General features: G+C 51.3%; 75 protein-coding genes, 1 tRNA gene and 4 pseudogenes (1 of these 80 only partly in view). 21 read left to right on the forward strand and 59 right to left on the reverse strand.

Annotation, left to right across the window (positions count from 1 at the left end; translation table 11 throughout):
- The 5 genes and pseudogenes from ACRCWW_RS14045 to ACRCWW_RS14065 all read left to right on the forward strand — a co-directional run.
- Nucleotides 1-114 (forward strand): annotated as a pseudogene (locus ACRCWW_RS14045) (IS630 family transposase); the annotation flags it as partial.
- A 24-nt stretch (nt 115-138) separates the two neighbouring features.
- Nucleotides 139-288 (forward strand): DUF2158 domain-containing protein, encoded by a 150-nt coding sequence (locus ACRCWW_RS14050; protein WP_438682959.1) that lies wholly within the window; start codon nt 139-141, stop codon nt 286-288.
- A 23-nt stretch (nt 289-311) separates the two neighbouring features.
- Nucleotides 312-572: a DUF6953 family protein gene (locus ACRCWW_RS14055; RefSeq protein WP_438682960.1), complete on the forward strand. Its 261-nt coding sequence runs from the start codon at nt 312-314 to the stop codon at nt 570-572.
- Nucleotides 573-843: 271 nt separating this feature from the next.
- Nucleotides 844-1,086 (forward strand): hypothetical protein, encoded by a 243-nt coding sequence (locus tag ACRCWW_RS14060; RefSeq protein WP_438682961.1) that lies wholly within the window; start codon nt 844-846, stop codon nt 1,084-1,086.
- A 460-nt stretch (nt 1,087-1,546) separates the two neighbouring features.
- A pseudogene (locus ACRCWW_RS14065) lies at nt 1,547-2,041 on the forward strand (SOS response-associated peptidase family protein); the annotation flags it as partial.
- On the opposite strand, the pseudogene tnpB reads toward ACRCWW_RS14065, so the two are convergent.
- From tnpB to ACRCWW_RS14345, 56 genes and pseudogenes are all read right to left on the reverse strand, one after another.
- Nucleotides 2,032-2,187 (reverse strand): annotated as a pseudogene (gene tnpB, locus ACRCWW_RS14070) (IS66 family insertion sequence element accessory protein TnpB); the annotation flags it as partial. The pseudogenes ACRCWW_RS14065 and tnpB overlap by 10 nt on opposite strands.
- Nucleotides 2,184-2,552 (reverse strand): IS66-like element accessory protein TnpA, encoded by a 369-nt coding sequence (tnpA, locus tag ACRCWW_RS14075; RefSeq protein ID WP_438683079.1) that lies wholly within the window; start codon nt 2,550-2,552, stop codon nt 2,184-2,186. The gene tnpA and the pseudogene tnpB, both read right to left, overlap by 4 nt.
- 260 nt (nt 2,553-2,812) lie before the next feature.
- On the reverse strand, nt 2,813-3,214 hold the full coding sequence (fos, locus tag ACRCWW_RS14080; RefSeq protein WP_438682962.1) for a fosfomycin resistance glutathione transferase: 402 nt from the start codon (nt 3,212-3,214) through the stop codon (nt 2,813-2,815).
- 40 nt (nt 3,215-3,254) lie between these two features.
- Nucleotides 3,255-4,475, reverse strand: a complete 1,221-nt coding sequence (locus tag ACRCWW_RS14085) for an ISL3 family transposase (protein WP_438682963.1) — start codon at nt 4,473-4,475, stop codon at nt 3,255-3,257.
- A 160-nt stretch (nt 4,476-4,635) separates the two neighbouring features.
- Complete coding sequence (locus ACRCWW_RS14090) at nt 4,636-5,811, reverse strand: acyltransferase family protein (RefSeq protein WP_438682964.1); 1,176 nt, start codon at nt 5,809-5,811, stop codon at nt 4,636-4,638.
- 129 nt (nt 5,812-5,940) lie between these two features.
- Nucleotides 5,941-8,448 (reverse strand): hypothetical protein, encoded by a 2,508-nt coding sequence (locus ACRCWW_RS14095; protein WP_438682965.1) that lies wholly within the window; start codon nt 8,446-8,448, stop codon nt 5,941-5,943.
- 56 nt (nt 8,449-8,504) lie between these two features.
- A complete protein-coding gene (locus tag ACRCWW_RS14100) occupies nt 8,505-10,994 on the reverse strand; it encodes a host specificity factor TipJ family phage tail protein (protein ID WP_438682966.1) in 2,490 nt (829 codons plus the stop codon).
- The gene (locus tag ACRCWW_RS14105; RefSeq protein WP_438682967.1) at nt 10,906-11,373 is read right to left on the reverse strand and encodes an NlpC/P60 family protein; all 468 of its coding nucleotides are present in this window, start codon (nt 11,371-11,373) and stop codon (nt 10,906-10,908) included. The genes ACRCWW_RS14100 and ACRCWW_RS14105 overlap by 89 nt, the downstream gene beginning before the upstream one ends.
- Complete coding sequence (locus ACRCWW_RS14110) at nt 11,366-11,836, reverse strand: hypothetical protein (protein WP_438682968.1); 471 nt, start codon at nt 11,834-11,836, stop codon at nt 11,366-11,368. Before ACRCWW_RS14110 ends, ACRCWW_RS14105 begins: the two co-directional genes overlap by 8 nt.
- Nucleotides 11,836-12,333, reverse strand: coding sequence for a hypothetical protein (locus tag ACRCWW_RS14115; RefSeq protein ID WP_438682969.1), 498 nt, complete (start codon nt 12,331-12,333; stop codon nt 11,836-11,838). Before ACRCWW_RS14115 ends, ACRCWW_RS14110 begins: the two co-directional genes overlap by 1 nt.
- Before the next feature lie 2 nt (nt 12,334-12,335).
- A complete protein-coding gene (locus ACRCWW_RS14120) occupies nt 12,336-15,788 on the reverse strand; it encodes a tape measure protein (RefSeq protein ID WP_438682970.1) in 3,453 nt (1,150 codons plus the stop codon).
- Between the two features lie 7 nt (nt 15,789-15,795).
- The gene (locus tag ACRCWW_RS14125; RefSeq protein ID WP_438682971.1) at nt 15,796-16,470 is read right to left on the reverse strand and encodes a DUF6246 family protein; all 675 of its coding nucleotides are present in this window, start codon (nt 16,468-16,470) and stop codon (nt 15,796-15,798) included.
- A 60-nt stretch (nt 16,471-16,530) separates the two neighbouring features.
- Nucleotides 16,531-17,289 (reverse strand): immunoglobulin domain-containing protein, encoded by a 759-nt coding sequence (locus ACRCWW_RS14130; protein ID WP_438682972.1) that lies wholly within the window; start codon nt 17,287-17,289, stop codon nt 16,531-16,533.
- Between the two features lie 64 nt (nt 17,290-17,353).
- Nucleotides 17,354-17,737, reverse strand: a complete 384-nt coding sequence (locus ACRCWW_RS14135) for a phage tail termination protein (RefSeq protein ID WP_438682973.1) — start codon at nt 17,735-17,737, stop codon at nt 17,354-17,356.
- Nucleotides 17,734-18,102, reverse strand: a complete 369-nt coding sequence (locus ACRCWW_RS14140) for an HK97 gp10 family phage protein (RefSeq protein ID WP_438682974.1) — start codon at nt 18,100-18,102, stop codon at nt 17,734-17,736. The genes ACRCWW_RS14135 and ACRCWW_RS14140 overlap by 4 nt, the downstream gene beginning before the upstream one ends.
- Before the next feature lie 2 nt (nt 18,103-18,104).
- On the reverse strand, nt 18,105-18,455 hold the full coding sequence (locus ACRCWW_RS14145; RefSeq protein ID WP_438682975.1) for a hypothetical protein: 351 nt from the start codon (nt 18,453-18,455) through the stop codon (nt 18,105-18,107).
- The gene (locus ACRCWW_RS14150; protein ID WP_438682976.1) at nt 18,455-18,628 is read right to left on the reverse strand and encodes a hypothetical protein; all 174 of its coding nucleotides are present in this window, start codon (nt 18,626-18,628) and stop codon (nt 18,455-18,457) included. Before ACRCWW_RS14150 ends, ACRCWW_RS14145 begins: the two co-directional genes overlap by 1 nt.
- Entirely contained in the window at nt 18,625-19,029 is a 405-nt protein-coding gene (locus ACRCWW_RS14155; protein ID WP_438682977.1) for a DUF7370 family protein, read from the reverse strand. The genes ACRCWW_RS14150 and ACRCWW_RS14155 overlap by 4 nt, the downstream gene beginning before the upstream one ends.
- Before the next feature lie 62 nt (nt 19,030-19,091).
- Nucleotides 19,092-19,385 carry a hypothetical protein gene (locus ACRCWW_RS14160; protein ID WP_438682978.1) on the reverse strand — a complete coding sequence of 98 codons (294 nt, stop codon included), beginning with the start codon at nt 19,383-19,385 and terminating at the stop codon, nt 19,092-19,094.
- A 9-nt stretch (nt 19,386-19,394) separates the two neighbouring features.
- Nucleotides 19,395-20,471: a major capsid protein gene (locus tag ACRCWW_RS14165; protein WP_438682979.1), complete on the reverse strand. Its 1,077-nt coding sequence runs from the start codon at nt 20,469-20,471 to the stop codon at nt 19,395-19,397.
- Between the two features lie 17 nt (nt 20,472-20,488).
- Nucleotides 20,489-20,938 (reverse strand): gp53 minor capsid family protein, encoded by a 450-nt coding sequence (locus ACRCWW_RS14170; protein ID WP_438682980.1) that lies wholly within the window; start codon nt 20,936-20,938, stop codon nt 20,489-20,491.
- 11 nt (nt 20,939-20,949) lie between these two features.
- Nucleotides 20,950-22,215, reverse strand: a complete 1,266-nt coding sequence (locus ACRCWW_RS14175; RefSeq protein ID WP_438682981.1) for a hypothetical protein — start codon at nt 22,213-22,215, stop codon at nt 20,950-20,952.
- A gap of 2 nt (nt 22,216-22,217) precedes the next feature.
- Complete coding sequence (locus tag ACRCWW_RS14180) at nt 22,218-23,144, reverse strand: phage minor head protein (RefSeq protein WP_438682982.1); 927 nt, start codon at nt 23,142-23,144, stop codon at nt 22,218-22,220.
- Nucleotides 23,104-24,453: an anti-CBASS protein Acb1 family protein gene (locus tag ACRCWW_RS14185; RefSeq protein WP_438682983.1), complete on the reverse strand. Its 1,350-nt coding sequence runs from the start codon at nt 24,451-24,453 to the stop codon at nt 23,104-23,106. Before ACRCWW_RS14185 ends, ACRCWW_RS14180 begins: the two co-directional genes overlap by 41 nt.
- 162 nt (nt 24,454-24,615) lie before the next feature.
- Nucleotides 24,616-25,869 (reverse strand): PBSX family phage terminase large subunit, encoded by a 1,254-nt coding sequence (locus ACRCWW_RS14190; RefSeq protein ID WP_438682984.1) that lies wholly within the window; start codon nt 25,867-25,869, stop codon nt 24,616-24,618.
- Nucleotides 25,866-26,321 carry a DUF2280 domain-containing protein gene (locus ACRCWW_RS14195; RefSeq protein WP_023300389.1) on the reverse strand — a complete coding sequence of 152 codons (456 nt, stop codon included), beginning with the start codon at nt 26,319-26,321 and terminating at the stop codon, nt 25,866-25,868. Before ACRCWW_RS14195 ends, ACRCWW_RS14190 begins: the two co-directional genes overlap by 4 nt.
- Before the next feature lie 31 nt (nt 26,322-26,352).
- Nucleotides 26,353-26,991, reverse strand: coding sequence for a putative metallopeptidase (locus ACRCWW_RS14200; RefSeq protein WP_438682985.1), 639 nt, complete (start codon nt 26,989-26,991; stop codon nt 26,353-26,355).
- Nucleotides 26,992-26,994: 3 nt separating this feature from the next.
- On the reverse strand, nt 26,995-27,201 hold the full coding sequence (locus ACRCWW_RS14205; RefSeq protein WP_438682986.1) for a hypothetical protein: 207 nt from the start codon (nt 27,199-27,201) through the stop codon (nt 26,995-26,997).
- A gap of 8 nt (nt 27,202-27,209) precedes the next feature.
- Nucleotides 27,210-27,497 (reverse strand): DUF4406 domain-containing protein, encoded by a 288-nt coding sequence (locus tag ACRCWW_RS14210; RefSeq protein WP_438682987.1) that lies wholly within the window; start codon nt 27,495-27,497, stop codon nt 27,210-27,212.
- A 9-nt stretch (nt 27,498-27,506) separates the two neighbouring features.
- Nucleotides 27,507-28,871 carry an SGNH/GDSL hydrolase family protein gene (locus tag ACRCWW_RS14215; RefSeq protein WP_438682988.1) on the reverse strand — a complete coding sequence of 455 codons (1,365 nt, stop codon included), beginning with the start codon at nt 28,869-28,871 and terminating at the stop codon, nt 27,507-27,509.
- A complete protein-coding gene (locus ACRCWW_RS14220; protein ID WP_438682989.1) occupies nt 28,858-29,172 on the reverse strand; it encodes a hypothetical protein in 315 nt (104 codons plus the stop codon). The genes ACRCWW_RS14215 and ACRCWW_RS14220 overlap by 14 nt, the downstream gene beginning before the upstream one ends.
- Nucleotides 29,169-29,672: a prophage tail fiber N-terminal domain-containing protein gene (locus tag ACRCWW_RS14225; protein WP_438682990.1), complete on the reverse strand. Its 504-nt coding sequence runs from the start codon at nt 29,670-29,672 to the stop codon at nt 29,169-29,171. Before ACRCWW_RS14225 ends, ACRCWW_RS14220 begins: the two co-directional genes overlap by 4 nt.
- A 2-nt stretch (nt 29,673-29,674) precedes the next feature.
- Nucleotides 29,675-30,139: a lysis system i-spanin subunit Rz gene (locus ACRCWW_RS14230; RefSeq protein ID WP_438682991.1), complete on the reverse strand. Its 465-nt coding sequence runs from the start codon at nt 30,137-30,139 to the stop codon at nt 29,675-29,677.
- Nucleotides 30,139-30,711: a lysozyme gene (locus ACRCWW_RS14235; RefSeq protein ID WP_438682992.1), complete on the reverse strand. Its 573-nt coding sequence runs from the start codon at nt 30,709-30,711 to the stop codon at nt 30,139-30,141. Before ACRCWW_RS14235 ends, ACRCWW_RS14230 begins: the two co-directional genes overlap by 1 nt.
- A gap of 1 nt (nt 30,712) precedes the next feature.
- Nucleotides 30,713-30,961: a class II holin family protein gene (locus ACRCWW_RS14240; RefSeq protein ID WP_438682993.1), complete on the reverse strand. Its 249-nt coding sequence runs from the start codon at nt 30,959-30,961 to the stop codon at nt 30,713-30,715.
- A gap of 205 nt (nt 30,962-31,166) precedes the next feature.
- Nucleotides 31,167-31,242: transfer RNA gene (locus tag ACRCWW_RS14245), tRNA-Arg, on the reverse strand.
- A 71-nt stretch (nt 31,243-31,313) separates the two neighbouring features.
- Complete coding sequence (locus tag ACRCWW_RS14250) at nt 31,314-32,000, reverse strand: bacteriophage antitermination protein Q (protein WP_438682994.1); 687 nt, start codon at nt 31,998-32,000, stop codon at nt 31,314-31,316.
- Nucleotides 31,997-32,137 (reverse strand): YlcG family protein, encoded by a 141-nt coding sequence (locus ACRCWW_RS14255; RefSeq protein WP_438682995.1) that lies wholly within the window; start codon nt 32,135-32,137, stop codon nt 31,997-31,999. The genes ACRCWW_RS14250 and ACRCWW_RS14255 overlap by 4 nt, the downstream gene beginning before the upstream one ends.
- Complete coding sequence (locus ACRCWW_RS14260) at nt 32,134-32,748, reverse strand: recombination protein NinG (RefSeq protein WP_438683080.1); 615 nt, start codon at nt 32,746-32,748, stop codon at nt 32,134-32,136. Before ACRCWW_RS14260 ends, ACRCWW_RS14255 begins: the two co-directional genes overlap by 4 nt.
- A gap of 2 nt (nt 32,749-32,750) precedes the next feature.
- Nucleotides 32,751-33,206: a YbcN family protein gene (locus ACRCWW_RS14265; RefSeq protein WP_438682996.1), complete on the reverse strand. Its 456-nt coding sequence runs from the start codon at nt 33,204-33,206 to the stop codon at nt 32,751-32,753.
- A gap of 191 nt (nt 33,207-33,397) precedes the next feature.
- Complete coding sequence (locus ACRCWW_RS14270) at nt 33,398-33,940, reverse strand: hypothetical protein (RefSeq protein WP_438682997.1); 543 nt, start codon at nt 33,938-33,940, stop codon at nt 33,398-33,400.
- A gap of 45 nt (nt 33,941-33,985) precedes the next feature.
- Entirely contained in the window at nt 33,986-34,240 is a 255-nt protein-coding gene (locus tag ACRCWW_RS14275) for a DNA polymerase III subunit theta (RefSeq protein WP_438682998.1), read from the reverse strand.
- A gap of 10 nt (nt 34,241-34,250) precedes the next feature.
- Entirely contained in the window at nt 34,251-34,619 is a 369-nt protein-coding gene (locus ACRCWW_RS14280; RefSeq protein WP_438682999.1) for a hypothetical protein, read from the reverse strand.
- Nucleotides 34,620-34,685: 66 nt separating this feature from the next.
- Nucleotides 34,686-35,423, reverse strand: coding sequence for a hypothetical protein (locus tag ACRCWW_RS14285; RefSeq protein WP_438683000.1), 738 nt, complete (start codon nt 35,421-35,423; stop codon nt 34,686-34,688).
- Nucleotides 35,422-35,781: pseudogene (locus tag ACRCWW_RS14290) on the reverse strand (DUF550 domain-containing protein); the annotation flags it as partial. The pseudogene ACRCWW_RS14290 and the gene ACRCWW_RS14285, both read right to left, overlap by 2 nt.
- 101 nt (nt 35,782-35,882) lie before the next feature.
- A complete protein-coding gene (locus tag ACRCWW_RS14295; RefSeq protein WP_438683001.1) occupies nt 35,883-36,191 on the reverse strand; it encodes a hypothetical protein in 309 nt (102 codons plus the stop codon).
- A gap of 1 nt (nt 36,192) precedes the next feature.
- Nucleotides 36,193-36,624: a hypothetical protein gene (locus ACRCWW_RS14300; protein WP_438683002.1), complete on the reverse strand. Its 432-nt coding sequence runs from the start codon at nt 36,622-36,624 to the stop codon at nt 36,193-36,195.
- Nucleotides 36,621-36,950 carry a hypothetical protein gene (locus tag ACRCWW_RS14305; protein ID WP_438683003.1) on the reverse strand — a complete coding sequence of 110 codons (330 nt, stop codon included), beginning with the start codon at nt 36,948-36,950 and terminating at the stop codon, nt 36,621-36,623. Before ACRCWW_RS14305 ends, ACRCWW_RS14300 begins: the two co-directional genes overlap by 4 nt.
- Entirely contained in the window at nt 36,947-37,231 is a 285-nt protein-coding gene (locus tag ACRCWW_RS14310; protein WP_438683004.1) for a hypothetical protein, read from the reverse strand. The genes ACRCWW_RS14305 and ACRCWW_RS14310 overlap by 4 nt, the downstream gene beginning before the upstream one ends.
- Nucleotides 37,228-37,707: a hypothetical protein gene (locus ACRCWW_RS14315; RefSeq protein ID WP_438683005.1), complete on the reverse strand. Its 480-nt coding sequence runs from the start codon at nt 37,705-37,707 to the stop codon at nt 37,228-37,230. The genes ACRCWW_RS14310 and ACRCWW_RS14315 overlap by 4 nt, the downstream gene beginning before the upstream one ends.
- Nucleotides 37,704-38,126, reverse strand: a complete 423-nt coding sequence (locus ACRCWW_RS14320) for a hypothetical protein (RefSeq protein WP_438683006.1) — start codon at nt 38,124-38,126, stop codon at nt 37,704-37,706. Before ACRCWW_RS14320 ends, ACRCWW_RS14315 begins: the two co-directional genes overlap by 4 nt.
- Nucleotides 38,123-39,490 carry a replicative DNA helicase gene (locus ACRCWW_RS14325; RefSeq protein WP_438683007.1) on the reverse strand — a complete coding sequence of 456 codons (1,368 nt, stop codon included), beginning with the start codon at nt 39,488-39,490 and terminating at the stop codon, nt 38,123-38,125. Before ACRCWW_RS14325 ends, ACRCWW_RS14320 begins: the two co-directional genes overlap by 4 nt.
- A complete protein-coding gene (locus tag ACRCWW_RS14330; RefSeq protein ID WP_438683008.1) occupies nt 39,487-40,332 on the reverse strand; it encodes a replication protein in 846 nt (281 codons plus the stop codon). The genes ACRCWW_RS14325 and ACRCWW_RS14330 overlap by 4 nt, the downstream gene beginning before the upstream one ends.
- A 62-nt stretch (nt 40,333-40,394) precedes the next feature.
- Nucleotides 40,395-40,667, reverse strand: a complete 273-nt coding sequence (locus ACRCWW_RS14335; protein WP_438683009.1) for a hypothetical protein — start codon at nt 40,665-40,667, stop codon at nt 40,395-40,397.
- Nucleotides 40,668-40,690: 23 nt separating this feature from the next.
- Nucleotides 40,691-40,990: a CII family transcriptional regulator gene (locus ACRCWW_RS14340; protein WP_438683010.1), complete on the reverse strand. Its 300-nt coding sequence runs from the start codon at nt 40,988-40,990 to the stop codon at nt 40,691-40,693.
- Nucleotides 40,991-41,112: 122 nt separating this feature from the next.
- On the reverse strand, nt 41,113-41,331 hold the full coding sequence (locus ACRCWW_RS14345) for a helix-turn-helix transcriptional regulator (RefSeq protein WP_438683011.1): 219 nt from the start codon (nt 41,329-41,331) through the stop codon (nt 41,113-41,115).
- 108 nt (nt 41,332-41,439) lie between these two features.
- Between ACRCWW_RS14345 and ACRCWW_RS14350 the strand changes: the two genes are divergently transcribed.
- Nucleotides 41,440-42,090, forward strand: coding sequence for a LexA family protein (locus tag ACRCWW_RS14350; protein WP_438683081.1), 651 nt, complete (start codon nt 41,440-41,442; stop codon nt 42,088-42,090).
- A 121-nt stretch (nt 42,091-42,211) separates the two neighbouring features.
- A complete protein-coding gene (locus ACRCWW_RS14355; protein ID WP_438683012.1) occupies nt 42,212-42,619 on the forward strand; it encodes a hypothetical protein in 408 nt (135 codons plus the stop codon).
- Nucleotides 42,620-42,640: 21 nt separating this feature from the next.
- Here ACRCWW_RS14355 and ACRCWW_RS14360 read toward each other — a convergent pair whose 3' ends face one another.
- Complete coding sequence (locus tag ACRCWW_RS14360; protein ID WP_438683013.1) at nt 42,641-42,853, reverse strand: hypothetical protein; 213 nt, start codon at nt 42,851-42,853, stop codon at nt 42,641-42,643.
- 337 nt (nt 42,854-43,190) lie between these two features.
- On the opposite strand from ACRCWW_RS14360, the gene ACRCWW_RS14365 reads away from it, so the two are divergent.
- A complete protein-coding gene (locus ACRCWW_RS14365; RefSeq protein ID WP_438683014.1) occupies nt 43,191-43,544 on the forward strand; it encodes an antitermination protein N in 354 nt (117 codons plus the stop codon).
- A 46-nt stretch (nt 43,545-43,590) separates the two neighbouring features.
- Entirely contained in the window at nt 43,591-43,821 is a 231-nt protein-coding gene (locus ACRCWW_RS14370; RefSeq protein ID WP_438683015.1) for a hypothetical protein, read from the forward strand.
- On the opposite strand, the gene ACRCWW_RS14375 is transcribed toward ACRCWW_RS14370, so the two are convergent.
- Nucleotides 43,790-43,978, reverse strand: coding sequence for a hypothetical protein (locus ACRCWW_RS14375; RefSeq protein WP_438683016.1), 189 nt, complete (start codon nt 43,976-43,978; stop codon nt 43,790-43,792). The two genes, ACRCWW_RS14370 and ACRCWW_RS14375, sit on opposite strands and share 32 nt — an antisense overlap.
- A 258-nt stretch (nt 43,979-44,236) precedes the next feature.
- Between ACRCWW_RS14375 and ACRCWW_RS14380 the strand changes: the two genes are divergently transcribed.
- The 11 genes from ACRCWW_RS14380 (at nt 44,237) to ACRCWW_RS14430 (ending at nt 50,127) form a co-directional block, all read left to right on the forward strand.
- Nucleotides 44,237-44,509, forward strand: a complete 273-nt coding sequence (locus ACRCWW_RS14380) for a hypothetical protein (protein ID WP_438683017.1) — start codon at nt 44,237-44,239, stop codon at nt 44,507-44,509.
- Nucleotides 44,506-44,658: a host cell division inhibitory peptide Kil gene (locus ACRCWW_RS14385; protein WP_438683018.1), complete on the forward strand. Its 153-nt coding sequence runs from the start codon at nt 44,506-44,508 to the stop codon at nt 44,656-44,658. The genes ACRCWW_RS14380 and ACRCWW_RS14385 overlap by 4 nt, the downstream gene beginning before the upstream one ends.
- Nucleotides 44,659-44,731: 73 nt before the next feature.
- On the forward strand, nt 44,732-45,820 hold the full coding sequence (locus ACRCWW_RS14390) for a hypothetical protein (protein ID WP_438683019.1): 1,089 nt from the start codon (nt 44,732-44,734) through the stop codon (nt 45,818-45,820).
- 8 nt (nt 45,821-45,828) lie between these two features.
- Nucleotides 45,829-46,011, forward strand: coding sequence for a hypothetical protein (locus tag ACRCWW_RS14395; RefSeq protein WP_438683020.1), 183 nt, complete (start codon nt 45,829-45,831; stop codon nt 46,009-46,011).
- Nucleotides 46,012-46,018: 7 nt separating this feature from the next.
- The gene (locus ACRCWW_RS14400; RefSeq protein ID WP_438683021.1) at nt 46,019-46,645 is read left to right on the forward strand and encodes an ERF family protein; all 627 of its coding nucleotides are present in this window, start codon (nt 46,019-46,021) and stop codon (nt 46,643-46,645) included.
- Nucleotides 46,646-46,686: 41 nt separating this feature from the next.
- Nucleotides 46,687-46,968, forward strand: a complete 282-nt coding sequence (locus ACRCWW_RS14405) for a hypothetical protein (RefSeq protein WP_438683022.1) — start codon at nt 46,687-46,689, stop codon at nt 46,966-46,968.
- On the forward strand, nt 46,965-47,429 hold the full coding sequence (locus ACRCWW_RS14410; RefSeq protein ID WP_438683023.1) for a hypothetical protein: 465 nt from the start codon (nt 46,965-46,967) through the stop codon (nt 47,427-47,429). The genes ACRCWW_RS14405 and ACRCWW_RS14410 overlap by 4 nt, the downstream gene beginning before the upstream one ends.
- Nucleotides 47,426-47,977 (forward strand): phage N-6-adenine-methyltransferase, encoded by a 552-nt coding sequence (locus tag ACRCWW_RS14415; protein WP_438683024.1) that lies wholly within the window; start codon nt 47,426-47,428, stop codon nt 47,975-47,977. The genes ACRCWW_RS14410 and ACRCWW_RS14415 overlap by 4 nt, the downstream gene beginning before the upstream one ends.
- Nucleotides 47,974-48,432: a hypothetical protein gene (locus ACRCWW_RS14420; protein ID WP_438683025.1), complete on the forward strand. Its 459-nt coding sequence runs from the start codon at nt 47,974-47,976 to the stop codon at nt 48,430-48,432. The genes ACRCWW_RS14415 and ACRCWW_RS14420 overlap by 4 nt, the downstream gene beginning before the upstream one ends.
- A 105-nt stretch (nt 48,433-48,537) precedes the next feature.
- Entirely contained in the window at nt 48,538-48,783 is a 246-nt protein-coding gene (locus ACRCWW_RS14425; protein WP_438683026.1) for an excisionase family protein, read from the forward strand.
- 45 nt (nt 48,784-48,828) lie between these two features.
- Nucleotides 48,829-50,127 (forward strand): tyrosine-type recombinase/integrase, encoded by a 1,299-nt coding sequence (locus ACRCWW_RS14430; protein ID WP_438683027.1) that lies wholly within the window; start codon nt 48,829-48,831, stop codon nt 50,125-50,127.
- Nucleotides 50,128-50,150: 23 nt separating this feature from the next.
- Here ACRCWW_RS14430 and fliE read toward each other — a convergent pair whose 3' ends face one another.
- The gene (fliE, locus tag ACRCWW_RS14435) at nt 50,151-50,462 is read right to left on the reverse strand and encodes a flagellar hook-basal body complex protein FliE (RefSeq protein WP_438683028.1); all 312 of its coding nucleotides are present in this window, start codon (nt 50,460-50,462) and stop codon (nt 50,151-50,153) included.
- A 214-nt stretch (nt 50,463-50,676) separates the two neighbouring features.
- On the opposite strand from fliE, the gene fliF reads away from it, so the two are divergent.
- Nucleotides 50,677-51,537: the 5' portion of a flagellar basal-body MS-ring/collar protein FliF gene (fliF, locus tag ACRCWW_RS14440; protein ID WP_438683029.1), read on the forward strand. Its footprint extends 816 nt past the window's final position; only the first 861 of its 1,677 coding nucleotides appear in the window; its start codon is at nt 50,677-50,679; the stop codon falls past the right edge of the window.

The raw sequence follows: 51,537 nt of genomic DNA on the forward strand, positions 1-51,537 counted from the left end.
ATAACCCGAAACCATCAGTGCCGGACAATGTGGCAGCTGCTGAGAAAAGTTCACCATTTTATGGAAACAGTCAGCCCATTCCCCGGAGGAAAACATGGTCAGGCAAAAGTGTAGCGGTATTAGGCGCAGCTATTTAGCATGTCTATCGCCGAGCTCCTTCGAGACTTTGAATCAGGTACTGGTTGGTATCAAACCGGTGAATATAAATGTCAGTGGTTCTCTGGAAAAAAACTTGAGCACGGAGTCTTTCCGGAAGAATCTTTGACTTCAACTAACCCAAAGCCATAAACCCAAACGCTCTAAAACTATCTGTGATTGATGTTGCATCTTGGATGATGACAGTTCTATCAGGAGATGGTTGCCTTTATCAGCAAGACGTTGTCGATTACCTCGTTAAAGCAAGCAACGAGCAGCATCTCAAAGAGAATGCAGATGGCAATCAAGTGCTTTCAACAAAAGTGATCAATAAATTCAGAGTTGATAGTGGGGAAAACGTCGTTTGGGTTAAGCCAGATAAATATTGGCGATACCGCGTTCTGGAGGACGAGGAAGGACGCGAGGCCAGAGGTTGAAACTAAGGGCGGCTAGCCGCCCTTTTCAGCATTCATCACATCAGGCGTGAATTACACGAACTGCACATCGCCAGGTGTGGAACACAGCCGTTAACCAACTCAGGCTGATGTCGAGACATCTTGCCCGTGAATGTTTCACCATTAGGTCAGGCGAGCCTATGATGATGTCGAACTTTAAAATTTTTATCGCCCTCACTTTCAAATTGAGAAATGATCCCAACATCTTTGTTGACCATCATCTTGATGGCTCATTTAAATGTAAGGGTTGAGCATGAAAGTAAGAGAACACCTTGCACTTCATGGCAATATCAACCGCATCGTTGAAATGGATGCAGCTGGTATGGGTGCAAATGCTATTGCGGGCACATTCCGAGACAACAACATCGCCATAAACGCTGATGATGTTCGTTTCATTCTGACTCGTGTGCCTGTTTTAAGCACCAAAGCTTTGCCAAAATCCGCAGCAAATGCGGCGATCGCAGGCAATAAAGCTTTTAACGGAGTTACCGAGTAATAAAAGCCCGCAAGCTCTGCTTGCGGGCTTTTTCTCTAATCATCTCATTATACATTGCGTATGAATGTACTCCTGCAATGTCCTCAAGACTGTCTGGTCACTAACGGTTCCAGATGCCCAGCAACTGAAAATAGTTCAATGGTGGCATTATCGTCCATAACTGGCGGCGTCGGTGTTAACCATGTTTGCCCCACGCAATGGGATCGGATGTTAATAAATAATAATATTCAGTAGGTTATGCAACCTACACCTGCATGCTCATCATATGACCATGTGTTTTTCATAATCGACAAAGATCGTCCAAGAGCGCATTAAACAACAGATGGTTAGAGCCCGCGAAAACGTCAGTCGTCTAAGTTCACCTTAGAACGAATGGTGTTTTGTGCCCCATACATGCCCCATTACCCCGCCTTACCTCCCCTTCCCCTATACTTTCAGTCTCAACGACTGGAGGTTGCCTATGTGTGGACGTTTTGCACAAGCCCAAACCCGTGAAGAGTATCTGGCATACTTGGCTGAAGAAGCCGAGTGCGACATTCCCTATGACCCGGATCCAATTGGCCGGTACAACGTCGCGCCTGGCACCAAAGTGCTTTTGCTTAGCGAACGCGACGAGCAACTGCATCTGGATCCTGTTATCTGGAGTTATGCGCCCGGCTGGTGGGATAAGCCGCCGCTGATTAACGCGCGCGTCGAGACGGCAGCGACGAGCCGCATGTTTAAACCGCTCTGGCAACATGGCCGTGCGATTTGCTTTGCTGATGGCTGGTTTGAATGGAAGAAGGATGGCAGCGTTAAACAGCCCTATTTCATCTACCGGGCCGACGGTAAACCAATATTCATGGCGGCGATCGGCAGCACGCCATTCGAACGCGGTGATGAGGCTGAGGGGTTCTTGATTGTGACGTCTGCAGCAGACAAAGGTCTGGTAGACATTCATGACCGGCGGCCACTGCGGCCGCGGAAGATGAAGACATGCCCGGACATCGGATCGTCTTTCAGCGCCTTCTGCACTTTTGCAGCCAGCCCATTGAAGCCGTTTCTCATATCGGTAATACCGGCAACCAGCCAGATTTTTGTCCCGGAAGGTAACGGGATCATCGCTTCAGTTCCTGTATCAGCAGAGTCAGAAGCTTTTCGCTGACAGTGCCGTTGAGGCGGAGCGTCCCGTGCCGGAACGTTACCTCACAGCTGATACTGAGGGTTTCCGGGACCTCTGCGGGCGGTTCTGGCTGTACGGCAGCTGTATCGAGAGTCACTGGAAGTAGCTGAGGGCTCTCTGAAGAAGATAATAGCAGCTTTCCCTCGCGCCATTGTTGGCGCCATTTGAACAACAGATTGGCGTTGATGCCATTTTCGAGCGCCAGTTTTGAGATGGATATCCCGGGTTCGCAGGAAGCAGCAACGAGCTGCTGCTTAAACTCAGGAGAATAATTAGTGCAGCCTTTACGCCTGCCGGGAGTCATATTTTTCTGGATATCTGACACTTTGGTTCCCACTACTTATTTGGTGGACACCACTTTGTCGGATGCTTCAGATTATGACCAGACGGCCCTCGCTGGACGCTTACCTTTCTGATAACGGTGTCCGTCCTGCCATATCCTGTCCAGGCACCGGGTGGCGGCCGCTCGTGTAGTCTGCTGCTGGGGATGGAAAGTTCATGCTTGCGCCCTCAATACACTGTATGCATATGGGTCTTCCCCGATCATGGTGGGTCCACGATCAGCTACTCAAAAAATATCATGCCATCGTACGGATTTTCTTGGCACGACATCAGTCTGGATTTCAGGCTGCCGCAATGAACTTCAAGTTTGTGTCCATCAGGATCTAAAAAGTAAATTGACTCACCCTCGCTATGATTGTTTTTCCATTCAACGACCCCAGATTTTTGCAGTTTCATCCTGAATGCTGGTATGGCGTCTTCTGCGATGGTGAATGCGTAATGTGTATAGTCCTGTTTTGGAGCAACATCATCGACAGATAAGCAAAGCCAAAGCTCTCCTAAAGACAAATATGCCCCAGATTGCCATTTTGCTCGTGGAGTAAATCCAAGTATTCCAGCATAAAAATTATAACTGACGTCAACATTTCTGACGGCTAGAGTTATATGGTTTAGACTCGCGAGCATGTTTTTAACCTATTGTTTTGTAATTGATTTAATGAAGGACCTAGAATGCCATATCCAGTTTACCGTAGTGGAACATTACACCCAGCTTAAAACGTTCCCGGTTTCGGTATCCCCTGGCTTTTATCCTCAACAACCTTATTTTGCTGTTCAGTGCTTCGGCATTGCCATTTGAGACGCTGTATCGCATTGCGTTTAGTATTCCGTATAACCTTTTCGTGATGGTTCCTGCCATGTTTCTCATTACCGGCACATCGCAACTTCTCGCCAGTGCTATCCATTGCTGCCAGTCTGCGCGGCGTTTGTCACTCCATGGGCGGTTCCAGATATCTTTAGCCAGTTCTTTCAGTACCCAGCACTGACTGGTCAGTTGCATCTGCTCTCTCAGCCATGCCAGTTTTTCCTGCCGGGGCTCTGTCATCCATTTATCGTTGTATTGCCACAGGAAGCGGGTTCCTTTTGCCTGACGGCGGCTTTCTACCGGAAGCCGGGGATGCTCGTTCTGCCGTGTCTTATCAACTATTTCACCCAGCTGCTTTGCCACATGGAAGCGATCAAAGGCGATTTTCCCTACTGCTCCCGGAAGATGGATACGTGCCGCCCTGATATACCCAGCATTCATATCCATTGAGAACGTTTTGACGGCCTCTAACTGGCTGTCGGTGAGAGTACGAAGATAGCTGGCAAGGCTTTCAGTTCCCCGATCATCCGTTAGTGCCAGCGCTCGTCCCTCGCGATCGGATATCACAGTGATGTACCGGTGCCCTTTTTTGAATGCAACTTCGTCCACATTCATATGCCGGGCTGATAGCGGTTTTTTTATTCGGGCAAGACCACGTTTAACTGCCCGGGTCATAATACCGTCAACAGCATTCCAGCTAAGTTTAAGCTGCTTTCTTACCGCATCAACAGTGCTGATTTTCAGCCAGGAAAGAACGAACGATTCAAACAATAATGTATACCGGCTACCGGGGCCAGCCCAGGGAACGGGTAACGTCTGGCATCCATGGTTTGGGCACATGACCCGGGGAACATTCGCCTCAACGACTGTCATGAACTGGCAGGTATCAAGATGACGCCATTTGCGATGGCGGTGATCGTGAACAGGGCAAGGTTGCCCACATGTTGGGCAGATTAGCTGTGTATTTTTGGTTATCCCGACAACAACGGTGACAGATCCAGCGTTTTCATCAAGAGAAAGGGATTTAACCTGCCACGGAGCGGACAGGTTCAGGATATGAGCATAGAGTGACTTCTCGTCCATGATGATCTCTGGAGATAAAACCTACAGTTATCATGCCTTCAGCCACCACAACAAGGGAAGACCCATGCATATACAGCATTATTTATCGAGGCAATAGATCAAGGGGCTTGAGCAAAAAAGCCCACCGTAGTGGGCTATATCATTGTCAGTTGCGAGTTATTTAACTATTTGGTAATTCAGAGTTTTCACTCACTACCACGTGCTTTTTATTTTCTATTTTTTTGGCTATAAATGAAGCATATTTCTGAGAAGGAATATCTATCCAGCGCCAAAGGAGGTGCGAAACGACAACGGAGATCAATGTAGTCAGGATGATGGCTAGCATCCCAGACAATTTGAATCCAATTACATCCTGCATTGCAAGGAAGAACCAACAGGCAAAACTACCAACAAACGCCAAATGTATAACGTAAAGAGAGAATGAAATATCACCAAGACATTTTAGTGGCTTACATCCAAGTACGGAAGCAGCTTTCTCAGAATGAAACACTCCATATACAAGGAATAATGCACCAATACAACGCATGCTCAATCCAAGCTCTACATATGTTCCAATTCCATTATCTTTTAATGAATGGTAGCACCAAAGGAAAAATGATGAATATTCATTTTGCACGCCAAGGAACAAACCAGCAGCAATAAACAAAGATGGACACAGCGATGTTTTTTTGTATCTTAATATTAAACTGCCCAAAAAGAACAATGAATAATACGCACCTTCATTGGAGTGGAATACCCACAGATAAATAGATATGATAAGGACAATTACACCGTAATATTTTTCTTTGTAAAAAATCCCAGCAAGCCCAAGGAGGAAAATAGAACCGATTAATTCCTTAGATATCGTCCACAGCACACCATTATATGAGAAATCACCAGCATATGCGCCAATAACGCCTTGATATATAGCTTCCTGGTAATTCATTTCCTTGGGGAAAACAGTATTTAACCATTTTCCAGATTGAATAACTTCATTAGCCTGCACGAACCTATAAGCATCTAATGAAAATAAAACGGTACAGAATATAACAGACACAAACACCAACGGTGTTAATCTCAAATATCTTTTCGTGACCGATGTTCTGATGACAGCCATGTCATAATTTCTATCGAATGCCACTAATAAAGCCAACCCACTTAATGCGAAGAAAACGCAAACAGAAAAGTTACCATTGAAGAACATCCTGTAAAGGCTATATAACGTACCTTCATTGGTGAATTTTCCGTCATCTCCCATAGCAACCCCAAAGAATTGTTGCATATGCGAGAAAACCACGAGCAGTGCGGCAATGCCTCTTAGTCCATCTAAGTGATTGAACCTTATGTGCTTTGTCATAATTTAAAATGTGATTTTTATTAAATGATTTCAGATCCTATCAAAAAAACAACAAAATAACAAAGCCTCCTTTAGTTAAATACCCACCTAAATTTGAGGGTGGGTATTTATTATTAATTCATTCCATAGTCACGCTTTTAGCGTAACTGATAGCTCCGCATCAAATAATATTGTCCCAGTACCCAGTGTAGCTGCCAAACAAGGGAATCCTCCCCTCATAAAAGATGTGTTTGCATTGACATTGTAGTTTGTAACGCTATTCCCATCTGGAGATATCAAGGTTATTGTGCTTGAGCTTTCAGGGTATGCACGTTCAAAGTTAATGACCCAACCATCGTACTTATCAGTTGCGATCAACGCTAATTGAGTACCCTCAGTAAACACTCCTGTCGAAACGTTATAGTTTAGTATAACGAGCCGAATGGCCGGTACTGTAGATCCGCCTGAAGTGGAAGTGGTTGCATGCAAGAGAATGGCTGAGTTGTGGTTGAAGCAGAACATGAATCCTGCGTTCAAGCTAGCTCTGAATATCCTCAGACTCATGTCAAACGGAACGCCTGAATTACTAAAAGTTGGCAGGTAGTTACCAGCCAGGTCCCCAGACATCAAGCATCGCCGTGGATTCTCAATCTTACCAAATCCTGTATCCCTGACGGTAAGCGATGAGGAAGAAGATACGATCTGTTTGGATATCCTTTTAGTCTGACTTTGTGATCCGCTAATGGCTAACTGACTGCAAGTCTTACCGAACACAATTTCAGGAATTATCCCTGTTGTGATCGACCCGTCAATAGACATTTGCACTAAGTTCATTCCAGCCCTTAAGCCACCGACATAGTTAACTTCTACCGCTCCTGAAAATCCAGTCCTTCCAAAGAACACACCATTGTATCTTACTCTGTCGCGGCGAATATCTTGTGCAGTAACATAAACTGAATCACTGAATGAAGTTCTTGATGGTCCAGATTCAAGCCACCCTCGCTGATAAAGCTCGATAACTTCTTCTTCTACCCAAATGTGATAGAAAACCCTAACCGTTCCTGCAGCAGAAAGGAAAACTGATGGGAGAACGTCGGTTCCGAACACCCCTAGTTTCGCTGTGGAGTACTTTGCCAACGATGGTGTATATACATTTAATGAACCATCAATACAGAACCCACTTTTAGACATTGGGTTCTGTAAAGTGGTCATTGGTTTGGCAAAAATAGCGCTTTCAGGTTTGCATTCTTTTGCCGCGAACGCCCCCCAGTATTCATGAACTTTTTGACGTGGATGAATCATGCTGAATGCAGATGCATTATCTTGATCAACATATTTCTCTGAAATAGTGTTGTCGATGTTCATGTCAGAGAAGCGATCGTGTGCCTCCCCTAAATCAATGAAATCCAAAATTGGGTACTTATGGACTAAATGTCGTTTTACTGCACTTTCCAGTGTACGGTTATTTGAGTTAACAGATGTCATTGAGACAAGAATTACAGCACAACCATATCCCCACGCTTTAGCGATGAACTGTTCATATTTAGTCAAGTAATCGTCAAATGACATGGACCCGATACTAAGATCATCGTTGAAACCCATACTTAAAAGCAAAACATCCGGGGCTTTGTTCCCGTATGCAACGTTCTGGAAAAAGCCATAATCAAAATTGCGATAAGCCCATCCGTCAGCAAGTTGTTGCCCAGCCGCCGCACAATTTCTTCCAAAATAGATTGGCGTACTGCGAGTGTACCCAACCCCAGCCATCGAGTTCATCCAATCAATGAAAGTGTGGAACCAGCTACCGCTACCACCACTCTGATTATGATCGTAATTCGTTGACGTTAAATTCCTCTCGCCACTGCTTTCCTTTGGATTTTCCTGCCATCTTCCATCTGTTCGTGACCAATTCCAGCCAAATTCTCCATCTGTAATTGAATCACCGATTACACCGACGTTACACGACACCTGTTTTCTGTGTGCCTGAGCAATGAGTTGCTTACCAGTAAATTTGCTACCTTGCGTTGCCAGTGACACGTCGAATACATGCTCATTTCCCCATGGATCGCGAGTCAAAATTTTTCCTTCGCCGACAAATTTTGTGACGTCATCATTCGGCTGAAAATTGCAGCGCAATTGAACACCCTTCGGGATATAAACCGGCCCCGAGAATGCATAGATCGCAGACCGGTTATCTGTCGTATCATCAATCACTACACCAGGTACGTATTTGATAGCCGTTGCATCGCTGCGATATTGTCCATTGGCCAACTCGGTGCGTAGAGCGGCATCTCCGACGCTAACCCATTTCCCTTCGCCAATTCCCCCGGTGCTATCTGGCGTAGAACCAGGGGGAACTACTTTGGGGAAGGCTCCGTCCCATCTGTAGTACTCCCCGTTGCTCTTCCAGCGCAGGCACTCGTTAGCAGTGCTAAGGGTGCTGCCATCTTCAAAAGAATCCTTCGTGATATAGCCATAATTCAGAATTGCCTGATTTGCATCGTAATTTATTCCAGCAATTGTACGATGCGAATTGCCAAATCTGTCAACATATTCGTGCTCATCTGAGGTAACAAACTCATCGATTTTACCGGCGTTGAACTTCAGATCCTGAGGTTTTTCACTTGGCACGGCCAGTTGGGTAGGTGTAGTAGTCATATTTCGCCCATAAAAAAGGCCAGCGCGATGGCTGGCCTGATAGTTGGATGGTTTGGTTACGAATAGATAAGGTCGCTGTATTCTTCCAGCGTTAAAGCTGTGGTTCCGTCACTGTTTGGCTGCTTGGCGGTGATCGTCCACTGCGTTGCATCCATTTCCGTTGATGTTGCGATGACATAGCGTGACGGCGACTGAACATCGTAGCCGTCGTAAATGTTGAGGCTGATATTTGGTATTGCGGCAGTGAATCCGAACGCCGTATCGCTGCGCTGAGTCGCCGGGTAGCGCTGAGTCGTGTTACCGAGCGAGTCTGTGACAGTCACAAACATCGTGCCTGAGAAACTGATGCGCTCACTCGTGTCAAAGTCGTTCCCGTTCCGCGCAGTGATGTAACCGGCCTGCTGGTTGGTGTCGTATGTGTCTGGCACCTGAACCATCTGGCCCACATTCACCCATTCACCATCTGCCAGCGCCGTCATGGACATCGTCATGCGTGAGTAGATAAGCCGCTTGCACTCCCTAAGCGCCCTCTCATCCGCCTGGAACGTGTCTCTGATGTACATCATCTCGAACTTCTTCGCCTTCACTGGCGTGCCGGAGACGATGGCCCCGTTCTGAATGCGATAACTAATGAAGTCCTGCTTATTTGTCGTGGGATTACGGTACTGCACTTCAACCCCATCAAAACCGCCTGGCAGTGTCATGTCGTAGCTGATTGAATAGCCAGTTTCGACCGTATTGCTGCGGTTAAAGATGGTAGCCGGTGCCGTCTGTTTTTTGTCGCGGGCAAATGACAATACGCCGTCATCCCAGAAGATGCTGACGCTGGCGGCGTCGCAGATCATCTGCATTCGCGCACCCAGTGACACATCCTCATCGTCGAAGGTGTAGTCGAACTGACCGAGCCTCGGGTCGATGGCGTCAATCTCGGCCTGAATCTGGTACAACCCGTAGATGTCGATCGTGTCTTCGGGCTGTTGCCCGCGAATCAGCCAGTTATGTAGCGCTGAGTCGGCGAACTTGCGGGAATATCGCTCGGTGTAGTCGACCTTTTGCGTCGTCATGTCGTAGCTGATGACGTGTCGACCAATCAGGGCGTTGTACTTCCTTTCACGCGAACTCGTCGCCTCCTTGGTCTGCCGTACCGTGACACGCACGATAGTGTCGTCCGGATAGGTGACATTTGACCTGACGTTAACCGCATGGATGGCTTCAATCTTCAGTCTCGAGTTATCTGAGCTGTTGTCCGTGCGCTGCAGCGAGATGGCATAGCGACCGTAGCCGCCCGTCGGTGTCAGCTTATCTGTCCGGTAGAAAACCTCGCTCGATGAGTCGTGCGGCGTCGTCTGGCGGTAGGTGAATGTCTGGGTAGTGCCGGGGATCTGGTTGTTGTCCTGATCCACCTTCCAGATAGTTACTTGCCAGTTCGTTTCGCTCTTTGGCCCCAGTGGTGACTGGGTGTGAATCCATAAAAAAGTCGAGTCCACTGGAGAGAAAAACGGTCCCACAATCAGAGCGCCGTTGTCGTTCAGAATGAACTTGGTGGTGTTAATCGTGGCCGTAGTGATGTCGATGTCAGACGGGCCGACAAGGTTACTGAACGTGAAGTTGTAATAGATAACCGGGTTGATCACCGCGCCGTCATTCGTCGTTGCGACTGCGGTCAGGTTAGCTGAAACATTGATGTCTTCAGTCTTCGTGCCACCCGGCACCGGATACGTGATGTTTATCGTGAAAGTGACCGGGTGTGGCAGTGCCAGCCCCATGAAGTAATCGAACGAAGCCTGCTTAACGATTTTCATCAGGATTTGACCGCCAGCGTACTGCCCACTTACGACAGTCGTCGCGGTAGCGGTTTCGATCGGGAAATCGTCGGACTCGTTTCTGCCTGGCACTTCCTGACCGTCGATATCATCGAACTGATAGCCTTCATTAATTTGGCCGATGACTTCTCCAGGATTGTAGATATGGTATGACGCACCAGCCATTGACCCTAGGTTAGACTCGGAGTAACGGATGGATGAAGCGTCATACGTTCCCAGCCCAAAGTCCATGTACTCAGTCACGTACTTCAGGTTATCGGTGTACTCGAAAAGGCTTTCCTGAATCAGGTCAGGAAAAGACCTGACCAGACCATAGCTATCTGGTCGCGCTTCTCCGTTTCGGGCTATATTCGTCTGGCCTTTTACCGAGTTGTTTGGCGAGGTTTTTGAGCTCACTCCTGATGCGTTTGGCTGGGATATCAGTTTCGACATCACCTTTCCTATAAGCTTGATGTCTTGCTTATAGGTGAACATCCCCAAAACCAAGGCGCTTCCTTTGATAAAACTGCCACCTTTCGGCTGGTCAAAGATGATGACACGATCCGATTCCTTCAGGTGGAAGCCGATATCATCGTCATCACTCAACTCCCTGCCGTTAACGTTGATTCGGACATCGGAGTGCAGATTCTGTGTTTCAAGCCACTCGTGAAATGGTTTCCCCATCGGTGCCTGCACGCGTTCCTTCGGAAGCCCTGGCACTCGTTGAATCTCGATAATCGGCATAGGAATAGAACTCTACTTTTGTGAAAAGACGCTGAATGGTTCGCACCGGGTCAGAACGAACATGTCCGCCCTCGCACCTGCTGTGAAATGCCTCGCCGTTAATAATCAGCCCAACATGCGCTGGCTGTCCGCCGTACCAGGCGACGAAAATGCCGTCTTCGTGAAAAATATCCGTCTTCTCCCAGAAGAGGACCTCGTCAGAAAAGCAGGTGTGGAAGTCATGCCCGGCTTCGTAGTCCGGTGAATGGTGGATCTCCAGACCAAGAACAAGCCGGTAATACATCACAACGAGGCCCCAGCAATCGACCGCTTCAAAACTGCAGGCACGGTTAGCCCACGGCAGGCCAGAAAACCTGTCGACGAAGTCCTGTTTAAGCATTTTTAAGCCCTGAGAAAAGCTCTGGTGAATACAACGGGCTGACGTTGTTGTTTAACGGGTTTTTCAGCGTCAAATCACAAGTAACGTCGTTTTGGTCCATTGAAGTGTCGTTGACATACAGTGTCCAAGGCTTCAGGGGCGTGTTCATATCAGCCTGGTCAAATCGCTTGTAGGTAACAGCAATTGGGGTGATACGCGCGAACGCCTTCCATTTCTTCAGCGCCTGTTTGAAGTCCATTGCCAGGCGGCCGAACTTGAGCGACGCGCCTATAACCGGCGTATTGCTCTGCTGACTCTCTACGACCTCCATTCTGCAAGGCTGATAAGCTTTGCTTGCAAACGTCTTGGGGAATACCTGATTAGCAACCAGGTTAATTTCCCCAAATACGTCGTTCTTGATGGTGATCGTCTCGTACAGGATTCGCGCTGGGCGCTGACTTTTGTACTCTCTGAAAGTTGGCATTACGGCACCCTCGGGATGGATTCAGGGTCACGGTCGTCCGGATAGCCGGTGACGATGATATCGAGGAAACTTGCCCACGGTGGCGGTAGCTCAATGACAATGTCATCGTAGTCGTCGTCCGAGTTGAGCAACTTCCGGGTGATGACATCGCCAGTCCATGTGAATACGCCGCCTGATTGAGCCCATGTTGGATATGCAGTGAAATGCAACTCCTGCATCTCTGGCTCACCATATGGTCCAGAACCAATGCCGATTGGCATCGTGAACCACTGATTGCAATTATCCAGATAATTCGGGCTCCGAATCCACTGCATGAAGGCCCGGTGTTCTGCCAGCGTGAAAATCCACGTCAACGAGAAACCGGTCTTCAGGTCGTCAGTTAGCTTTTGAAAGATTGGCGCGCCAACCTGCGGCTGATCCGTCCTGAATCCTGTGTCAGGCTTTGGTGTCTTCGACTTCTGCGCCAGAGGCAGCCAGTCTGGGTAAGGGATCGGCATAGTTACTCCGTTGCTCGTGGCGTGGCGCTGGTATTGCGGGTGATTGACTGACGCATTGGGCCGCCTCGGTCCATGTCCTGAATGAAGGCCTGGACAGTGAGCGTGTTGCCGTCCTGCGACGCCTGCGCATCGAAGCTGTGCTGGCTCGATGAGTAGTCATTGAAAATGATATTCACCGCCATCTGTCCACCGCCTCCCTGCATGTCCTTATTGCTGATGACCGAACCGTTATCGCCTGGGATCATGTACTGATTGCCATTGCTGGCGCGGTAGATTTCGGGCATGCCGCCCTCACCTACCTGATACATGGAGCCAGCAGATACCGGGCCACCGTTCTTACGCTTACCAGCAAGAGCCTTACTCGCGGCAAACGCCGCAACCAGCGCACCAAGACCAATCGCCGCGGCACCACCGAATGAACCAACTGAGGCAACCAGCGCCGCCGGAGTCCATGCCGCGGTAGTTGCAGCAGCTGAGGAAACGCTGGCCGCAGTAGTGGTCGCCAGGCCTGCAGTTTGAGCTGCGGTAGTGGTGGCCACGGCGGCCGACTGAGCTGCGGCACCAGTTATCGCTGATTTAACCCACTCAACACCCATCTGAACGAACCCGTTGATCAGGCTGTTCAGGGCATTGCTTGCGAGAGAGGACATCGCCTCCTGAGCTGACATGCTCCCGGTAATGATGCCGGTGAAGGCGTTGGAGGCATTACCGGCAAGGGATTCAAAACCGGCAGCGAGAATCTGATTCGCTTGGCTCTGGTTCTTCCATAATTCCCACATCGCCGCATTGCGCTGCTGCTCATAGAGCGTGTCGGCTGCGTTTTTCTGCGCCAGCGCGTTCTGGTGAGTAATAACGCCTTGCTGCTCGTATTGCGTGATAAGCGCCAGTTGCTTCTCGTGCTGATTAGCTAACGCCTGAACCGGATCGACAGCCCCTGCAGCCTCCTGAGCTGGCGTAACAGCCTGATCAGCGCGAATCTTCGCAAGATTGGTCTGATGCGTTGCTTCGAGCCGTTCTTGTGTCTGATTGAACTGCTCCTGGTTTATTTTCTTCGCATTCAGCGCAGTATTCAGATCCTGTACATCCTGCTTGTAGCGTGCATTCTCAGCGTTCTCTGGCAGCAGTTTTTCAGCGGCTGCTTGTGCTTTGATGGCATTGGCAGTATCCCACTTCGCCGCGGCATATTTCCCGGCCAGCGCGATCTGCTCTTGAGTTGCAGATTTGCCCAGGGATTGTTGCGCAGTGAGAATGGCCTGCTCGCGGCTCAGGTTTGCAGTTGAGTCCGCTGACAATTCAGATTGTTGTTTCAGATTTGCCAGTTTCTGAATTACCGATTCAGTAGCCGCTGCTGATTTTTTCGATTCTCCCTCACCATCCTTCTGCGCTTTTGTGTGTGCCTTTTGTGCGGCTACCGCATCATATTCAGCGCCAGCGCGTTCACGCGCCATTCTGACATCAGCTTCGCTACCGCCAATGGCGCGAATTTCTTGTTCAGCCTTAAGTTGCTCGCGCTTCCTGTCATTTAGTTCGCTCTGCAGTTCAATTTGCTGTTCTTGTTTATCAAGGTAAGCCTGGACGTTTGCTGGTCTTTCAACTTTCAGGGATTGAGAATTAAAACGCGCCTTGGCAGCAGATGCAAAATTCAGAGACTTACCAAGCTGATTCATCAGGCCAGCAACGACTCCAGTTTCTTGTCCGTTGCGCTGAAGAAGGTCTATACCCTGTTTGAGTTGTCCGTTTAACTCCGCCTGAGCAATGCCAACAGTGCTGTTGACTCTGGATAATCTGTTCTGAGCGGATGAAAGATCGTCTGCTGCAATGGCCTGATTATCCAGCGCTGATGCCATTGCCTCCTGAGCTTGTCTGCCGCGTTTTGTAGCAGTTCCCCAGTTGTCGATTTCCTTCTGATAATCTTTAACTTTATTGGTTGCTTTGTCGTATGCATCCTGAGCATCATTGACGGCGTCAGTCAGTTCCGGGATGGTGGCGCGAAGTTTGGCTATCTCAGATGACAACTGCACCTGAGACATGTCTTTCATTTTATTCGTCAGACCATCAACCGAGTCGGCGAGCTTGATAGCTTCCTGTCTGGCTTCCTGTGCTTTCTGCCAGAAGTAGTAAATCGCAGCACCAGCCAGCATAGCCGCACCTGCCGGGCCACCGATCAAACCCAGTGCACCTTTCAGAAGTCCGCTCGCTACTGACGCCCTTGAAGCCGCCGCAGTGGCTGCATCCTGTGCAACCTTATTAGCCACCAGAGCAGTGTTATAACGCCCCGTGGCAGTAGCGGCAGCCATTCTCGCAGCAGACAACGCTTCCTCTGCTGCTGCAAGGCTGGTCGCGCTTATTGCCGTGGACTTCATCATCTGCGCAAGTCGAACTTCTTCAAGCGATCTGACTTTTGCCGCTTCGGCACTTCTTAGCTCGGCTGCCGCTGCAAGTGATGCTGACTGCGCAGCCTGATTGTCAGCAACGGCAAGAGCCCTTGCGGCTATAGCAGATTTCGCTTTCTCTGCTGTTGCCATTGCCAGCGCACCGACAAATCGGCTGCCAAGCACTGTCGCTGCAATAGCAATTACACCTGATAAAGCATCAAGATTTTCGCTGATCGTGATGATGGCACTACTTGCCCCGGCATATACCGATTTGATAGATGATGATTCACCTACGAACTTCGTCACGTTGTTGGTGGCTACAGAGAAAGCTTGGCCCAATGTAACCGAGGTATTGGAAAACTCCTTGGCAATTTGATCCCCCTGAGACAGCAGACCTTTCACCACGACATCGGTGGTTAGTTGACCCTGGGCAGCCATAGCGCGTAGTTGCCCTACGGTTACACCAAGGGAATCTGACAAGGCAACGGCAAGTCTGCTGCCGTTCTCGGAAATCGAGTTAAATTCCTCGCCACGCAGAACGCCGGACGCAAGAGCCTGAGACAACTGGATCATTGTTGAGCTTGCTTCTTCGGCGGTAGCGCCGGAGACAGCTAAACCCTTGTTGATGGTCTCAGTGAGTCTTGTCAGATCTTCTGTGCTTGTGCCAGCGCTGCGCGTTGCCCGCTCAAGGCGTGCATAAAGAGTTGCTGTCGCTTCCAGGCTGCTTCTGGTTTGCTGGGAAATATCAAAAACACGCTGGGTAACGTCAGCCAATTCTTCGGTCGGGCGAATGGCATTGGATAGTTTGTTATTAACGACCACCCATGCATCGGCGTATTGAGACACCTGCTGAACGGATAACGCGGAAGTAAGAGCACCAGCAATTTTTGTTAACGCTGAGAATGAACGCTCCGCGCCCGAAACGCTGCGCTCTGTGTTGTTGATTGCTTTTGTTGACTGGTCGAATCCGCGATTCATGCCATTCAGACTGTCGCTTAACTGTCGCTGGGAGCGAAGAAGACCAGCCAGATCCATATCAACATCATAAACGATGCTACCAGCATTAACTGAACCAGCCATTTAAGCCTCATTTTCTTTTTGCAGCAGCCCTTCTCGCTTCCTGTCTTGCAAGGAAGTCGTCAGTCACTGCGTTATACTCGTCTTTCGTGAAACCTTTCTGCTCAGGGTATTTCTGTGAGAGCAAAAGGATAAATTCAGTCATGGTTAGCTGGCTGGCCTCATCACGACTCATCTCAAAGTGGCTGCGGGCCGCGCTGATATACTCAAACGCCCTGAACTCTGAGGTGGTTTCGTTCGACTCGTGTCGCTGTAGTCTCCTGACTTTTGCTTTACCGATGACGCCGTGCTGCATCAGACTTTGCGCAAAGAGGATGATGTCAGCTCGTGGCATCAGGCCGGGCCGATAAACAACGCAGTGTTTCCACCCCTTCCACTCCCCAATGATCGGCGTGAGGTCGTCTTCACAGCAGGACTGAAGGACATGCATCGCCTTCGAGAGCAGTCTCTCTGCCACCCTGTTCATGGATGCGGTGAGCCAGGCTGATAACTTATCTGGCGCAGCCGAGCAAAGCTCAATTAACTCCTGCGCCTCGCCGCCGTGAATATCTGCGTATATTTGAACAATTTCTGTAGGCGATCCGATGCGGTTCATGGCCTCAAACGACGGACGCAACAGGTAGTCACGACCACCTTCAGCGCTATTGCTCAGGCCAATTTCGCCTATCTCAAGTAATGGGGTCATCTGGAATACCGGTTAACAGACATTATCAAGGGCAGCCACGGCCACCCTTTGGAATAGCCGTTAGCTGACGGTTACGACACACGCAGAGGATGTCACGGTAGCAGGCGTACCTGCCGAATCGGTTACCACGCAGGTATACGACCCAGCATCGCCAGAGACAGCACTGGCTTTGTTGAATGTTGCTGTCGTCTGACCAGAAACCGTAGTGGAGTCTTTTTTCCAGACGTAGGTATATGGAGTTGTGCCACCCTCTACCGCAACAGTCATATTGAGCGCAGCCCCGACCGCTACAGATTTGGTTGGCGGCAGATCGGTAGAGAATGACAACTGGGCATCAAGGTTTTCGACAATGACAGTAGTGCCATCAGAGACTTTAAACTCGACGCTGAACGTGATGATGTCATTACTACCGCCGTCGGCAGGTGTCAGGCTGGTGATCACCATGTAGCCAGAGAACTCAATTGGTCCAATGGCGATACGAGCCCACAGATTCGGCTGGCGCTTAGCGTTAATCTCATCAGTGAAATACTTCACCAAGTTTCCGTAGCCGAACTGATCGAGCTTGTCGTGTTTGCGCACCTCACCTTCGAAGCTGATGGTACCGTCGGCATTGGTGATGATGTTCTCCACCCAGCCAGCAGTATCATCAGCGTCGCTGGTCACTGAGTTTGGCGAGAAATCCAGACCTTTACTGGTACCAGCACCAAGCGCCTTCCATTCGTCTTCCGCCGGGCGAACGTCAGAACACCCCATAGCCAGTTCCAGCACTGTTGCAGAGCCGAAGACGCGTTCGTTTGAATTAGGGCAATTAGCTGCCATCGTTGACCTCTTTTGTGTATAAAAAAGGCCGCCAGATGGCGACCTTGTGTTGGTTATTTGAGGGTTAATCCCCGTAGATGCATGCAAACTGCAATCGGAAGACCATTCGGCCCTCTTCGGTTTGTACCGGTGGCGGGATTGCTCCCATGTTTTCAATTTTGCCCACGCACTCATCGGCATGAGGATTTGCCTGGACATAGTCGACGATTGCCTGAGTTGCCAGCGCCATGTCCTGCACCTTGTTCTTCGCACCGATCACATCGACAAGCACATAATTGTCATTGCCGAGGTCGTTACGAATTGCGGTGCCGCCGTTTGGCCTGAACACCATGAATGCTTTCGTCAGGTCGCCAGGGTCATTGAACGCCAGTAACTGGACGATAAAGCCAGTCGTCAGACCGGCATCGCCAAACATGTTCCTGACACGCTGGTACATTGGAGGGTTCATAGCGACAGTTCCTTAGCCACTGCGGCATCAATTTGGCGCTTGGTATCTTCGAAACCTTTCGTGAGGAACTCTTTCTGCGCTGTAGCTCGCCGGAAGGTTTGCGGAACGTTGGGGTCGTGAACGAAAATAGCGTAATTCGCTGTATAACCCACGCGCCCGGTGACTCTCGTCCCGTTAACTTCGATTTCTCGGTACTGGCTGTTGATGAGGGTTGATGTGTCGATAGGGGTATAAAGCGCAGCCTGGGACCCGCCGATGATTAACGCTGACTGAAGCGCCCGGACAACTTTCCGCCCCTGAACATCGTCGATTAGCCGATTCAAGTTGGCCTTCGCCTCACGAATGCCGCGAACTTTTACAGCCATGGCTAAACACCTGTCAAAATTGCATAGTCATCCGCCAGGCGTTCGAACGTATCAGCGTAACGGACAACCTGTCGCACCTCGTCGGCACCAGCCACAACCGGATCGGCTTCGGTCGATATGCCAATCAGCAAGTAATCGCCAGTGTCCGCCAGCGCAAACTCGGTCCAAATAGTGTTTTTCACGATAATTTCAGAGCCCAGGCTGGCTAACTTCTTGCTGAGCCCGCCCTCGTAATCACAGAGGATTTGCTCAGGCTCGGCATAACCCAGCGGGTCGCCGTATTCGTCATTTCCCTCCAGCTTGCGCCAGATAGTCGCTGCGGCTGTATAACTCCACGAAGCAATGCTCGACATCAGCCCTCCTTCCAGCGCAGCACCTTCGCGCCAGTCGCCCGGATGCGCGGGCAGTTGATGAACCACTCGCCGTCAGATTTCACGTAGCCGGTAGTCTCCCGCTCGGTGTCGGTCATCACCCAGACGCGGGTGAATGAGCGAGGCAGCCGGACGCTAACAGATGTCCAATTCATGATTTATTCCCGCACATACAGCCACCTTTTCCGATCCAGATACCTGCAAATGCTGGCGCGGCGGTAGGGTCGGCAGGAATCAGGTCAGCAGCGCAGTCGTACTTATCCAGACCGCGCAACATGTTCACTGAAGCTTTCCAGCGATCATCAAACGATTGATATCTGAACGAGCGAGACGCGCCGCTTGGTGCGGATTGACTGGAGATGTACTTATCACCCTGACCGAGTCCCATAATCGCTATCAGGTAGAGCTGAATCAGCAGCGCCGTTGATGCCGGATAGTGCGCATCGAGGCATTCTTGAATGCTGTTCGCCTGGTCGACGAGAGCCTGAAGAACAAAATCGGGAATGGTAATTCCCTGGCTCTCCAGATACTCCTTTGCCTGTTCGAGAGTTACCATTATCGACTCCGTGAAATACCCCGCCGGAGCGGGGCATAAAAAAACCGCCTCAGCGGCGGCTGTTATTCAGCAGGGAAAAGCTTTTCGAGCTCACCGTCAGGCAACAACTCACTGAGTTTTTCAGCGCCCAGGTTGCCTTTGAACTCGATGCCCAGTTCAGTCAGACGAGCCTGGATAACCTCTTTGCGAGATTTCTCACCGGTACCGGCATCAGGCGTCGACGGGGTAAGTTCTCCGCCTGCCTCACCATTAATGAGACGGACGTTAGACTTCAGCGCCGGGTGCAGTTCTTTCAACTCCACCACATCGCCAACCTTCACGCCGAACCAAGCGCGCACTACTTCGTATTTAGCCATGGTTTCCCCTTAATCCAGGTCAGCACCGTATAGAACACCAGACAGCCCCTGATCGTCTGCGGTGATTTGCAGACCTTCAGCGGACATAATCTGGAAGTTGTAGTTAACGTTAGGCAGTGGGCGCGGCAGTGGAACAACACCGACAGCCATGCCTACCAGAGGAGAGATCACGTCACGGCGACGAACGTACGCGATGAACTCGTTACCTGTCAGGGCAAAGCTCATGCGGATTTCTTTCACCGGTGCGAAAGGAAGAACCGCCTGCAGAACGGTGCCACTTACAACTCCGTTCACCACATATGGCTGAGCCAGGTTTGCCCAGATTTCTGGAGATACCCACATCACATCGTATGCGGCTACCTTGTTAGCACGCGCGGCGGTACCGAATGCACCCTTACCAAAGAACGCAAACAGCGCCGCAGTATCTGCAGTTGTTAGATCGATATTCGCGCCGCCGGCGCCAGATCCGAGGTTAATCTTCTTAGTGTGGCGATGATTCTTGATGCCTTGGGCCGGGTAAGACTGAACTTGGATTTTAGAATCGCCGTTCAGGTAGTAGTTAACGCGCTTTTGGTTGAACTTGCGCATCTTCGCCATCTGCGAGTCAAGCACCAGATCGATCCCCACAGAGCTCATGCCAGCCGCATGGCGCCAGTTAACGCCGTAACCGGCAGTAAATACCGGAATCGGGTCGCCGTCGCTGGCGTACTCTGTATGGTCGAAGGAAAACGGCGCCTGACCATCGATGCTTACTGATACGTCGTCGGCGATGTCACCAATCACGTTATACAGCTTGGCGGTTTTACCGACCGGCAGCACCGTCTGAACGCCGATCAAGTCGTTCACGATTTCCATTCCGACTTCCTGATCGCGCAACTGCAGTACCTGACGGTCAATCTCAGCCCAGAAGTCGCGGGAAAAACCACCCACGGAGTTACAGGCCAGCATGTCAGGCGTCATGATTGCGCGGTTAGCGGCAATAATGGAATCGTTCTGGAGGTTCCACATGTCGCGGTTTGCCCACAATTCGTTCCAGTGGCCGCCGAGGCGGGAGTTTGCCGCCAGAGTATCTTTAGAGAAATACATGTGCGTTTATCCTTTTGTTACGCGCCAGCGGCGGCGACAGTGCCAACGCGCATACGCACGCGAATGAAGTCAGTATCGCTACCGCTAATGGTAAATTCGTCCTGGCTGTAGCCGATAACTGAATCTGTGTCGTCAGTTGCAGGAAGGAACCCACCATTTGGCGCCAGCTTGATAGGGGTGTCTTTTTTGTATGTGCCAACACCACAAAGCAGCGCCAACTCGCGCCCCTCTTCTACATAGTTACCAACGCCAGAGTCGCCGGCTGGCACCTTGTCCATGATTCCGAGCCCCTGGTGATAAGCGCAATCCAGAATATAGATGCGGCCAGATAATGCAGTGGCAGGAGTGAAATGATCATTACTGTCAATGACTACCGCTGTGCCCGGACGGGCTTCCATAGCCATGGTTCGTGTTTCGGTCTTGTACAGAGACTGACCGTCGATATTAACGCGACGATAACGTGGCATTTTTCGACTCCTTAGTTGAAGTATTCGGTTGCAGACGGCGCGCCGGTTTCTTTTTGTTGCTGTGCATTATTGGTGCCCAGAGGCGCAGCTTCGCCCAGTGATTTGTACATAGCGTCCAGAGGTTCGCCTGAAAGTGCGTTAGCCACGATATCTCCATGGACCTTCGAAACTGCTTCGCGTTTTGCCTTCTCTTCTGCGCGTGAGTTGGCAGTCAGTGTTTCAGTAAGTTTGTCCTGGTTTGCTTGCAGACCGGTGATCGCATCCTTAATAGGATTCAGGGCATCGGCGAAGTTAGCGGCCAGGCCTTTACCGATTTCGCTGATCAACTCTTGTTTCTCTTCAGTGGTTAAAGGCATGTCGCCCTCCGTTTTGTGGTTTGTTGCAGGGTATTCCTGCGTGGTGAAAAAAGATCTGAATTTATTGGCGGCGATGGCTACCCAGGATTCTTGCCGTGCGACGGAGGTGCCATTATCGTCAAAGGTGATATTTCCACCTTCAGACTTGTAGCCGTATACCTCAGCAATACCACCGTTACGAATGATTACCGCTTGCGAGTCGGTGAAGTCAGCGATCCATGCATATTCATCCTGTCCTGTTGCAAACTTCGCTTTGGCTGCGCGGTCGAGACGCTGCTCGCGCTCCCGGTAGGATTCACCCACCAGCGCGCCGGAGTTCGCCTTAAGCGGCTGCGCCAGATCAGCGTTAACCATCAGGCCAACTCCCTGTTCCGGAGTAGCAGCTCCAACCTCGTGCAGGAGGATCGCGTCGTGGTCCATGCCGTGGATATCCGCTACCCACTCAGCTCCGGTAGCGCGTTGTTGCTCGTTCGGCTCAAGCTGGTCGAGGAATGCGGCCACGCTGGTATGAATCGGTGGAACGTCTTCACCGCGCTCAATGGCAGCGACACGTTCAAGCAGTTCTTTACCGCCTTCTGACTCACTGGCGCGGGCCACATCAACCCACTTTTCGAGGTAAATGCGATTACCGGACTTCTTAACGTTGCGGTTCCATGCGCCGATATGGCCTGCGTTAATCCCCTCAGGGGAGAATGCAGACACGAACTGACCGTTCACCTGAGGATGACCCAGCGGTGCCAGGGTGCCTTCCAGACCCTGATAGTGAGCATCGATTTGCTCTTGTGTGTACAGCCCGCCATTCATGACGACGTTCGCCGGAAGTGTGTAACTCGGCAGAACCAGATGCTCGCGCCCGTTGTATGTTTCGCGCCGGATAGACTGGCTGTTCACCTTCGTGGTGATATTGACCTGCATAGGCATAGTTATTTCTCCGCCCAGGCGTAACCGCGCGCCTGCATCGATTTATATTCCTGTTTGAGTTTCGTGATGGTGTCCGGGTATTCCGGATTACCATCCGCATCCACCAGCACCGACTGCTGGCTGCATTTGCAGTTGATGGAGTTGCCATCCTTGCTGTACCAGTCACGGACCTCTTCATTGGTGTAGAGGTGGGCATGGCGCACTGCGTGGGTATTTCGGGTTGTCGGTGACAGAGCCGAGATGTGAACCAGAAGCGTTTTGAGTCCGTAAAGGTCATTCGCCTCCTGGTCTTCATCCCACTTCGCCCGGCGCAGCGCGGTAGTCACTTCAGTGCGTGCTATCCGGTTCGCCCTGCGCTTCTCGATGCCGGTCTGCTCTGTCAGGCTGCGCGCAATATCCAGCGGATTAAGCCCGCGCCCCACGCCATCAGTCAGCACGCGCGCCATATCTCGCTTAACGTCAGCAGTCAGCCCCTTCATTTCCTCAAACACACGGGCATGCACCAGCGCCATTCGTTGCTGGTACGGGTCGCTTGCGAGGATGGACGCCAGCGATTCACGCCCGGCTGCGTACACCGGGGATTGCTGGCTAAGGTTGTAGAACGACTGCCCGGTCCCCTTCTCCGAAGCCAGATCGATGTACTCGTAAAACCACAGGTCGTAGTCGCCACCTTCAAGCAGCACCTGATCCACCAGGTAACTGGCATCGCTCAGGATGATGGAGAGTAGCGCGGGGTTTAGCTGGTATTCGTATCTGGCGTTTACTGCGAGTGATGAGGGTATTTTTTCGAGTGATGATTTGTACGCTTTGCCAATCTTATTCATCCGCCTGGCAAAATCTTTTATTGCGCGGCGTTCCAGCGCATCGGCTCCGGTCGGGTCCTGATAGTTACGCGGCAGAATCGGCGGCTTCGTCTTCTTCGTCGCCATCCTCTTCTCCTAACGGGAATTCATCATCGTTTTCATAACCGGCTGCTGTGCGAATTTCTTCACGGCTGAATGCCGGGGTGTCACCGCCGCCCAGCATGGTCTGGTTAATCTCGCCCATGGTCTTAGCGTTGGTTAGCTTTTCAGTATCGGTCTGCTCGTTCAGGTCATCCCAGATAACAGCCTTCTGGCTGACTGAGTCGATGATCTGCAGGTCGATAAGCTTGTCGCAGAAGTCCTCTATTTCGAAAGAGAGGTCCACACGTCGCGACTGGCAACGTGCATTCATGTACTTCTGGTCTTCGGTACTGGATCGCTCGGCCTGCTGATTACCAACCAGAATGCGCGTCGGGATATCAACTCCGGCGGCAGCGGTTTGCAGGTTGACGTTATAGGTCGCTGACGGATCAGCTACAGCAGTCACCAGCGGTGTGACCGTAGCCCCTTGGGTCGTCATCAGAACATCGTTACCACGGTTCATTTCCCCGGCAACTTCGTTAAACTTATCCTGCAACTCGTCAATGCTCACGCCATAAAGGGACGCGAGATTGTTGAAGTCGATTTCCTTCTCAAAGTTGACATTGAGCTGCCGCGCGGCGTTCTTCAGGAATGACTCACCAGACCCGCCCTCTACCTTCTCCAGACTCACAAAGGCGTTATATGCTGGATCCAAAAAGCCGATAGCATCATCAGAGTAATCACCAAGGATGAAAACGCGATCTGGGTGGATATTGACGCGGCGACTTGAACCATTCGGCAACCGTTCGGCGTACTGCCACATCTTCGGTTGCCCGTACTTCTTCGAGTTCAGGCCAGTGTCCCACTCGCTCACCGTGAGCGATCCGGCCCACGCCACAGATATTTTCTGAAGACCTCGCCCTTTGGTAACCGGAAGGTTCCAGTCTTTTTCATCGCGGACGTGCAGAAGGATGCCTGCATAACGACCGACAAGGCGACGGCGATCCGCCTCGGCAAATGAGCGCCAGAACCGGTTGTTGAATACCTGCTTTGACTTGTTTTCCCAGGCGGTTTCGTTTTCGCTCTCGTCGGCATCATCACCCTCGATGATTTCCGGGTTCGTCTGCCAGCACTTGCCCACCAGCTTCTCAACTGCTCCGTGGGCAATACCGCCGCGTCGATACAGGGCGTAGAGGTTTTCGTAGGTGACCTGCTCAGGGAAGCCATACTCGCACCATGCGGAATGGCGCTTATTGTCCAGCCCCATCGTAGGTGCCATCAGCCCCATACGGGCGCGCGCCATCCGCGCATCGTTCAACGCATGGTTGACGGCGAGAGTTAATTTGTCAGTCATGGTTTGTCCGTTAGCGATTAATTGGCGGCATTTTTGGCCCTCTTGATGGCATAAATGCAAGAGGCTTACTTGCCAGCAGTGATTTAGTTATTTCTTCATGACACTTCCAGCATCCCACTGGCGGCCTTAACCAAATATTATGCTTATTGCACTTGACCATGCTCACCTCCCTTGCAGGCGCTTCGGAATCATCATCCCGGCCATCTGACCTTTGCGCTTAATGTGTCCGTCGAGGCTGTAGCGAATGCCATCCCAGCAGTGCTCGAAACCATCTGCCAGCTTCGGCAATACCTCGCCGGTGATGCGGTCAGTTTTGTAGGACCACATACGTGCCTCGCGCGCCACGTTCTTGCAGCGAGGATGGATAATGATTTCGTCGAAGCCGCGAAGATGTGCGATGCCGTCCTCAACGCTCCCCTGCCATTTCTCGGCAGCTGAGATGTTGAATCCCTGCCGCTTGAGATAGCTAATCGTCTCGGGTCGAGCGGAGTCGGCCTTGATGGGCCAGTCACGCGATCCGGGAATTGTGTCGTACAGTTCTGGCATGTGGTCGAGCTCTGTCTGCTGCCCGTATGCCTCGTACTCGATGTACAGCCGGTTGTGCAGGATGAACGAACGCACCAGTGTGTTAGGGTCTTTGGCGAAACCGAAGTCAGCACCGAAGAACAATCGATCGGCCTCTTTCCATAGTTGGTCCGAGAACTCGGCAATCCGGTATTTCCCGGCCAGCACCTGCTTATCGGAGTTTTCTAGGTAAGCGCCTTCCCACACCCAAGCGTATGTCGCCGGGTCGAGGCGGCGCTGATCGTTCTGTCGCTCACCTTCAAGCACATCCGGGAACCACGGGTTATCCGTATAGTTCATCTCAACGGTGATACAGTCGTCGCCAGCCTCTTTTCGGAAACGCTTATCCGTGGCGCTGCCGTCTCGCTCAGGGTTCCACGTCACCCAAATCTCTGACCCCTCTTCACGAACGGTCGGGCTCAGCTTCTGCCAGGCTATTTCGCTTACTGATTCAGCCTCATCAACCCAGCACAGCAGGATACGCGCTTTCGACTTGATGCTATCGAGGTTATGCCGGAGACCGCAGAACACATAGTTGACGCTCTTGTCTATGGTGCGGATGTACTTCTCGCCGATATCGAAGTTGGCAGCCAGCCAGGGAACAGACAGGATCGCCTGTTTCACCTCCTGCATGCTCGATTCTTCCAGCGAGTTCATGAATTCTCGTGCGCAGAGCACCACGCCGCTTTCACCGTTCATCATCGACTGATACGCCTTTACCGCAGTCATCAGCGCAAATGTGCGCGTCTTGGCGCTACCGCGTCCACCGTGAGAGCACCGGTAACGCTTATTCACGGCAGTGAACAGTGGTGCAAGCTTCGCGGGGATCGGCAGTTGAACGGCGTTACTCATGCTTTTGGCTCAACGGGTAGTAGCTGGATGATGGTCGGTTGCGGCGTCATGCTGCCATCAGGGCTTGTATGCTCGACTTTCTGGCGATTAGTGTAGGCATCGCCCATTTCTTTGGCGGCCTGCTCGATAAGTTGCGAGGTCATGCCGTAGTTCTTCATCTTTTCAGCATTGGTCGCCATTCGGTCGAGAACGCGTAATCGGTACGCTTTGTTCGCGATCGGTATGTCGGCGATCTCATTCTGGAATCGTTTACGGGTGGCGTTGAACAGGTCAATCCACTTCTGGCTCAACTTGGCCGCCATTGCGTTGCCTGGCGTATATTGCGACACCTGCTGCCGTGAGACATCGATGCCATATTCAGCCTTTACAAGCTCAATGACTTTTACCGGGGTCTCGTAGCAGGCGAGTGATTGAACTATGAAGGCTTTAACCTCTGTCGATAATGCTGCCACAGGCTACCTCCATGACAATCTGAATAAAGCGTTACGCCAGCTTCAACATGCACGTCCCGCATGACCTGGCTATATCGATTTGAGCAACTTCTGCTGGTGCATTGGCCGCATCAACTAGCTCCTGCACTTCTTTGCTGGCACCGTATCGGCGTACGACACCAGTGAATTCTTCGACGTCGTGGCCGCGCAGTGTTAGCACTGGCTGCCCGGTCTCTTTGTTGAACTTAGGCGCGCCGAAATCATCGGTGGCCTGGGCGATGTGGTAAAGCTCATGCTCTACCAGTGCGCAGAACTCGAGGTCACTGCATTGTGTGCAGTAATCAGCAGCCAGCGTGATGATGAACTTCGGGATGCGTCCGAACCATTCATACATCTGCTGTTCCATCCTGGCCTTTTGCCATCCACCGGCGCGGAGCATTACCTGCTCAGCCTGACCGAGAACGTAGCGCCCTTTCTTCGCGAATGAGTCAGACGCCCACATGAAGCAGAGATCCGCATCCATCAGGTGAATGTGGTCTGGGTTATGGATACTCCCGGTATCGCTGAGGATTTGTCGGCTTATCCATTCATGCACTTCGTTAGCGGGGATCAGCCGGGTGTACGGCTGCCAGTTGTCGGAGTCGATGAAGTTAACTGGCGGATATGGCCTGCGCTCGTCATCGTTAACCATGAGTTACTCCGTTGTTTGTTCGGTCTGCTCTTCCGGTACCGGCGTGAACTCCACGCGTTTTACATCGGCAGGTGCGAAATACAGCCACTCGCCAGTCTCGGTCGCCAGCGGCACAAAGCCGTTCACCAGCTCAGGCTGACGTCGTGACATCTTGCCCGTGAAGGTTTCGCCGGTTTGGGTGGTGAGGGTGATTTGGTAGATGTCAGGCATGCAGATCCTCACATGGCTTTCGAAATGACCTTCGCGTCAGGGTTATATTGAGTGAGGTAATCGATGAAGACCTCTGTTTTATCGTGATAGTTGCCTGTCTCTACGGCAATCGCATCCGATGCCCGAAGGAAAGCAAAGCAGATGTCCATCTTCTCTCCGAGGTCAGAATCATCAGGCAACAGCAATGGACTGAAGACAATGTGGCCTTGAGCCTTAAGCGATTCCTGCACCTGATAAAATGATTTCAGGTCAGCATCAGTGACCCCGGCGATCTTGCCGTCGACAAATATTTTCATGCGTGTTCCCTAGATTATTTTCGAGATGGTCTTTGCTTCACGGATGCCAATAAATGCATGCCCAGCATCAGTCGGGTGGGTGTTGTCCGAACCGGTGTACATCTGCTTGTTGTACTGGTTCACCCAGTCATCAATATCGATGTAAGGAATAGCGAGTTCTTCGCACAGCTCCATTTCGGCTTCACGAATAGCTGTTAATACACTAGCCTTCCCCAAGGGGGTTGCCGGGCCTATGTTGACAATCTGAGCCAGGGGGCAGAGTTCACGAACTTTTTTGACTGAAGCCCGGAAGTTTGTTTTCAGCAACTCAATGTGCCCAGCGTTGGCGTCGTTGTACCCCATCGCGAAGAACACAAAGTTCGGTTGTCGGGTGATGCTGCCAAGCTTCATTTCCACGCGCTGCTGAGGAATGCGGTCGGGCTGAATTGAGGTCCAGCCTGCACCGGATATGCCGTCAGCCAGGCCAATAGCACCCAGTGCGTCACACATGATGCGGAAGTAATTGAATGAGCCCTGAGTTGCGCCAATACCAACCGTGTACGAATCCCCCATTATCCAGATGATCGGCTTATGGTTTTCATCAGGTGTCCAGATGCTGTACTGCAACTCGGTATTGATGCCACCGAAGCCGGTGTTTATGCCGCAGAGCCTGTATTCACGAATATCTGATACGCCAGCCCAGTCAACAGCATAGAGGTAAGGTGATCCACTGGTGTCCGTCTTTATGGCTTCCGCTGAAATGCGCGCGCCATTGACGTACAAATCCCCCTGGTAATTACCGCCAATCAGACGCAATTCAAGATATGGCGCATCGCTTACCCAGGCGATCTGACACTGAGTGCCGTTCTGAACGCCGTTGCCTCTGTAGCCCGACCCTGACGTATTGTCCTGGATATCGTAACCGAGATAGTCAAAGGCCGTTTCATCCTGGCGCTGTGTGGTTTTCCCGTTATAGATAGCAGACGCCACCCCCGCGTTATATGACGCAGTGAATCTCGCACCAGACCCCGTTCCTCCTGTCACATCAAGAAGCTCGCTCGACGAACTTTCATAGCAACCAGGTTTCTGAACCGCTACGCTGGTAATCCTTCCAATTTCATCCACCCCAGTGACACGGATCGTGGCCTGAAAAATGGCCTCACGCGCTGGGGTGAGATTATCGCCAACGGAATAGTCAATCCCTTCGTTAAAAACAGAGACGTACGATAACCCAAGCCCCTTGGTCAGGATTGTGTCAGGCGGGTTATCCATTACCGGGATCGGTGTGGTTCTCACCATGGACAGGCGCTGGACTCGGGAAAACCATGAAGGAAAATCTCGCGTGTCGGCGCTACCCGTCTCACGGCTTTTCGATGTCGGGTTACGAATCGACATAGTGATACCTCACCGCCGTAAACGGCACTGCTGTAGTCGCAAAGACAGACACAGCGTTTGTGGCAGCCAAATCAACACTACCGCCAGGCTCAAGAATGATGCTACCGGGCATCTGACCAGCTTCCCCGCCCGTCAGATTCACGTACAGCACATCCCCGGCGCTCACGTTCTGAATCACCCCTGATACTGCCGTGCTGTCTGCGGGCATTACTTCGAGGCTGGAACCGGGCGTGGCCGTTCCACTGTAATCTGTCGCAATCAGCGGTGCGCTATAAGCCATTGAGGGGAATTTTGTCGTCATGGTGTGTCATCCACAGATGCGAGCCAAACTCGCTGACCGGCAGTGAAAAGATAAAGCGTCGGTGCTCCCTTATCCTCATCATTGGTGACATAGTAATAACCGCTTGCATCACCTGGAATGTCAGAGATATGGGCAACTGTTTTCACGCCACTGGCAACCAAATCCTTATTGGCAAAATACACTTGCTGCATGGCATCGAGTATTGCGTTATTTGGCAGGCATGAGCTTAGTGTCAGGTAGTCGTTAAGCGTGCCATCTTCTGACTCAGCAGTTATCGTAATATTGCCGAGATAGTCCACTCTTCTGTCGGTATACCGAGCTTCGACTTTGTACAGACCATCGTAGAGTGAGATGCTGTAGGCACCATCATCTCCAGTGGTCATTTCTGCTTTCAGGTGAGTAAACGAATTGGCAGTGTTCCCAAGTTGAATGAAGGAAATGACAGCCCCCGGCACTATCTCACCGTCTGGTCTTTGATATATGCCGGACAATGTGATCATGCTTACCTCTGACATTGAGTGCTGATGTATTCCTGCAGTCCAGCTACTTGCTTTGTGATGGTGTTGATTCGCTCTCTGAGGGTGAAATAATCCCGTTCAGCGGAGTCTGTAAGTCTGGGGCTGGAAGCATCATCCACGCTGGCGGTTCCGGTGGTTTTACGCATGTCGGGACAGGTTGCATTGAGGTGCAACCCACACTTGCCAGAGCGAACACAACGCTGCAGATCTTCAAGCTGCTTTTTAGCATCAGCCAGTTCCTTTGTGTATTTCGCATCCAGCGCCGCAGTATCGCGTTGCCGGGTCTGCATGTCGGTGATAGTGGCGTTCGCCAGGCTGAGTTGCTCGGTGGCTTTATCACGCTGGTCTTTGTAGGTGATGGCGTTGTCGCGGTAGCTGTTAGCCATCAGAACAGCAACTACCAGCAGGCCAGCCAAAACCGCACCGATGATGGCAATAATTCTCTCCATCAAAACACTCCCGGTGCTGATGGCGGAGTGCCGGGATTGAGTGGACCAAAGCTGTCATCCGCTTTCTGAGGCTTCTCACCCCATAAGCAAACTTCGCGCTCAATCTCGCGGCGTGTAACAAGCCCTTTCCATTCCTTCCCGCCAGCATAGGTCCAGCGACGCAACTGGTCACAAGCGCCCTTCTGATCGCCCTGATTAATCTTTTTTAGCAGCGTAGACGTTTTGAAGTTTCCGGCACCGACGTTATACACGAACGAGTACATCGCGCCGCGCATCTCTTCCGGGATATCGGTCTTGATATACGGATCAATCTGCCTGGCGACTGTGTTCAGATCGGCATTAAGCAGTGCTTTACACTCTGCTTCGGTGTAAGTTTTACCGAGCATGATGTCTTCGCCTGTATGCCCATAGCAAACAGTCCAGACACCTACGACATCCTTGTATGGCTTGTACTTCACGCCTTCAAGCCCATCATTGCCCGTTGGGCCAGTGATGAGAGCTGATGCGATGGCGATTGCCCCGCCGCCGGTAGCAGCAATAACACTCTTCCTTAGCGCTGGTGACATAGCCATATTAAGTATCCTGTGGTGGTGCCGTGATGTATCCCTTTCTCAGGGCTTTCTCATAAGCTTTCGTCTGGCGTCTTTTGAAATAAAGGTTCGTCAGGTACGTGGCTAAACCGATAAGGAAGCCGCCGATCACTGCCACCTTGTTCCAGTCGAGGTCGTGCAACCATTGCAAAATGCCGCCTCCACAAATAAGACTGCCGGACACGCAATACGAGATTGCGGATGCAATTTTGTCTGGCATATATCGGATCATCTCTATCTCCTCGCGTTAGTGCGGGAGCTGTGTGTAGGGTTCAGGCCCTTGGGCTGGATTAACAACAAAGCGTGTCGAGGATGTTTCCCGGGGCCTGAAAATAAAAAAGCTCGCGGCGCGGCGAGCAATATGAGGGTGTGGCATGAGCCGAATGGCTCTTATAATCGGCGCATTCAATGAGCCGAATAGTCCCAGGCATTGGGTCTGGTTCGCCTGGCTGGATTCGAACCAGCGACCGACTGCTTAGAAGGCAGATGCTCTATCCCCTGAGCTACAGGCAAATAAAAACCCGCACATTGGCGGGTTGATGTAATTTTGGCAGCATATCAGATTTACATGAAATATATGCGTTTCAATCCAGTTTTGCAAGACTTGCGTCCAAATTTGTCGCCTTTTGTTGTGAACGTGATCGCATTACATGATGCAGCGCGTCGGTATCGAGTCGGCGGTAGATGCGTTTCATCGCCAGCCAGCGCTCCGTGAATGTCTCAGACCAGTTCTTCTGGTTCACCCCTACCAGCTCAGCCAGTTCCTGATACTCGTAAGTGTCGCGCCCTGCCAACTCTGCTTTCGCGTCCTGAGCAGCAAGCCACACGAGGCTACGCAGCCGATCGACTGTTTTCCCGGCCACGCGCTTCCCGGCAAGTTCCTTCTGGAACTCGGACCATGCCCACTGCGTAATACTGACCTGATTCTCGAAGCGGATGCTCTCGCTGTAGTTCCATAACAGCCATGCTTTCTGATGCTCGTCGAGAGACAGCAGTGCCCGGCGCCATGAAGCGGTCGCGAACTCTACCGGCTGCACCAGGGGGATATGCGAACCCTTAGCGCGTGACTGCTTCCCTGGTATCGGCGGATTATCCAGCGTCACCCACTTTTCCGTTTCTTCATCGAGTACCCGCATTTTCTTACGCTTGAATGTGTTGGTGTCGAACTGTGCATTCTCCAGCCATGCCATCAACTGGTCTTTGGTTGCTCCACTCAGATCGGTAGTGGCGAGGATGAGCTGCTGGCGTACGTACGATAAATTGATAGTCATAGTGCAGCTCCTGTTGCGCGATAAACGGTGATGAAATTTCGAAGGATGCGGTAGTCATGCAGAACCGAACCCGGGTAGCGGTAAATCCGCAGGAATTGCCACCGAGTGCGGAGTGCCTCAATGATTTCTGTCTTCATGCAGCCTCCTGCTGGCGGGCTCGTCGCTTCTCCAGCGCTCGGGATTTGCGTGTGAAAATAGATTTGATGCGCTGCAGGTATGGAATATCGAATTTTCGCGTAGAGTTATCGTTGTTGAGGGCTTCAACCCTCTCCCGCCCAATACGCTCAATTAGTCCCTGTTCAAATGCTTTCTGTGCGCCAGACTGATTGCGGTTACAGCGGACGCACTGTCCTGCGACGTTATTTAGGTTGAATGAGAGATGTGCGGCTGCGCCTCGGGACCTGTAGTGGCCACAGTCCATGGTTCCCCCGAATTTCTGTTCAGGGGTGGCACCGCAGCTTATGCAAGGAAGTCCGGCATCACGTAGGCGCACGTACTTATTGAATGCCGCCTGGGCCTCTTTCTTCCATTGAGGCTTGGTCTTGAGTGCTGCCTTGCGGATCTTCAGCTCACGGCGTTCCTGCTGGGTTTCCTGCTTACGTTTGCGCTCGGCTTCCAGCTTCTTCTTGGCAAGCAACTGCTGGCTGTACTCGTAGCCGTGTTCCGGACAGCACCACCAGACATTGGCGAACGTGGCCACAAACTTTTCTTTGCAGATTTTGCAGGTGCGGCGGGATGGTTTACGCATCATCATGCCTCCTGCTTATCGCGCAGCTGCTCATACTCGCAGCCGTTAGGGATGGTCAACACCAGGCCGAACTGAGCACACCACATCTCAACCTTTACCAGGAAAATGTGCATTTCACCGGTATCAAGATCGGCAGTGTGCCGCGGCTCCCAGGTAGTGGTTTTCTCACCAGTGACGAAATCGGTGTATGTGACTTCCTGGCAGCCAAGGTAGGTTTTCTTGAGGTTGCGCTTCACCCATTCAGGGGTTGCGTCGGTACGGCCGGAGTTAACCAGGTATTCGCTGATTTCGGTGTACCACATGTGGCTGAGTGCGTTCTGACTCAGGCTGCGCTTCTCGCGCCAGTCCTTCACCTGCAGGCGCAGGCATTTCCCTTCAGCGAGCTGCTGCTGAAGCAACTGGCTGATAGCGTTGAAGTTGCCGCTGTGGAGTTTGATACCGCATTGAGGGATGTTCACGCGCCACCTCCGCAGAGGTTAAACGCTGAATGCAGGAAATCGCCGGTGACGTTAGCCATCGGTGACAGGTGATGTGATGCTCGATTAGTCTTTTGCACTTTAACGTCCCCGTTAAAGCGCCAGATGCAGTGTCAGTTGTTCAGGCTGACACTGGTATTATGGACAGTTGATTCTGGAAAATCAAAGTTCTTTTAGTCTGCAAGAGTTGACGTCGTTGCGTCGAGATACTGCTTAAACTCAACAACTGTCATGGGGCTTTTCTGCGAAACATAGATAGTGTTTTCGGCCTCTTTCATTGGACCAGACTTATTAGTATCTTCAGTCAGGATGTATGTGTTACCGAAGCCTCTTGACCCAATTAACATGTCAGCTTCGTTACCATAATAGATCCCCCGCTTAGACGATTTTATTTGACGGGCTGCTTTGTGGAAGAATTCATCTTGATGAACTGACGCGAACCCTCCAACGCCAAATCCGCCAAACCTCTGCTCATCGGCAGGGACTGAGTCATCATAAAAACCAAAATAGCACAAGGGTTCTTCAAGCGACTGGGTCTCGCTTACAAAAAAGTTGTATAGGGCTTCCTTCCCCTCCTTGCCTTGCAACTCCTGCATTTCACGAGATATTTCACGCGTTATCTGGAATCGATAGTCACTTAGATGCTCGCTGCTTAGAGAAATCCCGCTCTCGTGCAAAAAATTCCAGGCATTTGAATCAACAATGATGTCAATCACTTAAAAAATCTCCCATCTAAAAAACACTCAACCATAGGTTTGAGCTTATTTTTTATTTGCCTCTGCCATTTCCGTATAGCGGGGATCGGATGCCCTCGGTAACGTTATCGACTGCTCACGGTAAAACCTTACTCGCTCCATGAAGTACTCGCGAAGGTGTTCTGGCTGTTCCCGGGCAACCTGCTCTGCCACTACCGGTTGATTCATGCGCTCTTTGAAAGCAACGCCGCTGGCGGCCAGGTCAATATTCACCTTGTCGCGTTCTTCCTGGCTCTTTGCTGCGATGTTGAATTTTGACATAGAAGCTCCGTCACTGAGTCCGGGTACAAATGAGGGCCGTAACTCCAAGCACTTTATCATCCCAAGGGCCTTTGGAATCAGTCTGATCTAACTCCCTTGTCAAAAGAGAGTAATAGGGGCCACCCATGAATTGTAAATCAATGGTGGTGGTTAGGTAGGTTTTACCGTGATACCCCTGAGCTTGTAGGCGATCGCCACTAAGTTCAGAAACTTCGGCATCAAAATCACCATTGATGACAACATGCTTCTTATCAACAACGTGGATTTTCACACCCGCCTGACACTCAAACGTAATGGGTTGCTGTTTATCAAAAGGAATATAGTCGGCGTGAGCCATAAGTGGAGCTATCAAAACCACTGCTGCGATCAGCGTTTTCATGTTCATTAGCCATAACAAAAAGAGCCATACGTTAGCATGGCCCATGAAGCTTTGTTTTGCGCTTAATCACTCCTGCTGCGGTGCTGCTGCAATCATGGCCTTGTGCATTGCGTCGTAGCCATCCTCCTCTACCCGCCTTGCTGCATCAATCATCGCGCGAGTCGCATCAAACGGCACCATTACCCAACCATCCGGAATCACCTGATAGCTGCCATAACTGGACGCGGAAGCAAGACGTAACGACAGCAATTCACGATAAGCATTAGACTGCGGATTATTGCCGTGAATCATCCCTTCCAGGTCTTCGTTTGTGAATGAGTTATCAGGCAACTTGTAAGGCTGGATTGCATGTTCGGAATTACCGGACAACTGCGGGGCGGCGACATTTGCAAACGCAGCACGCAAACCTATTTTGATGTCTTCCGCATCGTCAGCGCCGACCGGGTCATCGGAAATAGCACGACAGAATGCAAATGCCATCTCGTCGTTTATCTCGATGGGTGCCGCTTTCCGGTATTCCTGAAGTTCTGCGCGTTCCGCTGCGCTGTCCTGACCGTATTGCCGAACGCGATCCCACAGCGACAATGGGCCATACTCTAACTCTTTCGGTACGTTCAGCTCATCCAAACAAAATGAAACCAGCTCTGCAGCCTCGTAACCCCGCCGTAAAGCTCCCTCAGCAAGCCTGTGTTCCCGAAGCTCGTTAACAATCAGGGCCAGCTCCTCGCCGCTTATATTCACTACACGCGCATGGTGTGATGCGAGGTATTGCAGACGATGCTCTGTTGGTTTGTTATTGGTCATTGGCCTGCTCCTTGATATGTAATCGGGGTTCACCGTCTTTGGGCTCCGGCCACTGGCGTGCCATGTTTACTTTCAGCTTTTCTTCCATCGCGGCTGTAATTTCGCCATCAGATATACCGGCGCGGCGCTGGGCATCCCATAGCAGAAACTGCATATCTGCCCATTCGCTCAGGTCGTAAGGTTGGGCGGCAGCCTCCAGCGCTTCTTTAGACAGGTGCTTAAGCGGGCCTATTGGCCCGACATAGCCGAAAGTTTTATCCGACCATTCGGCGTGCCGCTGTCGAATGAGATTGCGCAGCTGAAACAGTGGGCCTGTCTCCTGCTTCATGCCAGCCAGCAGCATGCGTGCCATTTCAAGCTCTTCTTCCAGCCCTTCGCGAATGGCGGTGAACGCGCTTTGCGCTACGGCGAACTCCAACTTCGTAATCTTTTGCTGAACGCGCTCTTTGGTGATTGTGGTCATGGTTCGCTCCAGTTATCTTCAATCGTCACGCTCAGGCGATGTAGCCAATCGGCAAGTTTCAGCATTGCCTCTCGGTCGCTTAGGCCGCCTGGAAAATCGTCCAGCGTCACCACGGGCTTGAATGCTCCGTAACGGTCACGCTCTACTGTGAAGTATTGCTCCAGCGTGGTTCCGCTTTGACTGGACGTATGCCTGACTAGGTACTTTGAGACCTTCTCTCGTGCCTCTGGGTCATATTTATACTCAACAAGCGTCATGCTGCTGCGTCGAGAATCTATGCCGAGGAAGTTGAGCAGGTTAGCCATATCACTCACCTCCCTGAATCAGTATGGTGATGCCAGATGCACGAATTGCTTCAGCGCACTCTTTTATTACGTTATTTCTGAATTCACTAAAAATGTACGCACCTCGATTGGCGAATGGATGGTCTGGTACGTGGCTAAATCTTGGGAGCATTACAACACCTGCTGATTTCTGCCTTTCCAGCAGCAGCGCCTGCTCTGCTGATTCGGCGCGGGATTGCAGTTCTTCAATATTTCGGCGCAAGGCTGCATTAACCCCCTCTTCTTTCCCTAATGCTAAATCAAGATGCTGGTTCAGCGTCTTTTCTGATTCCAACGCATCCAGCAGCGCATCCATCTCATGCGGGAACAGCACAACATTGCTGCCAGTCTCGGATGCGCCAATGCATCGGTTGCGCAGCTCAGCCAGCGCCTCTTTGGTCATTGGTGTAGTCATGCTGCTGCTCCTTCTGTGCTGCGAAACCACACACAAACCGGACCATCATCCGTATCGTAGATGGCTGCGATAAACCAGCCTTCACCTGATGGCGGCTCTGGTTGCCAGGCTGCAAATGAGCCTGTTTCATACCACTCATCCAGCGCTGGGCTTGGCTCATGCAGGTCCATTGCAGTAATTTCAAATTCAAGCCCGTTTGCACCCACCCACTGATGGAAGTCATACGAAGGAACAAACTCACGTTCGCCACACAGTGAATCAAATGCTGGATGACACCATTGGCCCATATCGCCGCGCTCTACTGGTAATGCTGTGATTTTGCTCATGCTGTACGCTCCTGTTGACGGTTAGAGCGGCATATCAGCGCCCAAAAATTCATATCGCAAATCAGTGCTACGCGCATTTCAGCCGTAAAGCGGCACCCTAGCTTATTTGACTTACCGACTGACCGCCGACGCTTGCGCATAATCTTGCGTACGTGCGCCGCCTGCACTTCTGCCTGCCGCTGCTTTGAGGCATAAACACCCTTTGGAGGTATCTTCCGGGCCTGTTTTTGATAAGCGGTTAACAGGTCATGAACGTCTGTAGATTTGGTTAACTTGCTCATTCTGCTTTCTCCACGCGCAGCTGCTGTGCGAACTCACGCAACTTGAGCGCAATGACGCGTGTGCTGGCGACCGTGTCGATTGCTTCCAGTTCCTGCGCAGCTTGTTCCACACCCTGCGCCCGCTGTTCTGCGAGGAAGCGATCGGTTGCTGGGGTTTCAACATCTAGAACAAACTGGAATTCGTGAAGTGTCTGGCCATCAACAAAATCCCCGATTGTCGGATCGATGAGTTTGTTTAATTTCGCGTAAACCGCACATGCCTCCCCGAGTAGCTCGCGGCCCTTAGACTTCAGCCCCGCATTCTCCTCTGCCAACTGTTTACCCAGTCCTGTCAGGGCTAGCACCGCTTCTGGGCTTGCTTCGTCCTGCCACTTATCAGACGTGTCGCAAACTTCACGACACATGATTTCTTCGTGTGCTGCTTCTTCCAGTTTCGCTACGTTCGGATACGCAGCTGTGATTTGTTCGATTGTCATACTGTCTCCCACGGATACTGATAATCACCATTAGCAAAAACCATGTTGATGCGATGTGGCACCTGCATTGCTATGTCTGGGTGCATATCCCTGAAGTGCACGCAGTGAAGCTTATGCAACCACTCATGCGCATCCGCCGCCCGACCCCATAGCGTCATTCCTGCAAGTTGAATGATTTCGTTAACTGAACAAATATCAACGCGTGAATGACTACCCGTCATACGCTCATGCATTTCCCTGGTGGCCTTTATGAAAAGAGTGGCTTTCATTGGGTCATCCAGGTCGATATACGGGAACTCAATCACATCAAAAAGGTTCGTCTTTTTGGCGTGCATCCTGACAACAGTTGGGAGCGTCTCAGTAGCCTTAACGCCGAATACTGCCCCCATTACTCGTTGAATCGCTTTCGTGGCGATCATACGTTGGCTCCTTTCGCGTAACGCTTCTGCGGTGCTGATTTGGTGGATGATGCCTGGCGTGCTTCTTCCTGGTCGCAATCATGGAAATGACCATTGATGAAACGTTGATAGACAGTGCCAAGAGATCCAAAGCGGTTTTTGGTAACGATAATTTCTGCGTACTTCGCCGCCGGGCTGTTCTCGTCGTACACCGCATCGCGATAGAGCATGATGATGCTGTCCGCGTCCTGCTCGATGCTTCCGGAATCACGGAGGTCTGCGTTCGTAGGGCGCTTGTTAGGGCGTTTCTCAACATCACGTGAAAGTTGGCTCAGAGAGATAACCGGGGTTTTCAGGTCTTTTGCCATCGCCTTCAGGCTCCCTGAGATATGAGCTATAGCAAGGTCGTTACGGTCTGCCTTTGGCTTATCAATCAGGCCAAGGTAATCGACAAGAATAAGAGACAGCGCCGGGCTTTCCTGCTTCTGCCGTTCTGCCACGCTCCTGATTTGCTCAACAGTGAGTTTTGAAGCATCAACCATCCACACGTCGAGTCCTGCGAGATGGCATATCCCATCAGCTACCCGCGCCCAACCCTCGTTATCCATTTTTGCCGGGTTACGCAGAACGCTCACCGACATATTCCCGCGGCCGGCAATGCTGCGTTCAGCAATCTGAAGCTTGCTCATTTCCATGCTGAAAATCAGTACGCCTCGCATCACATCCGATCCTGGCATACGGCGACTAGCCACACCCTCAGCAACCTTGAGTGCGAGTTCCGTTTTGCCCATTCCAGGCCGCGCGGCGATGATCACCAGGTCTTCCGCGTTCATTCCTCCAGTAATCGCATCAAGTTCATCGATACCGGTTTTCAACGTGTCAGATTCATCACCATTGCGCAGGCGGTTTTCCAGTGTCTCTGCGTAGTCGTTCAGTACATCACCGAGGCGTACCGGGATAATTTCACTTTTTGGCTTACGGATAATCCCAAGACGGCGAATCAGTTCGTCCATGGCTTCACCAGAGGCAACCAGCGTCCCGTCACTCACCAGCCCTCGCATATCATCGATGGCAGTCAGGAATTTGCGCTTCTGATGTTGTTCAGCGAGCATTTCAGCGTAACCCTGAAGGTTGGCTGCACTCGGGCATGAACGGGCTGTCATCATGACGTCTGTCGCATGTTCGTCACCGCACTCTTCGGCCACCATCAGAGCGTCAATCAGGTTGCGGGTTCTTGCCTGCTTGCGAATAACCTCAAAGGCTTTCCGGTAGATCGGGATGGCGAATGCTTCCGCCTCCATCCGTGCGAGAACATCACTTGCCGCCGGGGTCAGGCCGCCGAGCAACAGTCCGCCGATCACGCTTGCTTCGATATCCTGTCTCATAGCGTTCCCTCGCGGATAGCGACCAGCACTTTCGGTCGCAGCAGGTAATCAAAACTGGCAACCCAGTCACGGTCGTTGTCGCCGAAGTGAAAAGGTCTGGCAGCAGCCATGAATGCTTTCACGTATGCCCGAAAGCCGTCGATGTTTTTGGTTGCCAGTGAGTTAATCAGCTTGCTGAGCTTACGCTTGCGTTCTTCGTTGACCTCAACAGCGTGAGGTAGTCGGTCACCGACAATCTCGTTGTAGGCATCAAGATACTCGCCGTAGTTGATTCGGACAGGTTTTCGCTTTTCAGGTTTACCCGGTTCGCGGTCATCTTCAGATGACTGTGTGTTTTTATTATTTATATTCTTGTTAATACCTTCTTGTTCATGATGCGCGGCTTTATGCTCGGGGTTATGCGCGGGTGCATAGCTCAAGACCGCATCATTACTGGGTTCGTTATGCGCGGTGCTATGCGCGGACTTATGCGCGGGTAAATCGTCGTTTTTTTGAGCATATTCGGCATAATTTAAGATGGTGATAACAGTCCCTTTTCGTCTTTCTGCATGGACGGAGATCATCCCTTCTTTCTCGAATACGGCTAACATCCTTTCGACCGAGTGACGGCTTGTAGGCTCACCATTTCTGTCACAGAGAAGCAGCCCTAAATCTGCCGAGGTGGTTACCAGTTGCCCGGCATCCAGAGTCCATGAATGTCCTTTGAAGTTGGCGGTATATGGCTTTCTGGCGGCATTCAGGAGAAGGTTTTCCCAAAGTGTGCGCAGGTAGACATCTTTCGCCCATGGCTGCTTCAGAATGCTTCGGTACAACGGGACATAACCGGTCTTCTGGTTCTCCATCCTGTTGCTCCTGCGCTGATGTGCAGCGCTGAAATCGTAGACTGTTGCTGTACTGTTCATCGCTACCTGCCCTGACGAAAAATGGCTAAAACAGAATTGAATTGATCCACCGACAAATCCTCTTTCAGCAGCCTTTCCAGAAAGGAATTCGGGATAAAAGTAAACCCCTCTTCTTTCGGCAGCGATGGCAATAAAGCCCGAGCCTCCGCTTTAAGAAGTTCTGTTCTGGCTACTGAAGCGAACCGGATGCAGGTTCGTTCGTCTATGGAATTCAGGAAGCGTGAACGCTTGACATCTTTGTGTGTTTCAGGTGGTACAAAACCTTTGTTTCGCATATAATTCACCTAGTTGAATGCAGTTAAAAATCCATCCGGATTTGGTCTGATCGCTCGGTTGCCGCCGGGCGATTTTTCTTTGTGAGAACTGCGGCTACTTCCTTCGCAAGACGCGCCATGTCATCGTCGACAACGCCCCACTCCAGAACAGCCAGAAGCATTGCTATCTTCGGCAGCCAGCTTTCCTTCCAGCGCGTGACCTGCGATTTATCAACGCCTAACTCTTTTGCTACGTTTGAGCCGCCAATGATTGCGATCCTGTTCAGGAGCCATGATTCGATTCGTCGTGCCTCCTGCTTATTGCGGGCTGTTGTACTAGCCATATGAGATATTCCTTTATGAAAATTAAATATTTAGATGGACCTTGCGCAATAAGGCGCAAAGCCTGATTTGACTTTTTTAGTTGGGGTGCGCTTTTCAGCGCTCGATTGGAATGTGGTAGTGCTTATGCGGCTTGGTTGCCAGATGGCGGGAAAACATCATCAAAGGTACATTGGCACCCAAGTTTTTCTAACCCGGCAACAATCAAACGACAATCAGCCAGGCTCGGTGTTCTGTAGTTCAGCTCATAGTTGGCAATCCGTGACTGCCCCCATCCAATAACTGAAGCAAATGCAGCTTGCGATACACCTGCCTTTTTTCGCAGCTGTGCAATGTTGTTCATCGCGATCTCCTTTAGGTCACGTCAAAATGATTATTCACAATATGTGATTAAGTGTCAATTACAAATCGTGTAAATACTGCAATCACATTGCGTGATAATATTAACGGTATGAAAACTATGCATGAAATTATCGGCGAGCGGATTAAGTCCCTGCGAGAAGAAAAGGGCTATAGCCAGGCTCAGTTAGCAAAGCTTTGTGGCTGGGCGGCACCGTCACGCCTTGGAAACTATGAGCTTGGGACCAGGAAGGTAAGCGCAGATGATGCGGTGATACTTGGTGAGGTTCTTGGCGTTTCGCCGTCGCTGATTCTATTTGGTGACGAAGTCGGCCCTGTCTACAAAAAGTACGAATATCCACTCTTCTCCCATGTTCAGGCTGGCATGTTTTCAACAGAGTTCGGCACATTTACTGACCGTGATGATGCTGACGTTTGGGTGAGTACAACCAAGAAGTCCAGCTATCAATCCTTTTGGCTTGAGGTTGATGGCAACTCAATGACAGCACCGGCGGGTTCCAAGCCTAGCTTCCCGGAAGGGATGTTGATTTTGGTTGACCCAGATCAGCCGGTTGATCCAGGTGATTTCTGCATTGCGCGTCTGGGTGGTGATGAGTTCACGTTCAAGAAGCTGATACGTGATGGCGGCATGAGCTATTTACAGCCGCTGAACCCCCAGTTTGGTCTGATACCGTGCAATGAGCATTGCCGGATTGTAGGTAAGGTTGTCGCCTCACAGTGGCCTGACGAGACGTTTGGGTGATGAGCACGGTGCTAAATCCGCCTCAAAAACCAAAGTTGGATGACTATCACGGCAAGATTGGTAAAGGACAAGCCGAGAGCAACCCAAGTTAAAACACTTACGCTCTCCATTCGGAAACCTCATGACGATTGACAGATTTCTTGCAATTATAGCAACAACGGTATCATTTATTGCAATTCCAGCAAGTGGATTCATAAGCTACAGATACGCAATTTTAGGGGAGCGCCGTAAGGAATTTAACGCCGTCGCTGATAATGTTCGCCATAAGTTACGTGAGCACCAAAGGCATATGGAGCAAAATATTTACCCATCTGGTGCGTATATAGAGTTATCACAGAAGGATTTTGACACCCTGGCAGATGTAGCATATGAAAGGGACCGAAAAACGATCCGCGCGTTGTGCGATAAATATCAAAAAGCCCTCCACTCCAGCGTAACCGTTGATGAGCATGGAGACTATGACATTTTAGGGTTTGATGAGGCCCAGGGATTACTCGCAGAACTAATGCCCCTCATAGAAAGAAAATAACCCGGCCACCGCGCCGGGTTTTTACTGCCCTTTCCTCACCATCTCAGCAGCGTCGCGCAACAAGCCTTTGTGAATGGTGTTGCCCACAGCCTTGCGCTTGCCTTCCAGAAAACCAACGATGTTATCCCGGTTAATCTCGATGCCATTGTAGATTAGCTCAAGTACCACCCCGCCAACTTCGCCAGCGATGAAAGCCACGCGATCTTCCTTCAGTTCGTCGATTTCTTCTTTCATATCCGCGTCCTCATTGATTTTTTTTATGAGCATATCACGGAAGCAATAAAAATAAATAACCACGAAAAACATACACATAATGTGTGATAGATAAATTATACACATTTTGTGATTGACCAATGAATCACAATACGTGAATATTAACTTCATCAACAGGACGCAACATTCACCAGGACGGTGATTCAATCGAGCACTGAAAAGTGCAACAAACCAAACGAGGTGGGTTTGGGGTATAGGCAGAAGCCAACCTCTTCGGCAGAGGCGCTTGGCAATGAGTAAGCGATCAGGGTTAGCCGCCTGACTGTCTGTACCACCAAAACCATTTCAGGAGGTCACCATGATTAAGCAGCAGAACATCAAAAGCAATGCGCGTTCTCGTCGTGATGCTCGTCGCAAAGAGAAACAGGTAGCGTTTGCAGCGGCTAACCCAATGATGGTCGGTCGTCACTATGACGTTGACATGACTCCGGTAGAGATTGACCAACGAGCCGGATATGAACCATCCCCTATAAAGTTCATCGCTCAGGATGCTGCCTGGCAGCGTCAGGAGTACAAACGCCAGATTGAACGCGCATCAGTACTGTATACGCATGAGTTCGGACGTAAACAGGTAGAAATCGGCGGGTGTCTGTCACAGGTTGCAATCTACGCCGCTGGGCATCGCGGGAGTAAATCGATTACGGCGCGTTAAGCAGCTCTTTGCGAAGGGCTGACGGTAAACAAACAGAGAGGTGAGTATGGAAGATAAGTATTGCCTTGGAGGGGTTGATCTCGAATTAAGCGTGTATCGAGACATTCTTGAGATAGTAGCACCGGCAGTAATCCGCGTTGTGGAGTCATCCATTGCTGGCGGGGATGGCGATGAGCAAGTTAAGCAGAAAGCAAAGCTTGCTTGCACCGCCGTTGTTCAGGCTTTATCTGGTGTTGCTGTAGATATTAAAACGAAAGGAACCCCACCGATTTCTTAGGGCTTCCGATTTTTTCCATAAATTCTTCGTCCTGAAGAAGTTCTTCAAATTCTTTTTCATAGCGAACAAGGTTCTGAAGATAGGACTTTGGTGAGTATTTCTGTTCTTTGGTCGCCATGTATGCGATGGCCAGTTCTTTAGCGGTGTACTCGCTCATTAATCATTCCTTAATTGTCTGTGGAATAACCAATTTAGCAATTTCCTTTGTCTGTGGAAAGCAGGGAAACCACGCGCCGGGCGTGGATAAATATCCCGGCAAAGCCAAGTCGCCAAGTGCGGCTTTTTTATTAGATACCCAAGGCGCTTTACGAGGCGCTTTCGTTATCTAACGGCGGCTATCCACCGCTATATCGGCAATTGCGCCGGATGCATTTATCAACTGTTCAGTTTGCCGCGTTAAGGCTAAGAGAGAAACATGAAGATTGATTTTGATGTGAGTGCTGCTGGCGTTGATGTTTCAACCAGCGGTTATCGAGACCACCTCAATTTAGAGGTTCGCGGAGTTGAGATATCAGACCTCCTTTCGAGTATTGATGAAACCGTTCTCTTCGATGGAATAGACCTCGAAGATTATATCGATTGGGCCGACGGTAAAGGGAAAGCGCCCGATGTTTTAGGCCGGCTTGATGCTGATGAAGTTATCGCATGGCTGCGCAGCAACGGTCACCTTGAGGAGCAAGAATCATGACAATTAATCACCCTCTTCTTCGTAAAGCTCAAGAGAAAGCCCGTACAGCTCGTCAGAACCGCGACGGTGCCAAGTGGATGGAAGCCAACGAAGAGATGAAGAAAGCCGCTGGCATGCCGTGGTATCGCTCGCAGCGTAACGCGCACTAACCCCCTTCCACTTTCAACGACCAGGCAGACAACAAGTTGCCGGGATTCGTGCACTAAAAATTCAGGAGAAACCATGAGCGAAGTAACGGATTTAACCGTCATTGAGATTAAGCCGGAACAGGCTCCGGTGCTGTACGCACCAAACGGGCTGGATGCTTATCTTGAGCAGATCCGGCAGCAGGTCAACGAAGTTCCCGACCTGAGCACCAAGAAAGGCCGTGACCGTGTCGCCTCTCTGGCGGCGTCAGTATCCCGCAGCAAGACCGCAATCGAAAAGCCAGGACGTGAATACCTCAAGCGCCTGAAAGAGGCAGTGAAGCCAGCAGAAGCCGAAATTAAGCGCTTCGTTGATGCATGTGACGAGTTGCGCGACGCGACCCGCCGCCCTCTCACCGAATGGGAAGAAGAGCAGGAACGCATCAAGGCTGAAGAAGCCATGAACGCTATGCACGCCGAAGCGCTGGAAATTAACGTCGCATTCGATCGTCATCGCGCCGAAAAGCTCGAAGCAGACCACGAAATGGCCCTGCTGATGAACGACGCTTTCGACCGTGACCGCGAAGAGCAGCGCCGCCTGGCGGAACAGGCTCAGCGTGAGCGTGATGAAAAGATCCAGCGAGAAGCCGCTGAAAAAGCCACTCGTGATGCTGAAGAAAAAGCCAACCGTGAACGCCAGCAGCACCAGGATGCACTTAGTGAGATCAGCGGTATTCAGCAGCAGGTGATCATCGCTCAGTCTGGCCGTTTAGGTGTTCGCCAGGGCGGGACAATCCAGTGCATTAAAGACACGCTGGCTGAAACTGAGGCGTGGCCTATTGATGAGCGCTTTGGCTCATTGATGGTTGCGGCTGAAAATGCCAAGCAGCAAGCAATTGCACAAATTAAGCAATTGCTGAACAACGCAGAAACAATTCAAAAACAGCAGGAAGAAGCTGATCGCATTAAGCGTGAAGCCGAACAGAAAGAGCAGGCTCGCCTGGCTGAAGAGAAACGCATCGCCGATGAGAAAGTCAAACGCGAAGCCGATGTTGAGCATCGTCGTACAGTTAACCGCCGCGTCATTGCCGATCTGATTGTTCAGGGCATCCCTGAAGAATTCGCGCAGAAAGCTATGCTGGCAATCGCTGGCGGGAAAGTGGCTGACGCGCACATCAAATACTGAGGTAAGTCATGCTTCCAGCTCAATTAGCAAGGACACCAAAACAAAGCCATCTGAAACGCAAGAGCCTGCTTGTCGAGGCTCTCTACTGGCGCGATGAAGGCAACAGAAAGATGAAGCGCGTTTGTCTCAGCATGGCGCGGGATGAGCGATTAAACAAAGGCCTTTTCCTCGGCGATGAATTGCCGTTCTGAGGTAATTATGGACACAAAAAAAGTCTATGCGGCGATAAGCGGGGTTGCCTCTCAGCTTGCCGAACAAGGCATTCAAAAAGCCCGCAAGCAAGGCAGCCAGGTTAACTACGCGTTTCGTGGAATTGACGATGTCTATAACGCGCTGGCTCCGGCGCTAGTGAAACACAAACTACTGATCCTTCCTCGCTATACGGAGCGAACCTGCGTAGAACGCCAAAGCAAAAGCGGTGGCGCGTTGTTTTACATCACTGTCCGCGGTGATTTCGATTTCGTTAGCACCGAAGATGGTAGCGTTCACTCGGTGACGACTTACGGAGAGGCAATGGATAGCGGAGACAAGGCCACCAACAAAGCCATGTCTATTGCCTATAAATACGCTGCATTCCAGGCTTTCTGCATTCCTACTGAAGAGACCGCCATTGACCCTGACGCATACTCTCATCAGGTTCAGCCAGCTAACGCTGATCAAATCCTTTCAGAGTTCACTCAGTACGCAGGGAATGAGAATGACGGGAAGAAATTGCAGGCACGTTATAGCGAAGCCTGGACACGACTGAACGGCCATGCCGACCACCAGGCTAAGTGCAAAGACGTCACCGGAATTCGGCTCAAAGAGCTGAAACAGACGGCATAGCCCGCCAATCTCACCACAGGACGGCCCCGCCCGTTACCGCTATGAAACCAGAATCGATCCTCAACATTCTGCGCAAAGATGCGCGGAACAACATCACTGCGTTTCACCGCAGCCAAACGGTGCGAGGCGCACGTGCTCACACCGGGGGTATAACGCTTAACTACCACGAGCCCTATTACGAAGGATGGGCTCCTGCTCTTGCGATGCAGGAGGTTTTTATCGGTGCCGCAGAACTCAGCCAGATTGAGAAATTCCTGACGGTTGAGTCATGGGGTAACGGGAACATCGGCGGCCGCATCTATCGCCTTAAGGAGCAGCAATGAGACGTGAATCGTGGGAGTCATGGGAGGAAGCATTCGTGCGTGAAGTCGGCACAACAATGCCGATCCCCATGATTGCCGAGAAACTGGAACGTTCGCCGCGCGCCATCCAGTGCAAGGCTGGCCGGCTGAATGTGAAGCTTGATGTCGGCTCGCCTGGTCGCCCATGGACAGAAGCAGAAGTTTTCCTCTTTGGACGCTTTACACCGGAGGAAATCGCTACCGCTACCGGCAGAAGCATTTACTCCGTCAGAAGCAAACGCAACTTACTGGCCCGAGCGTCAGGAGGAAAGATTATGTCTGAATGGACAGCAGAAGAGTTAGCCCTGCTCTGGCGCCACAACAACGCCACGGTAGCCGAAATGACCGGGCGCAGCATTGAGGAAATCGCTGAGCGGCGGTTGCAGGCGAATTCAGACCGCAACAACTGGCCTGAGTTTGACCCTGAGCGGGAGGATTCATGACCGATTACACCGGAAGCAAAACTCCAGCCGATCAGCGTGACCTGTGGCGAACGCCGCCAGCCCTCTTCGCAGCATTGAATGCGGAGTTCTGTTTTCAACTGGATGCCGCAGCAGCCGAGCAAAACACGCTGTGCCGCCGGTTCATCACCGAAGAGCAAGACACGCTGAGCACTCCCTGGGTTGGTTATTTGACCTCTCCTGGTTATGCCTGGCTAAACCCGCCTTACAGCGATATCACTCCGTTTGTTAAGAAGGCCGCCGCCGAGAGCGACAATCAGATCGGCACGGTCATGCTGGTACCGGCAGACACTTCGGTTGGCTGGTTCCGTGAGGCTATCGAAACGGCCAGCGAGGTGCGCTTCATTACTGCTGGGCGACTGGCGTTTATCAACCCGGTCACCGGTAAGCCCGTCAGTGGTAACAGCAAAGGTTCCATCCTGATTATTTGGCGTCCCTATCCCAGAACGCACTGCGAATTCACTACGGTTGAGCGCGATGTGCTGATGGAGTTTGGCGCGAAATTATTGGCAAGACGGGAGGCCGCATGAGCGAAGGAATTGATCTGCTTATTTATAACGATGAGTTCCCCGGATTTGCGTACAACAAAGTGACCGGTCAGTTCTTTGGAAGGAAGAGTGGAAAACCGATGCCGGAGAACAACGACATCCTTCACAGTCTCAATCTCCGGCTTTCAGGTATCGGTAAGCCGACTGACTTCCTCACTGTCGAGCCTGATCCGGTTTATGACCGCGTGGTCATGAATCCTCCTTTCGGCCGTCAGGCAGACATCAAGCACGTTTCTCACGCACTCAAATTCCTTAAACCGGACGGTCTGCTGGTATCGGTTATGGCTTCATCTGTGACGTTTCGCAGCAACAAGCTGACAACTGATTTCCGCCAACTCATCGAGGAGCGTGGCGGTCACATAGAAGAACTACCTGAAGGTGCATTCAAATCATCAGGAACGATGGTGAATACCGTCATCGTGGTTATTCCTGGGTGACGTAACTGATAGCCAGTTATGAGCTGGCTATTGGGTGCGAAAGCATCACCTCGTGATCCCTTTTGCCCGGCCCCATGCCGGGCTTCTTTTTGCCTGGAGAAAACTATGAGCGAAATGACCTTAATCGTTCCCAACGACTGGGTGACGGAGAAAAAATTAATTGAGATAACCGGCCTTCGTAAAGGAACCATTGAAGCTGCCCGCAGAAATTCGTGGATGGTAGGCCGGGAATATTTACATGTTGCACCAGATGGAAATCCAAAAGAAAACAGCGAATGCATGTACAACCGCAAGGCCGTCGATCAGTGGGTTGAGAGCCTCAAGAAAAATCAACCGGGTGCGCGCCAATGAAGATCCGTTTATGCTTGACGGGCTCTTGGACGTCAGGAGGGAACAATGGCTAAGTCAGCATACCCAACAGGCGTTGAGAATCATGGCGGATCGTTACGCATATGGTTCATCTATAAAGGCAGCCGGGTACGTGAAAGTCTCGGTGTGCCTGATACACCAAAGAACAGAAAGGTTGCTGGCGAGTTGCGCGCGTCGGTGTGCTTTTCGATAAAGACCGGAAGCTTTAATTATTCAGCTCAGTTTCCCGATTCGCCCAACCTGAAGAAATTCGGCGTTGAACGTCGGGAAATCACAGTCATTGAACTGGCCAGGAAATGGCTTGAGTTGAAGAAGATGGAAATAAGTACCAATGCCCTGGGCAGGTATCAGTCTATCGTCAGAAATATGGTGCCAAGAATTGGAGACAGCAGGCTTGCATCCTCGGTTACACCTGAAGATCTGCTGTTCATAAGGAAAGACCTGTTAACCGGCTACCAAGTCATGAAGAAGGGACACCGCACCCCGGTAAAAGGCAGGACTGTGCCAACAGTGAACAACTACATGGGCATTATGGCCGGTATGTTTCAGTTTGGTGCCGATAGCGGTTATATCAGGACCAACCCTTTCTCAGGCATAACACCTCTGAAGAAAGCGCGTGCGGAACCGGACCCACTCACCCGAGATGAGTTCGTTCGACTGATTGAGGCATGTCGTCATCAGCAACTGAAGAACATGTGGTCGCTGGCAGTCTATACCGGTGTTCGCCACGGTGAACTTGTATCACTGGCATGGGAGGATATCGATCTCAAAGCTGGAACGATGACGATCCGACGTAACCATACTCTGACGAAGGAGTTTACTCTCCCAAAAACAGATGCAGGAACGGACAGGGTTGTTCACCTGATCCAGCCAGCGCTTGACGTACTCAGAAATCAGGCCGAACTGACGAGGCTTGGGAAGCAGTATCAAATTGAAGTAAAGCTCAGGGAGTATGGCAGGACAGAAATTCATCCGTGCACTTTCGTGTTCAACCCACAGATCGGAACGCATAACAGCCTGGCAGGGCATCATTACGCGGTTGGATCTATTAACCAGAGTTGGGAGGCAGCAATGCGGCGCGCCGGGATTCGCTACCGCAAAGCATATCAGTCCAGGCATACATACGCATGCTGGTCTTTAACTGCCGGAGCTAACCCAAACTTCATAGCCAAGCAAATGGGCCACTCTGATGCTCAGATGGTTTATCGGGTCTACGGATCGTGGATGGCTGAAAACAATCAGGACCAGATACTCATTCTGAACCAAAAATTAAGTGAGTTTGCCCCATCCATGCCCCACGCAATGGGATCGGATGTTAATAAATAATAATATTCAGTAGGTTATGTAACCTACACCTGCATGCTCATCATTTCCTGATAAGCCGCTACCAGCTTATTGCGCACCTGAATGCCCATCTGCAACGAGACGGACGATTTTTGCAGGTCGGTCATCACATCGTTTAATGCCACGCCCGGTTCCCCTATCGCAAACTTCTCGGCCTGGGCTTTGGCGCTGTTTTGCGTTTCGCTGATGCGGTCGAGCGCAGAGCTTAACTGCCCGGCAAAGCTGATGGACGGCTGTTCTTCAACTGCCTGATTGCGGGCGACGCTGGCGGCTGCCTGCATCTGCGTCAGTACCCCTTCGATACCTGTGATGGCCATGTTTATCCCCTGGTCGATGTCATGGAGGATGAGATTAGCAGCTTGTCAATAAGATAAAGGCGCTAATTAGCGTGAAAAAACCCGACTATTTGACCCATAGAAAATCGCGGAACGTCAAATAATGGCATGGCTATCACTTTGCCTTTGCCGACCGGGAGTCAGCCTTGTTTTTGTCCACGTTTAACACCAGCGATCCGTATTTGCGAGGTGCGCAATGAGCGCGACAGCCACGACCACAGCCCAAACAAAGATGCCTGAGTGGGTCGCTCGCCTGCGCGCTAACCCGAAAATCCCCCTTATGGTGGCAAGTGCCGCGGCGGTGGCTATCATCGTCGCCCTGGTGCTGTGGGCAAAGCAGCCGGACTACCGCACGCTGTTCAGTAATCTGACCGATCAGGACGGCGGCGCCATCGTCACCCAACTTCAGCAGATGAATGTGCCTTATCGCTTTGCCGATAGCGGCGGCGCGATTGAAGTGCCTGCCGATAAAGTGCATGAGCTGCGTCTGCGTCTGGCTCAGGCCGGGTTGCCAAAAGGCGGTGCGGTTGGGTTTGAGCTGCTGGATCAGGAAAAATTTGGTATCAGCCAGTTCAGCGAGCAGGTGAACTATCAGCGCGCGCTGGAAGGTGAACTCGCCCGAACCATCGAAACGCTCGGCCCGGTAAAAAGTGCACGTGTTCACCTTGCGATGCCGAAACCGTCGCTGTTCGTGCGTGAACAGAAACAGCCTTCTGCCTCCGTGACCCTGAACCTTGAGCCCGGTCGTGCGCTGGATGAAGGCCAGATCGCGGCAGTGGTGCATTTAGTGTCGAGTGCCGTCGCGGGGCTTCCGCCGGGCAACGTGACGCTGGTCGATCAGGGCGGCCATCTGCTGACCCAGTCGAATACCGGCGATCGCGACCTGAACGACACCCAGCTCAAATACTCTGCCGATGTGGAAAGCCGCATCCAGCGTCGTATTGAATCCATCCTGTCGCCGATTGTCGGCAACGGCAACGTTCACGCGCAGGTCACCGCGCAGATCAACTTCGACAATAAAGAACAAACTCAGGAGCAGTACAGCCCGAATGGCGAT

The organism is Scandinavium sp., assembly GCF_051650185.1.
Lineage (GTDB): Bacteria > Pseudomonadota > Gammaproteobacteria > Enterobacterales > Enterobacteriaceae > Scandinavium.

Coding starts and splice junctions, on each gene's coding strand:
- ACRCWW_RS14295 (WP_438683001.1), bottom strand. CDS start 36,191: ATGGCTAACCTGCTCAACTTCCTCGGCATAGATTCTCGACGCAGCAGC.
- ACRCWW_RS14100 (WP_438682966.1), bottom strand. CDS start 10,994: ATGCCGATTATCGAGATTCAACGAGTGCCAGGGCTTCCGAAGGAACGC.
- fliE (WP_438683028.1), bottom strand. CDS start 50,462: ATGGCCATCACAGGTATCGAAGGGGTACTGACGCAGATGCAGGCAGCC.
- ACRCWW_RS14325 (WP_438683007.1), bottom strand. CDS start 39,490: ATGAGACAGGATATCGAAGCAAGCGTGATCGGCGGACTGTTGCTCGGC.
- ACRCWW_RS14185 (WP_438682983.1), bottom strand. CDS start 24,453: ATGACTGACAAATTAACTCTCGCCGTCAACCATGCGTTGAACGATGCG.
- ACRCWW_RS14135 (WP_438682973.1), bottom strand. CDS start 17,737: ATGAACCCTCCAATGTACCAGCGTGTCAGGAACATGTTTGGCGATGCC.
- ACRCWW_RS14050 (WP_438682959.1), top strand. CDS start 139: ATGTCTATCGCCGAGCTCCTTCGAGACTTTGAATCAGGTACTGGTTGG.
- ACRCWW_RS14305 (WP_438683003.1), bottom strand. CDS start 36,950: ATGAGCAAAATCACAGCATTACCAGTAGAGCGCGGCGATATGGGCCAA.
- ACRCWW_RS14315 (WP_438683005.1), bottom strand. CDS start 37,707: ATGACAATCGAACAAATCACAGCTGCGTATCCGAACGTAGCGAAACTG.
- ACRCWW_RS14115 (WP_438682969.1), bottom strand. CDS start 12,333: ATGCCGATCCCTTACCCAGACTGGCTGCCTCTGGCGCAGAAGTCGAAG.
- ACRCWW_RS14110 (WP_438682968.1), bottom strand. CDS start 11,836: ATGCCAACTTTCAGAGAGTACAAAAGTCAGCGCCCAGCGCGAATCCTG.
- ACRCWW_RS14120 (WP_438682970.1), bottom strand. CDS start 15,788: ATGGCTGGTTCAGTTAATGCTGGTAGCATCGTTTATGATGTTGATATG.
- ACRCWW_RS14145 (WP_438682975.1), bottom strand. CDS start 18,455: ATGTCGAGCATTGCTTCGTGGAGTTATACAGCCGCAGCGACTATCTGG.
- ACRCWW_RS14230 (WP_438682991.1), bottom strand. CDS start 30,139: ATGGAGAGAATTATTGCCATCATCGGTGCGGTTTTGGCTGGCCTGCTG.
- ACRCWW_RS14375 (WP_438683016.1), bottom strand. CDS start 43,978: ATGAGCGAGTACACCGCTAAAGAACTGGCCATCGCATACATGGCGACC.
- ACRCWW_RS14130 (WP_438682972.1), bottom strand. CDS start 17,289: ATGGCAGCTAATTGCCCTAATTCAAACGAACGCGTCTTCGGCTCTGCA.
- fos (WP_438682962.1), bottom strand. CDS start 3,214: ATGCTCGCGAGTCTAAACCATATAACTCTAGCCGTCAGAAATGTTGAC.
- ACRCWW_RS14200 (WP_438682985.1), bottom strand. CDS start 26,991: ATGGTTAACGATGACGAGCGCAGGCCATATCCGCCAGTTAACTTCATC.
- ACRCWW_RS14085 (WP_438682963.1), bottom strand. CDS start 4,475: ATGGACGAGAAGTCACTCTATGCTCATATCCTGAACCTGTCCGCTCCG.
- ACRCWW_RS14060 (WP_438682961.1), top strand. CDS start 844: ATGAAAGTAAGAGAACACCTTGCACTTCATGGCAATATCAACCGCATC.
- ACRCWW_RS14250 (WP_438682994.1), bottom strand. CDS start 32,000: ATGACTATCAATTTATCGTACGTACGCCAGCAGCTCATCCTCGCCACT.
- ACRCWW_RS14150 (WP_438682976.1), bottom strand. CDS start 18,628: ATGAATTGGACATCTGTTAGCGTCCGGCTGCCTCGCTCATTCACCCGC.
- ACRCWW_RS14180 (WP_438682982.1), bottom strand. CDS start 23,144: ATGGCGACGAAGAAGACGAAGCCGCCGATTCTGCCGCGTAACTATCAG.
- ACRCWW_RS14380 (WP_438683017.1), top strand. CDS start 44,237: ATGAAGATTGATTTTGATGTGAGTGCTGCTGGCGTTGATGTTTCAACC.
- ACRCWW_RS14405 (WP_438683022.1), top strand. CDS start 46,687: ATGAAACCAGAATCGATCCTCAACATTCTGCGCAAAGATGCGCGGAAC.
- ACRCWW_RS14415 (WP_438683024.1), top strand. CDS start 47,426: ATGACCGATTACACCGGAAGCAAAACTCCAGCCGATCAGCGTGACCTG.
- ACRCWW_RS14095 (WP_438682965.1), bottom strand. CDS start 8,448: ATGACTACTACACCTACCCAACTGGCCGTGCCAAGTGAAAAACCTCAG.
- ACRCWW_RS14425 (WP_438683026.1), top strand. CDS start 48,538: ATGAGCGAAATGACCTTAATCGTTCCCAACGACTGGGTGACGGAGAAA.
- ACRCWW_RS14345 (WP_438683011.1), bottom strand. CDS start 41,331: ATGAACAACATTGCACAGCTGCGAAAAAAGGCAGGTGTATCGCAAGCT.
- ACRCWW_RS14350 (WP_438683081.1), top strand. CDS start 41,440: ATGAAAACTATGCATGAAATTATCGGCGAGCGGATTAAGTCCCTGCGA.
- ACRCWW_RS14210 (WP_438682987.1), bottom strand. CDS start 27,497: ATGAAAATATTTGTCGACGGCAAGATCGCCGGGGTCACTGATGCTGAC.
- ACRCWW_RS14370 (WP_438683015.1), top strand. CDS start 43,591: ATGGAAGATAAGTATTGCCTTGGAGGGGTTGATCTCGAATTAAGCGTG.
- ACRCWW_RS14205 (WP_438682986.1), bottom strand. CDS start 27,201: ATGCCTGACATCTACCAAATCACCCTCACCACCCAAACCGGCGAAACC.
- ACRCWW_RS14190 (WP_438682984.1), bottom strand. CDS start 25,869: ATGAGTAACGCCGTTCAACTGCCGATCCCCGCGAAGCTTGCACCACTG.
- ACRCWW_RS14420 (WP_438683025.1), top strand. CDS start 47,974: ATGAGCGAAGGAATTGATCTGCTTATTTATAACGATGAGTTCCCCGGA.
- ACRCWW_RS14365 (WP_438683014.1), top strand. CDS start 43,191: ATGATTAAGCAGCAGAACATCAAAAGCAATGCGCGTTCTCGTCGTGAT.
- ACRCWW_RS14220 (WP_438682989.1), bottom strand. CDS start 29,172: ATGACGACAAAATTCCCCTCAATGGCTTATAGCGCACCGCTGATTGCG.
- ACRCWW_RS14160 (WP_438682978.1), bottom strand. CDS start 19,385: ATGGCTAAATACGAAGTAGTGCGCGCTTGGTTCGGCGTGAAGGTTGGC.
- ACRCWW_RS14165 (WP_438682979.1), bottom strand. CDS start 20,471: ATGTATTTCTCTAAAGATACTCTGGCGGCAAACTCCCGCCTCGGCGGC.
- ACRCWW_RS14225 (WP_438682990.1), bottom strand. CDS start 29,672: ATGATCACATTGTCCGGCATATATCAAAGACCAGACGGTGAGATAGTG.
- ACRCWW_RS14215 (WP_438682988.1), bottom strand. CDS start 28,871: ATGTCGATTCGTAACCCGACATCGAAAAGCCGTGAGACGGGTAGCGCC.
- ACRCWW_RS14320 (WP_438683006.1), bottom strand. CDS start 38,126: ATGATCGCCACGAAAGCGATTCAACGAGTAATGGGGGCAGTATTCGGC.
- ACRCWW_RS14090 (WP_438682964.1), bottom strand. CDS start 5,811: ATGACAAAGCACATAAGGTTCAATCACTTAGATGGACTAAGAGGCATT.
- ACRCWW_RS14125 (WP_438682971.1), bottom strand. CDS start 16,470: ATGACCCCATTACTTGAGATAGGCGAAATTGGCCTGAGCAATAGCGCT.
- ACRCWW_RS14175 (WP_438682981.1), bottom strand. CDS start 22,215: ATGCCTATGCAGGTCAATATCACCACGAAGGTGAACAGCCAGTCTATC.
- ACRCWW_RS14155 (WP_438682977.1), bottom strand. CDS start 19,029: ATGGTAACTCTCGAACAGGCAAAGGAGTATCTGGAGAGCCAGGGAATT.
- ACRCWW_RS14335 (WP_438683009.1), bottom strand. CDS start 40,667: ATGCGAAACAAAGGTTTTGTACCACCTGAAACACACAAAGATGTCAAG.
- ACRCWW_RS14140 (WP_438682974.1), bottom strand. CDS start 18,102: ATGGCTGTAAAAGTTCGCGGCATTCGTGAGGCGAAGGCCAACTTGAAT.
- ACRCWW_RS14330 (WP_438683008.1), bottom strand. CDS start 40,332: ATGGAGAACCAGAAGACCGGTTATGTCCCGTTGTACCGAAGCATTCTG.
- ACRCWW_RS14360 (WP_438683013.1), bottom strand. CDS start 42,853: ATGAAAGAAGAAATCGACGAACTGAAGGAAGATCGCGTGGCTTTCATC.
- ACRCWW_RS14430 (WP_438683027.1), top strand. CDS start 48,829: ATGGCTAAGTCAGCATACCCAACAGGCGTTGAGAATCATGGCGGATCG.
- ACRCWW_RS14410 (WP_438683023.1), top strand. CDS start 46,965: ATGAGACGTGAATCGTGGGAGTCATGGGAGGAAGCATTCGTGCGTGAA.
- ACRCWW_RS14170 (WP_438682980.1), bottom strand. CDS start 20,938: ATGCCACGTTATCGTCGCGTTAATATCGACGGTCAGTCTCTGTACAAG.
- ACRCWW_RS14255 (WP_438682995.1), bottom strand. CDS start 32,137: ATGAAGACAGAAATCATTGAGGCACTCCGCACTCGGTGGCAATTCCTG.
- ACRCWW_RS14300 (WP_438683002.1), bottom strand. CDS start 36,624: ATGACTACACCAATGACCAAAGAGGCGCTGGCTGAGCTGCGCAACCGA.
- ACRCWW_RS14240 (WP_438682993.1), bottom strand. CDS start 30,961: ATGATCCGATATATGCCAGACAAAATTGCATCCGCAATCTCGTATTGC.
- ACRCWW_RS14400 (WP_438683021.1), top strand. CDS start 46,019: ATGGACACAAAAAAAGTCTATGCGGCGATAAGCGGGGTTGCCTCTCAG.
- tnpA (WP_438683079.1), bottom strand. CDS start 2,552: ATGACTCCCGGCAGGCGTAAAGGCTGCACTAATTATTCTCCTGAGTTT.
- ACRCWW_RS14310 (WP_438683004.1), bottom strand. CDS start 37,231: ATGAGCAAGTTAACCAAATCTACAGACGTTCATGACCTGTTAACCGCT.
- ACRCWW_RS14235 (WP_438682992.1), bottom strand. CDS start 30,711: ATGGCTATGTCACCAGCGCTAAGGAAGAGTGTTATTGCTGCTACCGGC.
- ACRCWW_RS14340 (WP_438683010.1), bottom strand. CDS start 40,990: ATGGCTAGTACAACAGCCCGCAATAAGCAGGAGGCACGACGAATCGAA.
- ACRCWW_RS14385 (WP_438683018.1), top strand. CDS start 44,506: ATGACAATTAATCACCCTCTTCTTCGTAAAGCTCAAGAGAAAGCCCGT.
- ACRCWW_RS14275 (WP_438682998.1), bottom strand. CDS start 34,240: ATGTCAAAATTCAACATCGCAGCAAAGAGCCAGGAAGAACGCGACAAG.
- ACRCWW_RS14105 (WP_438682967.1), bottom strand. CDS start 11,373: ATGCTTAAACAGGACTTCGTCGACAGGTTTTCTGGCCTGCCGTGGGCT.
- ACRCWW_RS14280 (WP_438682999.1), bottom strand. CDS start 34,619: ATGAAAACGCTGATCGCAGCAGTGGTTTTGATAGCTCCACTTATGGCT.
- ACRCWW_RS14395 (WP_438683020.1), top strand. CDS start 45,829: ATGCTTCCAGCTCAATTAGCAAGGACACCAAAACAAAGCCATCTGAAA.
- ACRCWW_RS14355 (WP_438683012.1), top strand. CDS start 42,212: ATGACGATTGACAGATTTCTTGCAATTATAGCAACAACGGTATCATTT.
- ACRCWW_RS14390 (WP_438683019.1), top strand. CDS start 44,732: ATGAGCGAAGTAACGGATTTAACCGTCATTGAGATTAAGCCGGAACAG.
- ACRCWW_RS14260 (WP_438683080.1), bottom strand. CDS start 32,748: ATGCGTAAACCATCCCGCCGCACCTGCAAAATCTGCAAAGAAAAGTTT.
- ACRCWW_RS14285 (WP_438683000.1), bottom strand. CDS start 35,423: ATGACCAATAACAAACCAACAGAGCATCGTCTGCAATACCTCGCATCA.